Origin of the sequence: Polaribacter sp. ALD11 (genome assembly GCF_002831685.1) — a bacterium.
Classification (GTDB): domain Bacteria; phylum Bacteroidota; class Bacteroidia; order Flavobacteriales; family Flavobacteriaceae; genus Polaribacter.
In genome coordinates this window covers 2050686-2108356 of the sequence record NZ_CP025119.1, presented here as the reverse complement: position 1 = coordinate 2108356, position 57671 = coordinate 2050686, and the positions used below count along the sequence as shown (strand labels likewise).

Below are 57671 nucleotides of genomic sequence, written 5' to 3'. Positions count from 1 at the left end.
ACAGCACTAGAATATGCTGAGGTAGAATTATTAGGACATTTGCTTCTTACTTGAGTTTGATAAGAAGTTTGAGTAGATAATCCTGTTAAAGAAACCGAAGTTCCTGCAACAGCAGAAGTTGTCCAGGTTGACGTACCTGTTTTGCGGTATCTAAAATCGTAAGAAGTTCCAGCAACAGTATTCCAAGAAACAGTTGCGGTTGAAGCTCCAAATTCATCAACAGTAAGATTAGAAGGGATTGTTGCATTACATACAACAGGCGTTCCTGATAAACCAGTTACAATTAATGAATAATTTTGACTTCCGCCAGTTAAAGAACCTTTATGAGTTACAGTAATTGTATAAGTTCCTGAAGCGTTAGCAACATCAACTCTTTCATAAGGATCTACAGTATTATCACCTTTTCCATTTGTTGTTACTCCTGTTAATCTCCAAGGAGTATAGGTTGTTCCGTTTTTAGAAACTCTAATATCTAAATCATTTACTAAAACAGCAGTACTTGAATTTGCTGTAGTAGTTGCAGTTCCTGCTCTATCTGTCCAAGAAATAGAAGCCATTAAATCATTAACTCCATCAGCATCTACAGTAATTTGATACGTTTGTCCGCTAGATAAAGTTAGTTCTTCAATCTTAGATTCAGTACCGTTTTGAGTAATTGCTACAGCAGCTCTTTTAGCATTCATTAATCCCCAGCCAAAAATTGCATCTGGTCCATTAGAACCTGCGTCATCTGCAGTATGTAAAGCAATTCCTTTTAAAGTTGAAGCTTTAATAAACGAACCTCTAACATTGTTAGCATGTTGTTGTAAAATTAATAGTGTACCCGCAACATTTGGCGATGCCATAGAAGTACCAGTAATACTATTATAAGCTGTATTACTAGACGAATAAGTAGAATATACAGATGTTCCGTTTCCAGTAATATCTGGTTTAATACGGTAATCATCTGTTGGTCCTTCACTACTAGAAGAATTTATAGTAACGGAAAGCAGGTTTCCATTTGCATTTATATTAGCATCATTTGCGTTGGCAACAACCATACCGTTTTTTGCAGTTGCATGACCAGATAATTTGTCATAAGAAGAATTTCCAGCTAATGGAGCACCATTAGCAGAATTATCATTTCCATCATTTCCTGCTGCAACAACCATTAAATAGTTTGGTGCATTAAACATAATGTTATCCCAATCTCTAGAGTCTGTAATGTACCCTCCAAAATAATAATCTGGAAGTTGAGGTTGACCTTGTGCATTTCTTGTAGCAAAACCATAAGAATGATTAGAAACTAACATTCCGTTTGAAGCTGCGTTTATAGCTTCAGAAGTGTCATTATTCCAATCATAACCAACAGCACTTGCATGAGGCGCCATTCCTTTTGCATTTGCAACAACACCAGAAGCCATAATTGTACCTGTTACGTGAGCAGAATGGTAGTGTAAAGCTGTTGTGCCATCTCCAATAGAGAATCTATTTGTACCACCAGCACCATCATATTCTTGGTGAGATGCTCTTGCTAATCCGCCATCCCAAACGTGAGCAGTCATATTTTGCCCCATCAAATTTAAGCCTAAAGAACCACCGTTGTTTAAATGATTTGTTCTTGTAGATTTTGCGGCTGCAACATTAAAAGTGGTATAATAAATTGGTTTTCCATTTACTACTTTTTGAATTTCTAATAATTCACCTTTCTTATTGGTAAATCTAGTTTTCCATCCCTTACTCTTTGCAATTGTAATTGCATTTTGTTTTTCTAAAGAAGCCTTTTGTTTAAAATCGTTTTTTAACGTAGTAAGTTTTTCTTGATTGTACTTACTGCTAATTTTTGTTAATTCTTCTTGTTTTTGTGCATTCATGTTGAAAGCAGAAATCATAAAGACTCCAATTGTAAGAAGTTTACTAATGTACCTTTTTTTCATCTTTGTAAATAGTTTTAAGAATAGTGATTAATTGAATTTGTTATATCGTTTTTTAGTAAAAGTCTAAACGACAAGACTTGTTTTTTTTTCTGAATTGATTATTTGTGTTAATTATTAATATGTTTTCTACAAAAGGATTACTAATAATGTTTAGCATTGTCGAATTGTTAGTTTAAATAGAGTTTTATCAAATTGCTCGATAACTAGAGTTTTTAGTGTTAACAGAGTTTTGAAGTTTTTTTTCATGTATAGGGAGTTTTTGGAAACAGGGTTTTGTGTAAAAAATAATCACATTACTTATATTAGTGTCAATTAGTTAAAATGTCTTAATTTATTATCAATAACACATCAAAAGTATTAAATTATTAAATTTAATTCAATCCCTGAAAACAGTGTTTTTTTTATATCCCTGAATTCAGGTATGGGTATCCCTGAATTCAGGGATATGATTTTTAGTATACAATGCTATGTTTGGTTTTAATACCTGTTTAAAAAAAGCATTTCTTCTCTTTTTTAATTGTTGTTATTCAAGGTCCTTTTTTTTAAATCTTCTTAAAAGATCTTTTTACTTTGACTTTTCTTATATTTTTTTAAAATCTTTTTAATAATAGTATATTGCAACTTTAAAATTCGAAAAAAAATATATGAAGATAATTGTACCAATGGCAGGAATCGGATCTCGTTTGAGACCACATACGTTAACTGTTCCTAAGCCTTTAACTGTAATTGCTGGAAAATCAATTGTACAAAGATTGGTAGAAGACATTTCATCTGTAATAGATGAAAAAATAGATGAGATTGCCTTCATAATAGGACCTGCCAAAAAAGGATTTCCTGCAAACACAAAAGAGAATTTATTAAAAATAGCAAAAGAATTAGGTGCTAAAGGTTCTGTTTATGTTCAAGAAGAAGCTTTGGGAACTGCGCATGCACTTTTTTGTGCTAAAGATTCTTTGAGAGGCCCTTGTGTTGTTGCGTATGCAGATACTTTATTTAAGGCAGATTTTAAATTAGATGCTAATGCAGATGGTGCAATTTGGGTAAAGCAAGTAGAAGACCCAAGTGCTTTTGGTGTTGTGAAATTAGAAGATGGTTTTATTACAGATTTTATTGAAAAGCCAAAGGATTTTGTTTCCGATTTAGCAATTATTGGAATTTACTACTTTAAAGACGGAGATAAAGTAAGAACTGAAATTCAATATTTAATTGATAATGATTTAAGAGAGAACAACGAATATCAATTAACCAATGTTTTAGAAACATTAAAAAGAGATGGTGCAAAATTTATTCCAGGAACGGTAACTACTTGGATGGATTGTGGAAAGAAAGACCCAACGGTAGATACAAATAAGCAAGTTTTAGAATTTGAACACAAAGCAGGTAATAATTTAGTGTCTGAAGACGTTGTGTTAGAGAACTCAGAAATTATTCAACCTTGTTATGTTGGAAAGAATGTAGTTTTAAAAAACACAAAAATAGGACCTTATGTTTCTATAGGAGAAAATAGTGTTGTAGAAAATACGACAATTACAAACTCTTTAATACAAACAAATGTGGTAATTTCGAATGCAAAACTAGACAATGCCATGATTGGAAATCATGCGAAGTTTGATGGTAATTTTACCTCAGTTAGTATTGGAGATTATACAGAATTAACTTAATGATTTTTAGAGTAAAAAAGATAGCGTATAGAAAAGAGAGGCAATTAGATTATTTTAAGGTGTCTCTTTTTTCTTTGCTCTTTTTTATAATTTCTTTAAAATGTCTTGCACAAGACAGTATTCCCGCAGCGGTAGATTTAACAGAGGAAAAAGAGTTGCAATTTCAGCAATTTTTCTTTAAAGCGTTGTCTCAGAAATCTATTGGAAACTACCAAAAAGCTATAGAAAATTTAGAGAGTTGTAATCAAATATTACCAAATGATTTAGCTGTTTTTTATGAGTTCTCTAAAAACTATTTAGAATTGAATAATACACTTTTAGCAAAAGAATATATCAATCGAGCCATTGAAAAAGATGTTAAAAATATTTGGATGCAAAAGCATTTAGTAAAGGTTTTTGTGAAAGAAAATAACTTTTCTGAAGCGATAAAAATTCAACAAAAAATTGTTATTTCTAAGTCTAGAGAAAGAGCTTATTTAGTGAGACTATACTTGCGAAATAGAGACTATAAAAGTGCTTTAAGTATTATGAATGTTTTGCAAGAAGAAAATTTATTGCCAGCAAGCCTTAAGAAGGTAAAAGACAGTTTAGAGAAAAGAAACAACGGAGTTGTAAAAACAACAGCAGTTGCAGAAAGTATTTTTAAGAGGTTTGAAACGAATAAATCTTATGCTGTATTAAAACAAATTTTAGAGTCTACTGAAGACAAACCAGCGTTGCTTTTAAAATATAGTACAGAAGGTATTGCGCTGTTTCCTGCACAGCCTTTTGTATATTTAATGAGTGGGAAAGCATTAAATGCGAAGAAAGCTTATAAAAAAGCTTTAGAAACTTTAAAAAACGGTATCGATTTTGTTATTGAAGATGCAATGGAAGCCGATTTTTATAATGAAATGGCTGTTTCTTATAAAGGTTTAGGTAATAAATCCGAAGAAAAAAAGTACAAAGAAAAATTTGAAAAGTTAAAAAAATAAAATGCGATATTTAAAATATTTAGTAGTGTTAACCATTGTTTTTACTTCTTGTAAAACAAAAAAATATGTAATAGATTCTAATTTGGTTGCAAGGGAAATGTCTGCTAAAAAAGTAGTAAGAAAGCATCTTTCTGCCACTTTTGATAAAGAAACAATAGACGCTAAGTTAAAAGCAAATTTTAATGATGGAAAAGTAAATCAAAGTATTTCTGTTTATTTAAAAATACAAAAAGATGAGGTAATTTGGTTAAAAGGAACGAAGTTTATCAACGTTTTTAAAGCTAAAATAACTCCAGAAAAAGTAAGTTTTTATTCACCTCTAGAAAAAAAGTATTTTGAAGGAGATTTTTCGATGTTAGAGAAATTATTAGGTACAGAAATTAACTTTCAACAATTGCAAAATTTGTTTTTAGGTGAAGCTATTTTAGATGTTAAAAAGGAAAAGCAAAATATAGAAATTGTAAATAATTCTTACATTTTATCTCCGCAAGTGCAGGCAAATTTTTTTGATGTTTTTTTTGCAGTGAATCCTGGTCATTTTAAATTAGACCATCAATCTATTGTAAATTCTATGAAAGGGCAGCGTTTAGATATCAAATATCCTTCTTATAAATTGATAGAAGATGTAGTGTATCCGCAAGAAATAAATATAAAAGCAAAACAAGGAAATAAATTAACAACGATAGATTTTATATTGAAATCTGTTGAGTTTAATACGGAAATAAATACTTCTTTTAAAATACCTAAAGGATATAAACGCATTCAGATATAGTGATAAAGGCTCGGTTTTATACAACATTATTTATTTTGACTTTTACTTGTTTGTCAACTTTTAGTCAAACAAAAAAAGAGTTAGAACAACAGCGAAAAAAATTAAAAAAAGAGATTGCTCAAGTAAACAGTTTATTGTTTAAGGAGCAAAAAAAGGAAAAGAATGTTCTTGAAGATCTAAAAGATCTAAATCAGAAAATAGATGTAAGATTAAGGTTAATACGTACCATTAATTCTGAAGCAAGATTGTTATCTAGAGAGATTTCTAAGAACAAAAAAGAAATTACGAAGCTAGAAAAGGAGCTTTTGGCTTTAAAGACAGATTACGCAAGTATGATTTTAAAATCTTATAAGAGTAAATCTCAACAAAGCAGGATGATGTTCTTGTTGTCTTCTCAAAATTTTCATCAAGCATACAAGCGTTTAGAATACATGAAACAATATACTTCTTTCAGGAAAAAGCAAGGAGAAGAAATTGGTGTTCAAACAGATTTGGTAAAAAAAATGAATGATTCTTTACTATATCAAAAACAAGTAAAAGATACTTTAATTCTTTCAGAAAAAGATCAAAAGGAAAAGATTGAGATTGATAAGAATAATAAAGTAAAGTTAATATCTACAATTAAAAAGAAAGAAAGAAAGTATAAAAGAGAAATTCAAAATAAAATAAATGCTGAAAAAAGAGTTGCTGAAAAAATAGACAAAATTATTCGTGATGAAATAGCAAAAGCAAACAAAATAGCAAATGCAAAGCTTATAAATAAACCGAAAATAACCAAAAAGAATGAGTTTGTTTTAAGTCCGGAAGCAAAAGCCCTAGCAGCAAAATTTGAATTAAATAAAGGAAAGTTGCCTTGGCCTATAGAAGAAGGCTTAATTACAAGAAGGTTTGGTAAGCAGTCTCATCCCACTTTTCCTGGAATTACAATTAATAGTACAGGTTTGCACATGGTTACCCAAAGAGGAAGAAGTGCACAAGCTATCTTTAATGGAAAGATCTTGAATGTTTTAGTGACTTCTGGTGGAAGAAGAAATGTCTTAATTCAACATGGAAACTACATTACTTCTTACAATAACTTAGAGAAACTCTATGTTCAGAAGGGAGATAACGTAACAACAGGACAAAAGATAGGTCAGATATTTACAGACAAAGTTTCTGGAAAAACGACGTTAATTTTCGTTTTGTATAAGAATACGACAAAGCTAAATCCCGCTTCTTGGATTTTAAAAAGATAAACCCTTAAAATAGTATTTGCGTTAAAATAGAATTTGATACCACACAAAAGTTACTTGATTAATAATTAATTTTGTGAGAGAATTTAGAACTTATTTAAATTCTCTTATATGAATTAAAATTTTATTAAAATGGAAAACTTAAAAAGAAAGACCGTTGCAATTTTAGCAACTAATGGATTTGAAGAAAGCGAATTAAGAGAACCAAAAAAAGCGTTAGAGGAAGCAGGTGCAGAAGTGCACATTGTATCTTTAGAGTCTGGAGAAATAAAATCTTGGAACGATGGCAATTGGGGGAAAACGTATAAAGTTGATAAGACTTTAGATGAGGTTTCTCAAAAAGATTATAATGCATTGATGTTGCCAGGTGGGGTTATAAACCCAGATTTATTACGAAATAATGGCAAGGCAGTGAGTTTTGTGAAGTCTTTCTTTGAGAATCATAAGCCGGTTGGTGCTATTTGCCACGGACCATGGTTATTGGTAGAGGCAGATGTATTAAAAGATAGAAATGTAACTTCATATAGTTCAATTAAAACAGATCTTATAAATGCTGGGGCAAACTGGAGTGACGAGGAAGTAGTGGTAGACCAAGGTTTGGTTACTAGTAGAAACCCGGATGATTTGCCTGCATTTAATGCTAAATTAGTGGAGGAGGTTTACGAAGGTAAACATGCGGGTCAAATGGTCTAATTTTATATTGAAATAGAATTATCTACGTTAGTTAGGTCGTAGAACAAAGAAGCGCAAATTTTAATTTGAGCTTCTTTGTTATTTTATAAACATACAACGATTCTAACAGAATAAATAATCTGTAATAGAGTCTAATAGTAAAATTATAATCTCATCGGTTGTGGAGAATATTTTATGTTCTTCTGAAGAATAATAGCATTAGGTAATGTAATTAGTTCTTTTTCAGGTGTTCTTAAGGTGATAAAAAATGCACCAATATCTCTAATTTCACCAGTAATATTATTGTCTTTTTCTAAAACAGTAATGGTGTCTCCAATTTTTACAGGATAGTTTACGTAAAGTATAATGCCAGCTGTAATGTTAGATAGAATAGACCATTGTGCAAAAAAAGCAATTCCTAAAATGGTTAAGAAAGAAGAGATATAAATTAATAATTGTTTTTCATCTACTCCCCAAATAAAAGAAATTACAACAATTACAGTTATGTAAATAAGAATTGAAATGATTTTATTGGTTACTAAAATTCTTGAATTTTGAAATCCGAATTTTGTTTGAATTTTTCGAAGCGATTTTGTAATAAATAATCGAATAAAAAAAGCAATTACAAAAACAATTACAGATTCAATAATTTTAAAATGATTGAAAAACTCCATATAGTATCACTTTTAATTAAACAAAGCCTTTAAAGCAGTAGCTTCATTTGGTTTTAGTTTTCCTGCTAATACTAAACTCAATTGTTTACGTCTTAGTGCACCTTCAAAACGTTCTTTTTCTAAATCAGTTTCTGGAACTAATTGAGGTATTTGAACGGGTTTGCCAGTTTCATCTACAGCAACAAAAGTATAAATACCTTCGTTTACTTTTGTTCTATGCCTAGATTGTCTGTCTTCAATCCAAACATCAACGTAAATTTCCATAGAAGAGTTAAATGCTCTAGAAACTTTCGCTTCTACGGTAACAACACTACCAACTGGCACAGATTTATTAAAGGCAACATGATTTACAGAAGCAGTAACTACAATTCTTCTAGAGTGTCTTCTTGCGGCAATACTACAAGCTCTGTCCATTCTAGCTAATAATTCTCCGCCAAAAAGATTGTCTAAATAATTAGTTTCTCCTGGTAAGACTAAATCTGTTAAAATTGTTAAAGATTCTTTAGGTGTTTTTGCTTCCATCAAAAAATAATTTTTTTTTTGCAAAGATACACAATCACTAATTTATAAGTGATGCTAAAAACAGAAAGAAAAGTAAAATTATTTGGTAGTTTTAACTAATAACCAAGCGTCTTTAGATACCGTTCTTTTAATCTTATTCAAACTGTTGATTGCGTCATTTTTATCTGCATAACTATTAAAAGTAACCTGTGTTAACCCCCATTTATTGACTCCAATAATTTGAGCATTAAAACCTTCAGAAATTAATTCTTTTACTTTTTTATCTGCATTTTCTGCAATTTGAAAAGCACCAGCAACAATATGATATGGTTTCGCTACTTCTTTAACAACATTTAGTTCTAAGGTTGGTAGCGGATTAGAAATAACAAACGTAGCAGATTGTATCTTTTTCTCTAGTTCTTTTTGCTGATTTGCATAGACTTCTTTTTGCTGGTTTTGTTCATAACCATTGTAGCCAGTAACCCCTAATGTTAATAAGATTGCAGCAGTTGCAGCGTATTTTATAAATGCAGGAACTCCTTTTTTCTCAGTAGCATTAATAACAGGAATCAAAGGTTTTACTTCTTGTCTGTATCTTTCTATAGTAGAAGATTCAACAGAAGGCAAGCCAAAAGAAGTTGTTAAAAAGTTGACATCTTTCTTTGGTTCAAAAATAATTTGTTGTTGTTCATTTAATGAAATAACGCCTAAATTATCTAGTTGAATGGCTTTTTTTTGCAATTCGTTTTGCCATTTAATTACAGACAAAGAGATAGCTGTAGAAGCCTTCTCGAAAGAAATTTGTTCTGCAGAGGCAATGTAATTAGCTAACAAACCATCATTGTGTTTTAGAAGACTATTAAACGCAATTTGCTTTGTTGGTGGGTAGAATGTGTGAGTATCACTATTTAACTTTGCACCAATTTTATTGGTTACAAACCCTCCAAAGTCAGGAACAATTACGCAATCATATCTGTATAATAAATCGTTGATGTAGTTGGCTAAATTCATATAAACAAATATATAATTTTAGACGTTTCATAATAGAAAGTTCTATAAAAATTATCAACAAAATTTTTATATATTGGTTGTCAAATTGTTAACTATTGAAAGAAGAAAAACTACTCGCTATTTTACGATTGCAGAAAAGTAAAGCCGTGGGAGATATTTTGGCGAAGAAACTCATTGTAAACGTGGGAGATGTCACTCAAATATTCAAAGAAAAAGCATCTAATTTATCAAAAATAAACGGAATAGGAAAACACGTTCTAAAACACCTTTTTGACGAAGAAAACGTCAAACTTGCAGAACAAGAGCTAAAATACATACAAGAAAACGACCTTGCATATTCATATTTTTTAGAAGACGATTACCCTACCAATTTACAACATTGTATAGACAGCCCTATTTTATTATTTAAAGACGGTACTATCGATTTTTCAAACGATAAAATTATTTCTATTGTGGGAACCAGAAATATGAGTTCTTACGGACGCGATTTTTGCAATAAATTAATAGCAGATTTAGCGCAACACAATCCCATTATTGTAAGTGGTTTTGCTTATGGTGTAGATATTTGTGCGCACAAAGCAGCAATAAAAAATAAGCTACAAACCATTGCAGTTTTAGCGCATGGTTTAGAAGAAACGTACCCGAAAGTTCATAAGAAATATATAAGTCAGGTAAATGAAAACGGAGGTTTTTTAACTGAGTTTTGGCACAAAGAAACACCATTAAGAGAAAATTTTCTAAAAAGAAATAGAATTGTTGCTGGTATCTCTAAAGCCACAATTATTATAGAATCTGCGGCAAAAGGAGGTTCTTTGGTAACGGCAGACATTGCAAACTCTTATGATAAAGACGTATTTGCGGTTCCTGGTAGAACTACAGATTTATATAGCAAAGGTTGTAACAATCTAATAAAAAACAACAGAGCATTCCTATTAAATTCCGCAGAGGAAATTGTGAAAATGCTAAATTGGGATTTGGCAGAAAAACCAAAGGCAATTCAAAAACAATTATTTTTAGAATTGAACGAGAATGAACAAAAAATTTATGATTTACTGCATGAAAAAGGACAACAATTATTAGATGTAATTTCTTTAGAATGTAACATTCCTATTTATCAATTATCGTCTATATTGTTACAGATGGAATTAAAAGGAATCTCAAAACCTTTACCAGGAAAGATGTTTGAATTGGTGTAAATATTCTTATTTTTGAGAAAAATCAACAGAAAAGATGGCGGTAGGGAAAAAATTGATGTCCAAAAAGAAACCAACATTTCCAGTAAATGAAATGTTAAATGCATATTTAAAAAATTATAATAGAAATATAAAAATTTCTCTTTATTATGATGATTTGTTGCGGTTTCAAGGCTCAGTTACGGTTTATGATAAGAACGATGAAGACACTTTGTGGGTAAGAACCTATTATTCTCAATATGATAGAGAAGAGATCGATAGAAGTTTAAAGAAAATTTATACACGGTTACATTCAGATGGTAATGATGATAGTATTCCATTTTTAAATGTAGACGCTATTGATTATTGTACGTTCGGTAATTCAAAGCCATTTCGAATAAAAGTTAGAAATATTTTAAATGATAATTTCTCTTATTTTTATGTAAAAAAAGCAGATGCTTCACGTATTTATGGTCTAGAATTAGAACATATTTTGTCTCCTCATAACATGAACTTTTTAGTTTATAAAGACACTCTTATAGAAGAGCATATTGCAGGAATTCCTGGAGACGATTTTATTAGAGATATCTTACCAGATTGTACAGAGCCTCAAAAAGCTCAAATAGCCAAAGAGTTTGTGAAATTTAAAGAACGTTGTCTAGTGCGCTTGTTAGGTGATATGCGTTCTTATAATTATGTAATTACACCAACGCACGATTTTGATCATATTGTGTATAAAATTAGAGCTATAGATTTCGATCAGCAGTCTTTTGAAGGGAATTTAAAAGTGTACAACTTGCAGTTTATGAAAGAAAACTTCAAGATGATAGAAATGGTGGGTAAAAAATTACAAAACGATTCTATTCGACAATATAAAATAGAGGAGCGTTCTTTTATGGCAAAAAGAATGATTACTGCACCTAAAAGAACTGCACGCTTGATTAAATGTATGAAAGCAGACACTATTTCTTTTCCAGAAAACGTAGAACTTCTAAAAAAACACTTAATAAAATATGTTGGTGATGTTAAATTTAAAGATTGTAAAAACATGGGCGAAATTCTAGAAACTATCTTAGCCTTTGTAAAACGTAATTACTTAGACATTAGTAATAAAGAGTTGTTTTAGCATGCCTTTTTTTTAAAGACTTTTTGATCATTACTGTAAAAGTAGGAATCGTAATTTTTAAAGGAGATGTTTTTTGAAGCTATTTCCTGCTTTCCACTATATCTTTTTGTGAAAAACAAAAAGGATGCCGTTTCAATCAGGGCTATACTTGTTTGTTAGTAATTTGTTGTTTCAATATATTATAGAAGGTAAATTTACTTTTTACTTCTAATGCTCTCAATAACAACCGTCAATAAAATTAAACTTCCACCAATAAAAGTATTAAAATGCGGAATTTCATGTACGAAAAAGTATGCGATTATAATTCCAAAAATAGGTTGCACACTACTAATTATACTTGCTGTAGCAGCAGAAAAATGTTTTAAAGAGTTTACCATCATTGTATGGCCAACTGCGGTAGTTAATAAAGCTACTAAAACTAATAAAGGTAATTGACTTTGCACATTAGAAAAATCAGCAAAAAATAAAACAGGAATAAGCAATACACTTATAACAATCATTTGATAAAACATTAGCATACTGCCATTGTAATTTTTTACATGTTCTTTTACCATTAAATTACGAAGAGCATAAAAGAAAGCAGAAAGAATACCAAACAAAACACCTTGTAATTGATTGTTTTCTAAAGAGAATTCTGGCACTAAAATATAAACACCAATTAAGACTAAAATTGCTAAAAAAATATGAACTGTGTTTATTCTTTGTTTAATAAAAAAAGGTTCTAAAAAAGCTGTTATTACAGGAAAAGTATATAAAGACAGCATACCTAAAGCTACATTAGATAGTTTTAAAGCGTAGAAATAAGTAACCCAATGTGCGCCCATTAAAAAGCCGCTAAAGATAAAAGAAATAGTGTCTTTTTTAGATTTTATTTTTAAGTCAACCTTCTTAAATTTACAGAAAATAAAGATGAAAATTGCAGCTAAAAAAGCCCGACACAAAATAATGGCTTCTGGGGCTAATTGTATATATCTACCTAAAACACCAGACGTACTTATAAAGAGTGTTGCTAGCAGTAAAACCGATAAATTCTTTGTGTGTGAGTTTTCCATTGATTGTAAAAATGTTTGCTCGAGCGCAGTTAAGGTTTTATTTTATGTTAAAGAATAAGCTCTCGACTGCGCTCAAACAGACAAAGTAATCTATATTTTTTGTAAAATATTTAAGGCCGTTTTTACGCTGTCGATTCTAATAAAAGTGATTAATAAACGCAAGCCATTTTTAGTTTCTTTCTCTTTCATTACACAGCTTTTACCGTTGTTTTGAACGTATTTTAACATTCTAGAAAATGCTTCTGTTTGGTAAAAATCACTTTGTTGATTCTCAACAAAATAACCAATCATTCTTTTTTGTTTTAGAATAATTTTCTCTAAACCTAATTCTTTTGCCAACCATTTAATTCTTACCGAATCTAATAAATCATTCACTTCATTAGGTATTTCGCCAAAACGATCTATAATTTCTGATTCAAAAACCTGTAGTTCTTTTTCGCCTTCCAAATCAGATAATTTGTTATATAAGCTCAAGCGTTCTGTAACAGAATTTACATAATCATCTGGAAATAAAATTTCAAAATCAGTATCTATAGTTACTTCTTTTACAAATTCTTTTGGCTTCGTATTGTCTGTTGGGTATAAGTCTTTAAATTCATTTTCCTTTAATTCTTCAATGGCTTCTTGTAATATTTTTTGATAGGTGTCAAACCCAATATCATTTATAAAACCACTCTGTTCACCACCTAATAAATCTCCAGCACCACGAATTTCTAAATCTTTCATAGCAATGTTAATTCCGCTTCCTAAATCAGAGAACAGTACCAATGCTTCGATACGTTTTCTAGCATCATCCGTCATCATATGATACGGTGGTGTTATAAAATAACAGAATGCTTTTTTATTAGATCGCCCAACTCTACCACGCATTTGGTGCAAATCGGAAAGTCCGAAATTATTCGCATTATTAATAAAAATAGTATTTGCATTGGGTACATCTAAACCACTTTCTATAATGGTGGTAGAAACCAAGACATCAAATTCATTATTCATAAAACTGAGCATTAATCCCTCTAGTTTTTTACCTTCCATTTGTCCGTGGCCAATGCCAACCTTAGCAGTAGGAACTAATCTTTGGATTAAGCCTGCAACTTCTTTTATATTTTCTATTCTATTATGAATGAAGAAAACTTGTCCTCCTCTAGAAATTTCATAAGAAATGGCATCTCTAATTGTTTCTTCGCCAAAACGAATCACATTACTTTCTATTGGGTGTCTGTTTGGTGGTGGTGTTTTAATTACAGACAAATCTCTTGCTGCCATTAAACTAAATTGTAACGTTCTAGGAATTGGAGTTGCAGTTAGCGTTAATGTGTCTACATTTTCTTTTAAGGTTTTTAATTTATCTTTTACAGCAACACCAAATTTCTGTTCTTCATCAATAATTAATAATCCTAAATCTTTAAATTTTATACGCTGATTTGTTAATTGATGCGTACCAATAATAATATCTACAGAGCCATCATTTACACCATTTATGGCTTCTGTTTTTTGTTTTGCAGTTCTAAACCTATTTAAATAATCAATCTTAATAGGGAAGTCTTTTAACCTTTCTGTAAAAGTTTTGTAATGCTGAAAAGCCAATATAGTTGTGGGTACTAAAATTGCGACTTGCTTTCCATTGTCTACCGCTTTAAAAGCTGCTCTTACTGCAACTTCTGTTTTACCAAAACCAACATCACCACAGACCAATCTATCCATGGGTTGTTCTTTTTCCATATCGTTTTTTACATCTTGTGTAGAAGTAAATTGATCTGGCGTGTCTTCATACATAAAACTTCCTTCTAATTCATGCTGTATATGAGTATCTGGCCCAAATGCAAAACCTTTTTGAAGCTTTCTTTTCGCGTATAATTGAATTAAATTAAATGCAACATGTTTAACTCTTGCTTTTGTTTTTTGTTTGATTTTCTTCCAAGCACCAGAACCTAATTTGTATATTTTAGGAGGTTTGCCATCTTTTCCATTGAATTTAGAAATCTTGTGTAAAGAGTGAATACTTACATATAAGATATCTCTTTCCCCATAAGCCAATTTAATAGCTTCTTGTTTTTTTCCTTGAACATCTATTTTTTGTAAACCACCAAATTTTCCAATTCCATGATCCATGTGGGTTACATAATCTCCAATTTCTAATTTGTTTAATTCTTGAAGTGTGATTGCTTGCTTTTTAGCGTAGCCGTTCTTCAATCTGAATTTATGGTAACGTTCGAAGATTTGATGATCTGTATAACAAACCAATTTATTATCTACATCTACAAAACCTTGATATAAAGGAAAGACAACAGTTTCATAATGCACTTCTTGTTCAGAGTCATCGAAAATATCATGAAAACGTTGTGCTTGTTGCTCGTTAGCGCAGAATATATAATTGGTGAAACCTCCTTTGTGATATTCCGTTAAATTATCAATTAATAAATTAAATTGCTTGTTAAAAGAAGGCTGTGGAATCGTGTTGAAAATAATTTTTGAATCTTTCTGATCTTGACTTCCTACGTCAACCAACGTAAAATCTTGTAATTGATTTTCTATAAAGGCACCATCACAAAAAAGTTCAGAAGGTTTTGAATGGTTTATTTCTTTAGATAAATCATGAAACGCTTCTTCTGCCTTTTCGAAGAATTTATCTAAATTACCAACTAATAAATTCCTGTTTTTAGTGAATATTACTGTTTTAGGTGAGATGTATTTTAAGAAGCTCTCTCTATTTTCTTGCAATGTTTTATTTTCAACATTTGGCATTACAGAAACCTTTTTCAATTTCTCTTTAGAAAGTTGAGTTTCTACATCAAAAGAACGAATACTATCGATCTCATCTCCAAAAAATTCAATTCTGTAGGGTTCATCATTAGAAAATGAAAATACATCAATAATTCCTCCACGTACGGAGAAATCTCCTGGTTCTGTAACAAAATCTACACGTCTAAATTTGTATTCAAATAAAACTTCGTTCACAAAATCTAACGATAAGCTTTCACCAACAGCAACTTTTAACGTGTTTTTTTCTAACTCTTTTTTTGTTACTACTTTCTCAAAAAGAGCCGTTGGATACGTTACAATTACAGCAGGTTTTTTTCTAGAGTTGATTCTGTTTAAAACTTCAGAACGCAATAAAACATTCGCATTGTCGGTTTCTTCAATTTGATAAGGCCTTCGGTAAGAACCCGGGTAAAAAAGTACATTTTTTTCTCCTAAAAGCTGCTCTAAATCATTTAAATAATAAGCAGCTTCTTCCTTATCATTAAAAATTAAAAGGTAGGGCTTATCTGCTTTTTTAAAAGTTTCTGAAACAACAAAAGACAACGAAGAACCCACCAAATTAGATATTTGAAAATGGTTTTGTTCTTGTTGAAGCTGTGTAATAATCTGCGAAACGTTCTCAGATGTTTGATATTGATTTACAATGTTCTGCTTGCTCAACGTGCTAAGTTTTGTGCAAATGTAAGATGTAAATCAATAAAAACCCATTAACTGTTTTGTTTTATTAAAGATTACAATATATTTACCCATTATTAGTTCTTATTATTCAACTAACTACCTATAAATATGAAAATTAAAGCCCTAATTATATTCTTTCTATTTGTTTTTACAATTCAAATAAAGGCTCAAAGCGAAGTGCAAAAATGGACTGCAGGAATTAGTATTGCAGGTGCAAAATACTCTTTACAAGATGGTAGAGTTGTTGGTGGTCAACTGGCATATCAGTCTCCTCGATTTAATGTTTCTAGATATATCTTTAAAAGTTTAGTTTTAGATGCTGGTTTTGCAACAGCAGTTGGTGATAACCAAAAATACACCACTTTTGATGGAGCTTTACGTTATGATTTCGGTACTTCTAGAGATAATGTGGTTCCTTATATTTTAATTGGAGGTAGTTTTATAGATGCAGTGCGGTTTACACCAACCTTAAATTTTGGTGCAGGATCTACTTTTTGGTTTAACGCTAACTATGGTTTAAATCTGCAATTAATGTATAAATTTTCTGAATCTAGATTCGAAAGTCAGAAATCTCATATTTACCCTTCTGCAGGTTTAGTGTATAGTTTTGGTGGTAGATCTAGCAACCAAAGAATTTGGGAAAATTAATTTTATAGGTAGTTAACACTTACGTTGCATCTTTTTACTATTGTAAAGCCACTACTTCTTGTGCATCTCTTTCAGAATTTATGTTTAAAATTGTAGTTGTTGGGTAGGCAATTATTTTTTTTATTGCGATAAAACTTTAATAAGCTGTTCAACATTTAAATATTGAAAATATCTAGCTGTTGGTTTAAAATTTTTATCCATCAAAACAATTGCTGGTAAAGAAAATGGTTTGTTCTTTTTTCTTGCCATTAATAAAGGAATTTGATGTATTGGGTTTCTTTTATTGATGCGTTCATTAATAAATTTTTGACCTCCGAATGTAATTGTATCTTTTGTTTCTGCATCCATTTTTACGGCATAGAATTCTTTTTTTAAAAGTGCTATCACTTTTTTATCTGTAAAAACATCCTGCTGCATTTTAATACAAAGACTGCACCAGTCTGCATAGAAATCAATAAAAACTTTTTTAGGTTTTATTAAAAGTGAATCTTCTAATTGCTGAAAACTTAACCAACTAACCGCTTTTTCATTTTGTGAAAAAGCGGTGTTAGTTATTAATAAAACAAACAGACTTAAAATAAATAATTTTGTCAATTTCAAAATATTATAGTGAACTAATTTTTACTCCTACAAAATATGTACGTGGCGCTGCTGGACCATATACATAATTACTATCACGGTTTTTACCAGTATCAAAATCATTTTGATAGCTATCGGTTACATTTTTTATCCCACCAAAAAGTTCAAATCCTGTTTTTAATTTTTCCATTTCAAAAGTATAGCTTCCACGTAAACTTAATTCCGTAAAGTTTGGTGTAACATCATATTCATCTACAGTTTGTCCTGTATTGCCTCCAGCAAAGTGAATAATATCCATTTTACCAGTATATAATAAGTTTGCACTAATTGCTAATTTTTTAATTGGTGTGTAAGTAAGTGTTGCGTAACCATAATTATTTGGAGTACGTAAAAATTCTCTTTTTAAAGGTAAGCCTTCAATATTTTCTACACTATCATCAAATAAACTAGACTGTACTGTAAAACCTGCTTCTAATTCTACCACATAGTCAAAATTTGCACGTGTCTCTAAAGTGATTCCTTTCACTGTAGCTCCACTTCCATTTCTTTTTTCAAAACGCTCTCCAAATTGATCTTTACCTAAAGGAAATTGATAAAATGCATCATCTAAATGGGTATAAAAACCTTCAACTGTAAAACCAGCAATAAAGTGCTCTGTTGCTTTATCATAATTTACAGAAGCGGTATAACTATTAGAACGTTCTTCAATTAAATCATCAGCTAAAGAAATTCTAGAAACGCCACCACCTGCAAAAGCAATATGTAAATCGGTATCAAAAGCTTGTGGTGCTCTAAAACCAGTACCCCAACCTAAACGAAACTGTGTTGTTTCTTTTAATTTATACAAAAGTGATACTCTAGGACTAAAAATTGCGTGCTCTACCAAGTTGTGCTTGTCGATACGGAAACCCGTTAGAAAGTTCACTTTTTCTGAAATATCCCAATCATTTTGTACAAAAGCGCCTAACGTCTTTGTAGTTTGATCGATAAGATAATTGTATGACTCGATTTCATCTAAAACATCATCATACATATATTCTAAACCACCTGTAAGAACTGTTTTTCCGCCTAAAAACTTATCAAAACCATAATTGAATTGCGTTCCACCTTGATGTGTAACAACCTCTGAAATTCCGTAAGGAGGCGCAGCGAAAAATTCTTGTTTTTCTGTTGCATCATCTGGAATAATACCTGTGTAATGATCACGATCAGTTCGTTGACCACCGTAATAGAAAATAAGCGAACTTCTTTCAAAATTTATTTGATAATCTAAACTTCCCATTTTTACGTTGTGCGTTCTTTCCTCAGATTGGTTTGCCAAAAATGCTGGTTTATCAACAATTTCTCCACCAAATCGGTACTCATAAAGACTGCTAAAACTAGCTTCTAACTTCGAGTTTTCTGTTGGTAAATAGAAAGCATTTACTCCAAAAGTATTGTCCTTTAATGCTGGTAGTTCAGAATAATTATCTCCATTAGCATCATAAGCCTCTCTTGTTCGATTGTTTATAAAGAAATTAACACCAGCGCTTCTTTCTTCATTAACAACTGTTGCATTTCCACTGATCAAATTTTGATCAGATCCATCGATATTTTGATAACCGTAGCTAAAGCTATATCCGTTTTTCTTTGGTAGTTTTGTAATTACATTTACAGTTCCACCAATTGCGCTAGAGCCATATAAAGCAGAAACGCCTCCACGAATTACTTCTATTCGGTCTATCATATTTACTGGAATTTGTTCTAAACCATATAAACCTGTAAGTGGGCTAAAAATTGCCCGTCCGTTTATAAGAACTTGAGAATAACCACCTTGTAAACCATTCATTCTAATCTGACTATAATTACACGTTTGGCAATCTACTTCAACACGCAATCCTGGTTGAAAACGTAATCCTTCCGAAAGATCTGTTGCGGTTACTTGCTCTAATGTTTTGCTAGTTATTAAATTCACAATTACTGGAGAATCTGTTCTACGTTTTTCTGTACGAGTTCCTGTGACTACGATTTCGTCTAACACTACATTACCTTCTTCGAGTGTAAAATCTACAACTTTATTAGAGTTTTTTAAAAGAGTTAGCTCTTTTCTAGAAGATTTAAATCCTTGTGCTTGTGCAATAAGTGTAATTTTTCCTGTAGATAATGTTATTTCGTACTTGCCATTATAGTCTGTACTTGTTCCTTGGTTTCCTCCTTTTACATATATACTTACAAAAGGGATAGGGTTTCCGTTGTTTTTTACAATACCAGAAATAGTGACTTGTTGACTCTGTGCAGATAAAAAGTTTGATATTCCTATTACTGCTAAAAATAGTATTTTCCTCATGACTAATTAATATTTTAATAAATATATTTTTTTAATTTTCGACAAATATAATATTATTTTTAGACTTGTCTAAAAATATATTTTAATAAAAATAAAAAGTATATCTTTGTTGTCTAAATAAGTGCAAATGTTTACGCTTTCTGAAGAAAATTATTTAAAAGCAATTTATTATCTAGAATTAGATACTAATAAAGGAATTAGTACAAATGCTATTGCAGAGCAGTTAGCAACAAAAGCTTCTTCTGTAACAGACATGATTAAAAAACTGTCTGATAAAAAGGTTGTTATTTATAAAAAGTACAAAGGAGTTAAATTAACAGATTTAGGTAGAAAATCTGCTGCGAATATTGTGAGAAACCATCGATTATGGGAGGTTTTTTTAGTAGATAAGTTAAATTTTTCTTGGGATGAGGTACATGAGGTTGCCGAACAATTAGAACATATAAAATCTTCAAAATTAATAGACCAACTAGATAGTTTTTTAGGTTTTCCAACACATGATCCTCATGGAGATCCTATTCCAGATAAAGATGGAAATTTAAAAACGATTGAAAAAAGTTTACTTTCAACTTTAGCTAAAGGAGAAAGTGGAATTTGTGTTGGTGTAGATGATTCTTCGTCAGAATTTTTACAATTCTTAGATAAAAAAGGGATTACATTAGGTAAAAGCATCACTATTATAGATAGAGAAGATTTCGATGATTCTTTATCAATATTAATTGAAGACAAGAAATTATCAATTTCAAATAAAATAGCAAATAATTTATACATTAAAACTCAGAATGAGTAATAAGTAAAATAAGTAGATTTAAATATATGAGTACATTCGATCAATTAGTTGAATTCGGAAAAGAAAATCCGATTTTAGCAGCATTATACGCATCACTTTTTACCTGGGCTTTAACCGCTGCAGGAGCAGCGTTAGTTTTCTTTTTCAAGAAATTAAACAGAGCTGTCTTAGACGGAATGTTAGGTTTTACGGGAGGTGTTATGGTGGCAGCAAGTTTTTGGAGTTTGTTGGCGCCAGCAATAGAAAACAGTCCTGGAGAAGGTTTTATGAAAGTTTTACCAGCTGCAATTGGGTTTGGTTTAGGTGCTTTGTCTTTATTCGGAATGGATAAAATTCTACCGCATCTACACATCAATTTTAAAGAAAGTGAAGCAGAAGGAGTAAAAACAGAATGGCATAAAACGACTTTGTTGGTGTTGGCAATTACGTTGCATAATATTCCAGAGGGTTTGGCGGTTGGAGTTTTATTTGGAGCTGCATCTACTTTAGTTGGTGTAGAGCAAACAGAAATGATTATTGCTGCAATTTCTTTAGCAATCGGAATCGGAATTCAGAATTTTCCAGAAGGTTTTGCGGTTGCAATGCCATTAAGAAGACAGGGTGTAAGTAGATTAAAAAGTTTTTGGTATGGACAATTGTCTGCAGTTGTAGAGCCAATTGCTGCGGTTTTAGGTGCTTTGGCAGTTTCCTTTTTTGTGCCAATTTTGCCATATGCATTGGCATTTGCTGCAGGAGCAATGATTTTTGTAGTTGTAGAAGAAGTAATACCAGAAACACAGCGAGATAAATACACAGATATTGCAACGCTTGGTTTTATAGGTGGTTTTATTGTGATGATGTCTTTAGATGTTGGCTTAGGTTAGGATAAGGCTTATTTCAGTTTATATGAAAATCTCGCTTTTGCGAGATTTTTCTTTTTTCTATTATCTTGTTTCTCTATACAAAAAAAACTAATTTGCAATAAAAATATTTCTGTGCAACAACCATCTACTTTTCAAGTTTACAACGCTTCTGCAGGAAGTGGAAAAACATTTACTTTAGTAAAAAAATATATTAAAGTGCTGCTTACTTCAGACGATCTTTTTATGTTTCAGAAAGTGTTGGCAATTACATTTACCAATAAAGCAGCTGGTGAAATGAAAGAACGTGTGTTGTCTAGCTTAGAAGGTTTTGCAGAAGGAAAGGAGAATGATTTATTAAAAATTATTCTTGCTGAAACAACTTTAGATAAAGCAATAATTAAAGAAAGAAGTAAGAGAATTTTAGATGCAATTCTTCAGAATTATTCTGCCTTTTCAATTACAACAATCGATAGTTTTACACATAAAATTATTAAAAGTTTTGCGTACGATTTAGGTTTGTCGCTAAATTTTGAAGTAGAAATGGATGCTATTTCACTTTTAAATGAAGCTGTAGACGTTTTAATTTCTAAGATTGGTACAGATAAGAAACTAACTAACTTATTAATAGATTACTCTTTAGATAAAACAGATGATGATAAATCTTGGGATATTTCTAAAGACTTGAATGATTTTGCAAGAGTTTTATTAAATGAAGATGATGTAAAGCACTTTAGAAAATTATCAGATAAAAAGTTAGATGATTTTTTTGAATTGAAAAAGAAACTTCAGAAAGATAATAAACAAATAGAGAAAGAATACAAAATATTCGGTGAAGAGGTTTTAAGTTTTATTGATACCAACGGACTGTCAATTGCCGATTTTGCGTATGCTGGTGAGTTGGTAAAGCACTTTCAAAAGTTAACTAAATTACGATTTTTAAAAAGTGAAGATTTAAAATTTGAGGGTCGATTAAATACGACTATAGAAGATTCTAAAAATCTTTTCGCAGGAAAAGCTTCTGCAGCTACAAAAGATACTATTGAAGGAATTTCAGAACAATTAAGAATGTATTATTATCAATCGAAAGATTTATATAATAGTTCTTTTTCTAAGTATTTACTGAATAAAATTACCCTGAAAAGTATTATTCCTTTAGCCGTTTTAAATAATATCAATTCAGAATTAAATACCATAAAAGAAGATAATAATATTAGATTAAACGCAGAGTTTAATCAATTAATATCAGACAATATAAAAGACCAACCTGCGCCGTTTATTTATGAGAGAATTGGACAGCGTTTTCAACATTATTTTATCGATGAAATGCAGGATACTTCTGTGTTGCAATGGCAAAATTTAATTCCATTAATAGACAATGCACTAGCACAAGAAAGTAGTAACTTGTTGTTGGTTGGCGATGGAAAACAAGCTATTTATAGATGGCGTGGAGGTAAAGCAGAACAATTTATCGATTTAGGTTCGAATGAAGAGAATCCGTTTCATGTTCATAAAAATATTAAAAACTTAGAGACCAATTATAGAAGTTATTCCGAAGTAATAAACTTTAATAATTCGTTTTTTCAGCATACGTCTAATTTTCTTCAAAATGAATCTTACAAAAAGTTATTCTATGATGGAAATACGCAGTTAGAAAATGCTAAAAAAGGCGGTTTTGTGTCGCTTACTTTCTTAGATAAAGAAGAGGAGAAAGATGACGAGAAAGTAAAATATCCGAAGAAAGTTTTAGAAAAAATTAATCAGTTAAAAGACGATTTTTATCTGAATGAAATCTGCATTTTAACTAGAACAAAAAAAGACGGAATTGCAGTGGCAGATTATTTGTCTGAGAACGGTATTTCTATCATTTCTTCAGAAACACTATTGCTTCAAAATAACTCGTTAATCAATTTTATTATTGATGTTTTGCGTATTATTCAGAATGCAAATGACGAAGAAAGTAGGTTTGAGGTGTTGTATTTCTTGTATGAACATTTAGAGGTTCGAATTCCGAAACATGAATTCTTTAAAAAACACATAAAATCTGCGAATGAATTAATTTTCGAAGAATTACAGTCTTACGGCGTAACATTTAGTTTTTCTATGTTTCAACAAGTTCCGTTTTACGAAAAAATTGAAGAAATAATTAGAGGTTTTAATTTGGTAACTTCTTCAAATGCATATGTGCAATTTTTCTTAGATGTAGTTTTAGAGCAACAAAGAAAGGCAACAGATATTGGCGATTTTTTAGAATTCTGGGATCTTAAAAAAGAGAAGTTGAGCATTGTTGCTTCAGAAAATTCAGACGCTGTGCAAGTAATGACGATTCATAAATCGAAAGGATTGGAATTTCCTGTGGTAATTTTTCCTTGTGATGTAGATATTTACAGACAAATTAGTCCTAAAATTTGGTTTGACGCTTTACCGGAAGATTATAAATTCAAAGAACTTTTAATTGATTATAAGAAAGATATCAGTTTTATAAATGAAAGAGGTTTAGAAATTTACAATCAACAAAGAGAAGAGTTAGAATTAGATAATTTTAACCTTCTATATGTTTCGTTAACAAGAGCTGTAGAGCAATTGCATGTAATTACAGAAAAGAAAATATCTGCAAAAGGCATTGAAAACGTCAATTATTATTCGGGTATTTTTATCAATTACTTAAAAGACCAGAATCTTTGGCAAGAAGATGTTTTAGAATATAATTTCGGAAACATCCGCAGACTTAAAGAGAAAGAGAAAGAAGCTTCGTTAACAGAAATTCATCAAAAATTTATATCAACGCCTTGGCAAGAACACAATATTGTTTTGTTGGCTAGTGATTCTAAATTATGGAACACGGAACAAGGAAAAGCAATTGATTTTGGTAATTTATTCCATGAAATCTTATCGAAAATTATTACAAATAAGAATGTTGATGCCATTGTAACGCAATACCATCAAAAAGGGTTGATTGATGAGGTTCAATTAAAAACAATACAAAACACCATTGATGCGATTGTAAGTCATCCCGAATTAACAACTTATTTTTCTGAAGAAGTAACTGTTTTTAATGAAAGAGAAATTGTAGATTTCGATAATCAGATTATTATTCCAGATCGATTGGTGTTTAACAAACAAAATGAAGTCACTATTATAGACTATAAAACAGGAAATTCATCTAAAGACCATCATCAACAATTATTAAAATATGAACTAGTTTTAAAATCGATGAATTTTAAAGTCGGTAAAAAACTATTGGTATATATTAATGATAAAATTGATGTTGTTGAAGTATAAGCAAAGAAAATAAACTTTGTAACTTTGTATTCATTAAAACCAATAGAAAATGTACGGTAAAATAAAAGATACTTTAAAAAAAGAGATTCAAGAAATAAAAGAAGCAGGTTTGTATAAATCTGAAAGAATCATAACATCTTCACAAGATGCGGTTATTAAAATTTCTACAGGACAAGAAGTGCTTAACTTTTGTGCGAATAATTATTTAGGATTATCAAATCATCCAGAAGTAATTCAGGCAGCAAAAGATACTATGGATACGCATGGTTTCGGAATGTCTTCAGTCCGTTTTATTTGTGGAACGCAAGATATTCACAAACAATTAGAACAAACGATTTCAGATTTTTACACAACAGAAGATACTATTTTATATGCAGCCTGTTTTGATGCAAATGGAGGTGTTTTTGAGCCTTTATTAACCAAAGAAGATGCCATTATTTCAGATAGTTTAAATCATGCTTCTGTTATAGATGGTGTTCGTTTGTGTAAAGCAGCGCGTTACCGTTATGATAATAATAACATGGCTTCATTAGAAGAGCAGTTAATTGCAGCGAATAAAGAAAACCATAGATTCAAAATTATTGTTACCGATGGAGTATTTTCTATGGATGGCATTGTAGCGAAGCTAGATGAAATTTGCGATTTAGCAGATAAATATGACGCTATGGTTATGGTAGATGAATGTCACGCAACTGGTTTTATAGGAAAAACAGGTAGAGGAACTGTTGAGCTAAAAAATGTAATGGATAGAGTGGATATTGTTACCGGAACTTTAGGGAAAGCTTTAGGAGGTGCAATGGGAGGTTATACAACAGGTAAGAAAGAAATTATTGAAATTTTACGTCAGCGTTCTAGACCTTATTTATTCTCTAACTCGTTAGCGCCTGCAATTGTAGGAGCTTCATTAAAGGTATTCGATTTAATATCAAATGACACATCACTTAGAGATAAGTTAGAATGGAATACTAATTATTTTAGAACAGAAATGGAAAAAGCAGGTTTCGATTTGGTTGGTGCAGATGCTGCAATTGTGCCTGTTATGTTATATGACGCAAAACTCTCTCAAGTGATGGCAAATAAGTTATTGGAAAAAGGAATTTATGTTATTGGTTTCTTTTTTCCTGTTGTTCCTAAAGGGAAAGCAAGAATAAGAGTACAATTATCTGCAGCGCACACAAAAGAGCAGTTAAATAAGGCAATTACTGCTTTTATTGAAGTTGGCAAGGAGTTAAAAGTTATTTAGAACAGATAAAACTTGAAAATCTATGAATATTTTGTAGATTTGTCTTTGTAGATACGTTTTAAGAGTTTACTTTTGCGTATTATAATAACGAACTTTTAATTTAAAAATTTGATAATGAAACGATTAAAATTAGCTGTGATAGCTTTGTTTACGTTGGTAACAGTTGGTAACGCAAACGCACAAGATGAAAACAATCCATGGGCTGTTGGTTTTGGATTAAACAATGTAGATTTTTATAATGGTGACGATTTTGGTGACCAAATTAAAGATTTATTAGGAAACAAAGATTGGAATGTATTACCTTCTATATCTAGAATTTCTGTAGACAAATACCTTAATAAAGGTTTTTCTTTACAATTAGCAGGGTCTTTAAATAAAATTGAAACTTTAGTTGCTGAGAATGATTCAGATTTTCTTTACTGGGGGTTAGATGCAATCGTAAAGTATGATTTAAATAACTTAGTAGGTGAAACTGCATGGTTTGATCCTTATGTGTATTTAGGTGGAGGTTATACTTCAGTTGATTCAAGTGGTGAAGGTATGTTGAACGCTGGTATTGGTTTTAATACTTGGTTTAATGATAACTTAGGTTTAAACTTTCAGACAGGAACTAAAAAAGGTTTTTCTGATAAAGTAAGAGCTCATTATCAAACAACTTTAGGTTTAGTAATTAAATTTGGAGGAAAAGATACTGACGGAGACGGAGTATATGATAAAGATGATGCTTGTCCAGAGGTTGCTGGTTTAAAAGAATTCAATGGTTGTCCTGATGCTGATGGCGATGGAGTTAAAGATTCTGATGATGCTTGTCCTAATGTTGCAGGTTTAGCAGCTATGAACGGTTGTCCTGACGCTGATGGTGATGGAGTTGCTGATAAAGATGACATGTGTCCTTCTGAAAAAGGAACTAAAGCTAACAAAGGTTGTCCAGATTCTGACGGAGATGGAGTAGTTAATAAAAACGATAAATGTCCTTCTCAAGCAGGACCAATGGCTAACGGTGGTTGTCCTTGGCCAGATACTGACGGAGACGGGGTTTTAGATAAAGATGATAAATGTGTTAGCGTTGCTGGACCAGCATCTAACAACGGTTGTCCTAAACCTGTTATTACTAAAGTAGCTGAAGAAAATTTAAATGCTTTTGCTAAGGCTATCTTATTTAATGTTGGTAAAACTTCTTTTAAATCAGGAGTTACTGCTAAATTAAATGAAATGGTAAAAGTGATGAACAATAATCCTAATGCTACTTTCGTTATTGAAGGGCATACAGATAGTTCAGGATCTGCTCCATTAAACTTAAGAATCTCAGAAAAGAGAGCAATTGCTGTTAGAGATTATTTAGTGAAGCAAGGTGTTGAGACTACAAGATTAGAAGCTATTGGTTACGGAGAAGGTGAGCCAGTATCAACTAACAAAACAAGAGCTGGTAGAGCTGAAAACAGAAGAGTAATTGTTAAGGTAACTAACAAGAAATAATTCTTTTACACATACATAGTTTAAACCTCACCATTTGGTGAGGTTTTTTATTTAAATAGAACTGCCTTTTTTAAATAAAAAAAACTTTTTTATTTAAAACCAAAAGAATTACCTTTGCAACCTGAAAATGAGATGTTAAATCTCAAAATATAAATAATAATTATAATTAGATACAGATGTCTATAACAACAGGAAAAGTTTCTCAAATTATTGGGCCAGTAATTGATGTTGAATTCAACACTGAAAACACTGAACTTCCTAAAATTTATGATTCGTTAGAAATTAAAAAAGCGGACGGTTCTATTTTAGTGTTAGAAGTACAACAACATATTGGTGAAGATACAGTTAGAACCATTTCTATGGATGCTACTGATGGATTAAGTAGAGGGACAGAAGTTTTAGCTACAGGAAATCCTATTCAAATGCCAATTGGAGACGATATTTATGGTCGTTTATTTAATGTGACAGGAGATGCTATTGATGGTTTAGGAAACTTGAAGAAAGATGGTAAAGATGGTTTGTCTATTCACCGTTCTGCACCTAAGTTTGAAGATTTATCTGTTTCAACAGAGGTTTTATTTACAGGGATTAAAGTAATCGATTTAATTGAACCTTATGCAAAAGGTGGTAAAATTGGTTTATTTGGTGGAGCTGGAGTAGGTAAAACTGTATTAATTCAAGAATTAATTAACAACATTGCAAAAGGACATGGAGGTTTATCTGTTTTTGCAGGAGTTGGTGAAAGAACACGTGAAGGAAACGATTTACTTCGTGAAATGTTAGAATCTGGAATTATAAAATACGGAGACGATTTTATGCATTCTATGGAAGAAGGAGGATGGGATTTATCTAAAGTTGATAAACCAGGAATGAGAGACTCTAAAGCAACTTTTGTTTTTGGACAAATGAATGAGCCACCTGGAGCACGTGCACGTGTTGCATTATCTGGTTTAACAATCGCTGAATACTTTAGAGATGGAGCAGGAGATGGTCAAGGAAAAGATGTACTTTTCTTTGTAGATAATATCTTCCGTTTTACACAAGCAGGTTCAGAGGTTTCTGCATTATTAGGGCGTATGCCTTCTGCAGTAGGTTACCAACCAACGTTAGCAACAGAGATGGGTGCAATGCAAGAACGTATTACGTCAACGAAGAAAGGTTCTATTACATCTGTACAGGCTGTTTATGTGCCTGCAGATGATTTAACAGACCCTGCACCAGCAACAACTTTTGCGCATTTAGATGCTACAACGGTATTATCTCGTAAGATTGCTGAATTAGGTATTTATCCGGCAGTAGATCCATTAGATTCTACTTCTAGAATTTTATCTGCTCAAATTTTAGGAGATGAGCACTATAACACTGCTACTGCTGTAAAAGAAATTTTACAACGTTATAAAGAGTTACAAGATATTATTGCTATTTTAGGAATGGAAGAATTATCTGAAGAAGATAAATTAGTTGTTCATAGAGCAAGACGTGTACAACGTTTCTTATCTCAACCTTTTCATGTTGCAGAACAGTTTACAGGAATACCTGGAGTTCTAGTTGATATTAAAGATACTATTAAAGGCTTTAATATGATTATGGATGGTGAGTTAGATAAATATCCTGAAGCAGCGTTTAACTTAAGAGGTTCTATTCAAGATGCAATAGATGCTGGAGAGAAAATGTTAGCAGAAGCTTAAACAGTTGAAAGTTGAGAGTTGGCAGTTTTTACTAACAACTAGTAACTAACAACTAAAAACTATAATATATGTTTTTAGAAATAGTAACACCAGAAGCAATCTTGTTTTCTTCGGAAGTTGATTTGTTTTCAGCTCCTGGAATAGATGGAGAGTTTCAAATATTAAATAATCACGCTCCTATAGTTTCTATTCTAAAAGAAGGTGAAATAAAGATTCATGTACATAGTCAAGATCATTTGGTATTAGATGATTTACACGGCAAATTAGAATCTAAGGTAGATGATCCTAAAATTTTGATTTTAGCGATTAGCTCAGGAACTTTAGAGTTGAATGATAATAAAGCTATTATTTTAGCTGACTAAAAGCTTAAATAAGTAAAATTTTAAAACCTCAAAACAGAAATGTTTTGAGGTTTTTTCATTTCTTAGAGAACACTTTTCATTAGGAATAGTGTTTTTAGCAATTTCCCCTTAGAATAACTATACTAATTATTTCTTGCATCAAAAGTCTTATTTCTTCTATAAAATAGCACTAGTATAAACCTCTAGTTTGTTACAGGAAAAACACCTTTTATAATCTTTACTAAAAAATATAAGTAACTAATTTTTAGTCTTTTATTTGTTTTTATTGTTTTTGTTTTTCTTCAGAAATAATAAATTGTATTTTGTAGTTTATTAACCTAACTTATTTATTATGAAAAACTTGAATAAATTTTATGTGTTTTTTTTATTTTCAATTATAATACTCAGTAGTTGTGATACAGATTATAAATATGAAGAACATAGTGTAAATGATTCTAGACCATCAAATGCAATAACATATAAAGAAATGGCAGGTATGTTTCATCAATATGATATTGGTCAGAAAAAAGTACTGGACACTTATAGAAAAGAATTTACAAATGATGAAAACGATGCAATTGAAAGTACCTCTCATTTTTATGAATTAAATGATTTAAAGCAATACATTGCTTATTTAGAAAAACTATCTAAAGAAAAAGAAATTAATTTAACAGGAATCAGGATTTTTTCAGCAGCATATCCAAAAGAACATAGTGACGTTTCTAAAAGAGGTAGGCAAACCTTAATATTCATGCCAACAGCAGAAATAGGTAATAGTAGAAGTGTAGCTTTTGAGCCATTATATTCTAAAAAAGGAAAACCAGTTAAGTTTACAGAGTTTTTGTATAAGTTTAGTAGCAAAGAAACTCAGCAGGTAGTTAGGGCTTCTTTTTTACCAGCGTTCAACCTTTCTGAAGATATGGATAGTTCAGGTGCAAATAGATTAAAAGTTAGCCCTCCAATGTAATATGTTATTAAATTTAGTTTATACATTAATGTTTTTGTCAGTTTTTCTATACGCTGTGTTTTATTTAAAAAAATCTTTTGAGATTGATTTAAAATACTTCTTAGCATACCTTGTTTTCTTGTTTTCATTTGAAATGCTGGCGAGTTACATATTTGATAAAAATGAGAGTAATTTAGCAGTATACAATTTATCTACTTTTTTTGAGTTTAATTTTTTATTATTGTTTCTAAAAAATATTTTAAAAACTAAATCGACAAAAAAAATAATTTGGCTAATACTATTTATTTTTAATACTATTTATATATTTTCTAGCTTATATTATTTCTTAGAAGATAGATATTTTTTAGATTACAATATAATTGCTGCTAATTCTGGAAGTGCTTTAACAACATTAGCTTTATTTTTATTTTTTAAAGATTTTTTAAATTCAAATAATATTTTAAATTACAAAAGAACACTTTCATTTTGGATAGCCTTTGGTCTGTTAATTTATTATTTAGGAACAATACCAATGACATCGATTATGAATTCTATTCAGAATATTTCTAAAGAAGTGGTAGCATACTTATTTAAAATTCAAATAATATTGTCAATATTTATGTATAGTTGTTTTATATTTGGAGCATTATGGAGTCAGAAGCAAGTCAAATAATACTTTTTTCAGCGACTGTAATTATTGTAATCGTCGTAATTTTTATTATCTTATTATTCACTGTTTTTCAGAAAAGGAAAAACTCACTTCTGCTAGAACAAGAAGAAACTAAAAAACGTTTTGAACGTGAAATAGCAGAAACACAAATAGAAATTAGAGAAGAAACGTTAAGGAATATTAGTTGGGAATTGCATGATAATATTGGTCAGTTACTAACTTTAGCAAAAATTCAGTTGCAAAGTGCAACCAGAGATAATTTGAAAGATGTTTCTGAAACCATTACAAAAGGCCTAACAGAAGTTAGAGCTTTATCAAAGTTGATTAACCCTGAAGCGATAAAAAATATTAATTTAAAAGAAGCAGTTCAATTAGAAATAGATCGTTTTAATCGATTGAATTTTATTAAATCTACCTTAAAAACATATGGGGAAGAACAAAAAATAGACGAGAAATCGAATATTATTATATTCAGGATTTTACAAGAATTTTTTTCTAATACGATTAAACATTCTAAAGCTTCAAACTTAAATGTTTCATTAAAATTCTGTAAAGAAGAATTAGAAATTATTGCAGAAGATGACGGAGTTGGTTTTTCAACTATCGAAAATAAAGCTAATGGAATAGGATTGCAGAATATTAGAAATAGAGCAAAATTAATTGGAGCTACCGCAGTTTTTACTTCCGAAGTAAATAAAGGAACTTCTTTGAAAATAGTATATACATTATGATAAAATATTCAGTTGTTATTGTAGACGATCACACATTATTATCACAAGCAATTGCTGCGATGGTTAATACTTTCGATAAATTTAAAGTATTATATACTTGTAAAAACGGACAAGAATTAATTGATAAATTTTCTTCTTCTGCAAAATTTATTCCAGATGTAGTTTTAATGGATATCAATATGCCAATAATGAACGGAATTGAAACTACAGAATGGATTTCCAATAATCATCAAGAAGTTAACGTAATGGCGCTTTCTGTTGAAGATGAGGAAACAACTATTTTAAAAATGTTAAAAGTTGGTGCTATTGGGTATTTGTTAAAAGATACAGAAAAAACAGTTTTAGAAAGTGCATTGGTAGAAATAGTTGAAAACGGATTTTACCACACAAAAAGTGTGACAAATTTATTAATGAAATCTCTATCTGGTAGAGAATCTAAAGAGATTGAATTAAAAGAAAGAGAAATAATATTTATGAAACATGCATGTTCTGAGTTAACTTATAAGGAAGTGGCAGATAAAATGTGTTTAAGCCCAAAAACTATTGATGGTTATAGAGATGTTTTATTTACAAAACTGAATGTAAAAAATAGAGTAGGATTAGTTATGTATGCTATAAAAAATAAGATTTATACTCCATAAAAATATTGTAAATTTGCAGCATGGAAGAAACAAACAGACAACGTAAAATTGCAGGAGTTTTACAAAAAGATTTGGTAGATGTGTTGCAGAAAGCTGCACAAGATGGCATGAAAGGAGTAATAATATCTGTATCTAAAGTACATGTTACTTCAGATTTAGGAGTTGCAAAAGTATATTTAAGTATTTTTCCTTCAGAAAATAGAGAAGAAATTGTAAAAGGAATACAATCTAACACGCCTTTAGTTCGTCATGAAATGGCAAAAAGAACGCGTAATCAATTAAGAAGAATGCCAGAGCTATTGTTTTTTGGTGATGATACTTTAGATTATATAGAAGAAATAGATAAGTCGTTAAAAGGAAATGATACCGACCCTATAAAGAACCCAGATGTTTTGGCAAAACGTCAAAAAAGATAAATTCCTTTCTCTACTTTGAGTTTCCCTTACTACATCGCAAAAAGATATTTATTCTCTAAAACTAGTAATAATGCTATAAACATTATTACTATTATTGCTTCTTTTGGCGTAATTGTAGGAGCTTTAGCTTTATTTATAATTTTATCGGGATTTTCTGGTCTTAGAACTTTTAGCTATAATTTGCTAGATGTTTCAGATCCAGATATAAAAATTACTACCACAATAGGTAAATCTTTTTTTATTACTGAAGATATAAAAGAGGTGTTAACTTCGAATACTTCAATTAAAGAAACCTCTAAAGTTATAGAAGAACGTGTTTTCTTAGAATATAATGAGAAAACAGCAATTGCTTTTATAAAGGGTGTTGAAGAAAACTACACAAAAATTTCTAAAATAGATTCGTCATTAAGTGTGGGTACTTGGCTGCAAAAAGACTTTAGTAATACCGCTGTTATTGGACGAGGAATATCGAATAAATTATCATTAGGAATTCTAAGTTACGGAGAACCTTTAAAAATAATGATTCCGAAACCTGGTAAAGGTTTTATAAATCCTAGAAAGCCTTTTTATGAAATTGAAACACAAATTGTAGGTGTCTATTTAGGAACGGAAGAATTTGAAAGTAAATATGTATTTACATCTATAGAACAAGCTAGAGGTTTATTGCATTTTAAAGAAAATGAAGTAACTGCAATTGAGCTGAAATTGAATAGCAGTAAAGAATCAAATGACGTTGCAGAAATGTTAAGAATAAGTTTAGGGCAAAACTTTAAAGTGCAAACTAAAGAGCAACTAAACGAAGTTTTTTACAAGGTTATAAACACAGAGAATTTTGTGTCTTACTTAATTTTCACATTAATTGTTATCATCGCATTATTTAATGTTATAGGTGCAATAATTATGATGATTATTGATAAAAAATCAAACTTAAAAACACTTTTTAGTTTAGGAGCAACCATAAAAGAGATTAAGAAAATATTTATTCTTCAAGGCTTCTTACTCACTTTTTTCGGAATGTGTATTGGGCTTCTTTTAGGAATTGCTTTGGTGTTTCTTCAAAAGAAATTTGAGTTATTTATGATTGTGCCCGATTTAGCATATCCTGTAGAATTTAGATTTATGAATCTTCTAATAGTATTTTGTACAATTACAGTTTTGGGCTTTATAGCAGCTAAAATTGCAAGTAGTAGAATTACCCAAGAATTTATTGAAAAGTAAATTAATATTCTTGAGGAATAATCAGATTACCAAACTTAATTTCCACTTCATTAAAAGCGTCAAAAACATCTTTAGCAGCATCAGAAGTTACCATTTTCATTCTATATTCTTTAAAATGCGGAATTCCTTTAAAGTAATTTGTATAATGTCTTCTTGTTTCTACAACTCCCAAATGTTCGCCTTTCCAGTCAATAGCCATTTGTAAATGCCTTCTTGCCATCTCTACACGTTGTGCAATGGTAGGTTTCGATAAATGTTCGCCAGTTTTAAAATAATGTTTTACTTCATTAAAAAACCAAGGATACCCAATGGCTGCTCTACCAATCATTGCGCCATCTAATCCGTAAGAATCACGCATTTCCATTGCTTTTTCTGGTGTGGTTATATCTCCATTTCCAAAAACAGGAATGTGCATTCTTTGGTTATTTTTCACATCTGCAATAGGTCTCCAATCTGCTTCACCTTTGTACATTTGTGCTCGAGTTCTACCATGAATAGAAATTGCTTTACAGCCAACATCTTGCAAACGTTCTGCAACTTCTACAATTCTAATAGAATCATGATCCCAACCCAAACGAGTCTTTACGGTAATTGGTAAATTGGTGTGTTTTACCATAGCTTCTGTAAGAGAAACCATTAAATCGATGTCTTTTAAAATTCCTGCACCGGCACCTTTAGAAACTACCTTTTTAACAGGGCAACCAAAATTAATGTCAATAATATCTGGGTTTGATTTTTCTACAATCTCCACCGTTCTTAACATCGACTCTAGGTTTGCACCAAAAATCTGAATTCCTACCGGACGTTCTTTTTCATAAATGTCTAATTTCATTACGCTTTTTGCTGCATCACGAATTAAACCTTCCGAAGAAATAAATTCTGTATACACTACATCTGCGCCATGTTCTTTACACAAAGCTCTAAATGGAGGGTCTGAGACGTCTTCCATTGGTGCTAATAAAAGTGGAAATTCAGGTAATTCTATGTTGCCTATTTTTACCAAAGTAAATTATTTTATGCAAAATTAGTGTTTTTTCATCCTCTAGGAAATAAAATGTTCTTTTCTTCTAATTTTTGAAACAGAATAGTGTCTTATTTCAATTTATAGAACAGTCTTAGATTAAGAAAGTTAGTTGTTTTATAATGTAGTAGCATTGTTTATTTTAATAATAAATTCATTTCTACTGTAAAGACAAGGTTAAATAATTCATTTAAAAATAAAATATCTATCTTACAGAATGAAAAGAATAATTTAAATTATGGGAGCAAAAGAAAATATTTTAAGAAAGATTAGAATTTTGATAACCAATCAGTTTGATTCTCCAGAAGAAGCATTTCTTTTTTTTGATTCCGACAAAGATGGTCGATTAAAAAAATCTGAAATTAAAAAAATGTTAAAAAATGCTGCAGTTAATGGGTTTATAAGAGGTGTTGTAGCCAACGAGTTACTAAAAGGTTATGATAAATCTAGTGATGATACTATAAATTGGGAAGAGTTTAAAGTAGCAATTGCAGAGCTGGAAAGAGATTTATAATTTCATAAAATAATTAAAGAAAAGTACAATGAGTTTCATTGTACTTTTTTTATTTGACAAGGTTTGTAAATAACATATCTTTGTCTGTTGAACGCAGTTAGAAAACGAAGTATGAAGAACATTAGAAACTTTTGCATTATCGCACATATAGATCATGGTAAAAGTACGTTAGCAGATAGATTGTTAGAATATACAGGCTCTGTAACAGATCGTGAAAAGAAAGATCAGTTACTAGATAGTATGGATTTAGAACGTGAACGCGGGATTACCATAAAATCGCATGCCATTCAAATGGATTATACGCACAATGGAGAACAATTTATTTTGAATTTAATTGATACTCCAGGTCACGTAGATTTCTCTTATGAAGTTTCTAGATCTATTGCAGCTTGTGAAGGTGCTTTGTTAATTGTAGATGCTGCACAAAGTATACAAGCACAAACAATTTCTAACTTATACTTAGCTTTAGAGAATGATTTAGAGATTATTCCTATCTTAAATAAAGTAGATTTACCTTCTGCAAACCCAGAAGAAGTAACAGATGATATTGTAGATTTATTAGGTTGCAACCCAGAAGACGTAATTCACGCAAGTGGTAAAACTGGTTTCGGTGTTGAAAATATTTTAGCAGCAATTATAGATAGAATTCCTGCTCCAAAAGGAGATCCAGACGCGCCATTACAAGCCTTAATTTTCGATTCAGTTTATAATTCTTATAGAGGAATTGAAACGTATTTCCGTGTTTTTAACGGAGAAATCAAAAAAGGACAACGTATTAAGTTCATGGCAACAAATAATGAATATTTTGCTGATGAAGTAGGTACTTTAAAGTTAGAACAGGTTGTGAAAAAATCTGTAAAAACTGGTGATGTTGGGTATTTAATTACAGGAATTAAGACAGCAAAAGAAGTAAAGGTAGGAGATACAATTACAGACGCGGTAAATCCTACGACAGAAAATATTGATGGTTTTGAAGACGTGAAGCCAATGGTTTTTGCAGGAATATATCCTGTAGACACAGAAGATTATGAAGAATTGCGTTATTCTATGGAAAAACTGCAATTAAATGATGCTTCTTTAGTGTTTGTGCCAGAAAGTTCTGCCGCTTTAGGTTTTGGTTTCCGTTGTGGATTCTTAGGGATGTTACACATGGAAATTATTCAAGAACGTTTAGAGCGTGAGTTTAACATGACTGTTATTACTACAGTTCCTAACGTTTCTTACCACGCTTATACTAAAAAGAATCCAGACGAAATATTACTTTTAAATAATCCTACAGATTTACCAGATCCATCGAGATTAGATAGGGTAGAAGAACCTTTTATTAAAGCAAGCATTATTACTAAATCAGATTTTGTTGGACAAGTAATGAGTTTGTGTATCGAAAAACGGGGTGAAATTGTAAATCAAACCTACTTAACAACAGAAAGAGTAGAATTAACATTCGATATGCCTTTGGCAGAAATAGTGTTCGATTTTTACGATCGTTTAAAAACGGTTTCTAAAGGATATGCATCTTTCGATTATTCTCCGATTGGTATGAGAGAATCGAAGTTGGTAAGAGTAGATATTTTGTTAAACGGTAACGGAGTAGACGCACTTTCTGCGCTTTTACATGCAGACAATGCCTATACAATTGGTAAGAAAATAGTAGAGAAATTAAAAGAATTAATACCAAGACAACAGTTCGATATTCCTATTCAGGCAGCAATTGGTGCAAAAATTATTGCGCGTGAAACTACCAAAGCATTGCGTAAAGATGTTACTGCAAAATGTTATGGAGGAGATATTTCTAGAAAACGTAAGTTATTAGAAAAGCAGAAAAAAGGAAAGAAAAGAATGCGACAAGTTGGTAATGTAGAAATTCCGCAAGAAGCATTTATGGCCGTTTTAAAGCTGAATGATTAGATCCTTCTATTTTTCAAACAAGATAAAATAAATAAGACAAAGCCTTTTTGAGAAATCAAGAAGGTTTTTTATTAGAAGCTATTTCCTGCTTTTCACTATATCTTTTTGTGAAAAACAAAAAGGATGCCGTTTCAATCAGGGCTATACCTATTTGTCTACTTTCTATTATTTATCTGAATACGGGAATTCATATAAAAATAGGTTTAGATTATTGTTTTCATAGAAATAACAAACAAAAAAATGCTTCGAAAAAAATCCGAAGCATTTTAAATATATATTCAAGATTGGTAATACTAGTCTCTTCCTCCTAAAATCTGTAAACCCCAATACAATAACATTGCTAAAGAACCTAAAGCAGCAACCAAATATGTTCTTGCAGCCCATTTTAAAGCATCTGTTGCGCCAGCTAATTCTTCTTGAGAAACCATGTTTTTATTTTTCAACCAAGCTAAGGCTCTGTTACTAGCGTCGTATTCTACAGGTAAAGTGATAAAGCTAAAAAGCGTAGCAAAACCCATAAAAATTAAACCTGCAATTGCAATATAAAAACCAATGCCAGCAGCCCCAGAAGCTGCACCTAAAATTAATCCACCAAATACCAACCATTGAGAAAACTTAGAAGTTACACTAACAATGGGTACTAATTGAGAACGCATTGTTAAATAACTATACGCTTCTGCGTGTTGTACAGCATGACCGCATTCATGTGCTGCAACAGCTGCAGCAGACGCGTTTCTTTGGTTGTAAACACCTTCACTAAGATTTACTGTTTTGTTTTGTGGATTGTAATGATCTGTTAACATTCCTGGAGTAGAAATTACTTTTACATCAACAATGCCATGATCTGCAAGCATTTTTTCGGCAATTTCTGCACCACTCATTCCGTTTCTAAGCTGAACTTTTGAATATTTTTTAAATTTATCCTTTAATTTTTTACTAATTAGCCAACTTACCAAAGAGATTGCACCAATCAAAATATAAAACCCCATCATAATTTATACAGTTTAAAATTTATATATCATTTTTGTTTGATAGATTTACATCATAAAGTATTCCAATTTTAATTTGGAATATAAAAATGACAAAATGACAAACAAGCCTAATATTCTTATCTTGTACACAGGTGGTACAATTGGTATGATAAAAGACTATAAAACAAACGCTTTAAAAGCATTTGACTTTAGTCAAATAATAGATAAAATTCCAGAGCTAGAACAGTTAGACTGCGAAATAAAAAGTATTTCTTTTGAAGAGCCAATAGATTCATCAAACATGAATACAAAGTACTATGTAGATATTCTAGAAATTATAGAAATGAACTACAATAAGTTCGATGGTTTTGTAATTTTAACAGGTTCAGATACAATGGCCTACACGTCGTCTGCAATTAGTTTTATGATAGAGAATTTACAAAAACCTATTATTTTTACAGGTTCTCAATTACCTATTGGAGATTTAAGAACAGATGCCAAAGAAAACCTGATTACTTCTATAGAAATTGCGGCTTCTAGAAAAAATGATAAACCTGTAATTTCTGAAGTTTGTTTGTACTTTGAATATAAGTTATACAGAGCAAATAGAACAACAAAAATAAGTTCAGAACAATTTGAAGCATTTGCATCGATGAATTATCCTGCTTTAGCAGAAAGTGGTGTGCATTTAACTTTTAATGAACATTTATTATCGAAACAAAAATATGTTGATGAGAAACTAATTATTAGAAAAAAGTTAGTAACAGATGTCGTTATTTTAAAATTATTTCCAGGAATAACAGAAAAAGTTGTGAAAGCTATTCTAAATATAGATAATTTAAAAGGGGTTATCTTAGAAACTTATGGATCTGGAAATGCACCAAATGAAGCATGGTTTTTAAACCTTATAGAAAAAGCAATACAAAATAATATTAAAGTTGTAAATGTTACACAATGCGCTAGTGGTAGTGTAATTCTTGGTCATTATGACACAAGTGTTGGTTTAAAAGCCTTAGGTGTTATTGGAGGAATCGATATTACAACAGAAGCTGCTATTGCGAAATTAATGTATTTATTAAGTGAAAATTTAACTGATAAAAGTTTCAAAAACTACTTTCAAAAATCTTTACGAGGAGAAATTAGTAAAAAATAATTTTTTGATTAAAAATGTTTAACTCCAAAAAAAAACATTATTTTTATATAAAATAGATTGATTTTTTTTTGAGGAGCAATAATTTTTTTGTTACTTGCCACTCTATTAAAAAATAAATAAAGTATTAAGTTGTTTCAAAAAGTATTAAAATTGATTAAGACTTGTTTATTTAAGATGAAAAATTATATCTTTAACCCGTTAACTATTAAAAATTAATAACAACAGAGATGAAAAAAGTAGTAAATGTCCTATCTGTAACAGGATTCATGTTTTTTGGAGCTATTCAATCAACTTTTGCACAGGAAGCAGCAGCAGAGTCAAGAACTTTTCACCAAGAATTAAAACTTCGTTTTATAGAAGGTGGCCCAATATTTATGGGAATTGTATTAGTCGCCTTAATTTTAGGTTTAGCAATTGCAATTGAAAGAATTATTTATTTAAACATGGCATCTACAAATACTAAGAAATTAGTAGCAAATGTAGATGAAGCTTTAAGTTCAGGTGGTATAGAAGCTGCTAAAGAAGTTTGTAGAAATTCAAAAGGGCCTGTTGCCTCTATATTTTATCAAGGTTTAGATAGAGTAGATGAAGGAATTGAAAGTGCTGAAAAGGCAGTTGTTTCTTACGGTGGAGTTCAAATGGGACTTTTAGAAAAAAATGTTTCTTGGTTATCATTATTTATTGCATTAGCACCAATGCTAGGTTTCATGGGTACTGTAATTGGTATGATTGGCGCGTTTGATGCAATTGCAGAAGCAAATGATATTTCTCCAGGAGTAGTTGCAGTAGGTATTAAAGTAGCCTTATTAACAACTGTATTTGGTTTAGTTGTTGCAATTATCTTACAGGTTTTCTATAATTATATCGTTTCTAAAATTGATAGTATCGTTAACAATATGGAAGACGCTTCTATTCAATTGATAGATTTATTAGTAAAGTATAAAAAATAATTTATCATGATAGATAATAAATTATCAAAAATTATCACATATGTTGTGACGGCAATTGCTTTAGTAGGTATTATCTTATTAGTAAGAGTACTTATGGCAGGTGAAGATGCTGTAGAAAATGATGTGGCTGTACAAAACAGTGTTGTTAGCCCGCTAATTTCTTTTTCTCAGTACTTATTATACGGAGTAATAATAGTAACTCTTATTTTATCTTTGTTAGGTCTTTTCAAAAACCCAGAAAATTTAAAGAAAACCTTATTAGGTTTAACTGTTTTAGGTGTTTTGTTTATAGTCTCTTATTTCTTGGCAGATAGTACTGTTGTTATAGATAACGCTGGTACTATTTTAGAGGGAGGAGAAGAAGGTTCTACAATTAATAAATTGACAGGAGCTGGTATTTGGTTTAGTATTATTTTAGGTGGAATTGGTTTAGCTTTTTTCATCTTAGATTTAGGTAAAGGTTTAATAAAATCATAAAATTATGGCAAGAAGAGAGAATCCAGAAATTAATGCAGGTTCCATGGCAGATATTGCCTTCTTGTTATTAATTTTCTTTTTAGTAACAACAACAATGAACGTAGATTCTGGTGTTTCTAAAAAGTTATCAGAAAAACCACCAGAAGATTACGTACCACCAATTATCAAAGAAAAAAATATTTTTGAGGTAAATATTAATAGAGATAATGATCTTCTTGTTGAAGGAGACAGAATGGATATTAAAGACCTTAAAGATGCGGCAATAGCTTTTATAGATAATGGAGGTGGTGATGGTAAAATAGAAGACGGCGTTGCAACGGGACCTTGTACATATTGTAAAGGGGAAAAAAGCATTTCTTCTTCAGATCATCCGAATAAAGCAATTATTTCTGTTCAAAGTGATAGAGGTACAGAATATGGTGTATACTTAAAAGTTCAAAATGAATTGATAAAAGCTTATTCTGAATTGCGTAACAGACTTTCTAAAGAACGTTACGGAATTCCTTTTCCTGAATTAGAAGAATCTTATAAAGATGATAGGGCTAATGAAAGTCTGAAGAAAAAAGTAGATGATATCAAAACTAGTTATCCAGAAATTATTTCTGATGCTGAACCTACATCTAATTAAACTTTAAAATACAACAATATGTCTAAATTTAGAAAAAAGAAAAAAGGAATGCCAGCAGTTAATACTGCTTCTTTGCCAGACATCGTTTTTATGTTGTTGTTTTTCTTTATGGTAACAACTACCATGAGAGAAACTGAATTGCAAATTGAGAACCCTAGATTACCAAGTGCTACAGAAGTAAAAAAATTGGAGCATAAAAGTCTAGTGAGTACAATATATGTTGGTAAATCTAAAGATGCTGCAAGACATGGTACAGGTTATAATAGAATCCAGTTAAATGATAAAATAGCTACTGCAGAAGATGTACCTGCTTTTATTATTAATGAAAGATCTAAAGTTCCTGAAAACCAAGTTGCATTTATGACAACTTCTATTAAAGCAGATAAAGAATCTAATGTAGGTACAATTATAGATATTAGGTTGAAACTAAGAGATGTAAATGCGCTTAAAATTAGTTATTCTGCTTCAAAAGGAGAAGGAAATTAATTTTCACAATAGTATACTAAAAAGAGTAATTCATACGAATTACTCTTTTTTTTTGCTCTAAATTTAATTTAGTAATATATGAAATATTGTATCTTTATATTTCGTTATACGTACTATGAAAATTAGATATATTTTATTTTATTTTTTAATATTTCCTTTACTTATTTTTTCTCAGAAAGATTCTCTAAGTCTAGGTGATAAATATGCGGAAGATCAAATTTATTTGTCTGTTTCCTACAGTCAATTTAATGAACAACCATCAACAATAACAAAAAGTAATTTTTCTTATTCCTTATCTACTGGTTTTATTAAAGATTTTATTTTAAATAAAACAGGTACAATTTCTCTTGCTGCAGGTGTTGGTTATGGTTATGATTTTTTTAATCATGAATTAAAAGTAGATGAATTAAATAATACTACAATATTTAGTAGTGATAACTCTATCTCTGAAAACGTTTTTAAAGCCCATAATTTAGAGTTTCCATTAGAAATTAGATGGAGAACATCAACTGCTAAAAAATATAATTTCTGGAGGGTTTATACGGGGTTAAAGTTTATGTACAATCTAAGTAACAAGTTTCAATACTTAGATACAAACTCTAATCAGTTTAAGTACTCTAATATAGACGCATACAATAAATTACAATACGGTTTAACTATATCTGCTGGTTATGATAAATTTAATATAAACTTCTTTTATGGTTTAACTCCTATATTCAAAAATAGTACAATTAACGGAGAGCCAGTAAACACTAAAATTTTAAAATTCGGATTGATTTTCTACTTTTTATAGAAGATAATAGACTGCAAATGGAGCTATGAATCCTAAGAAAAAACCCAAATATATTTCTCTTGGCGTGTGTGCTCTTAAGAAAAGCCTTGCGTTTGCAACAAGACCTGCTAGTACTATATTTACTATAACCACGATAGGAAAACTAGATGAATATATAATTCCAAGAACAATAAAAAAACTAGTTGAGATGCCTAAAGAAAGTAAATGAATACTAACTTTTATTTGAAAAGTAAAAAAGATGTATATTAAAGTTAGCGCTGCGCTTGTTGCATAAAATAATAGACTGATGTCTTTCATACCAGTACTTTTCAATATTGTATTGCCTAAGAGATAAAATAATACAATCATCATTGCAACTGGTATCTTTCTTTCTTTTATGCTGTGTACATTAAAATTTTTTATCAGTTTTAACTTTTTGAATATAATTAATATTAAAAGTGGAATTAAATAAGTTGTTGCAAATACCAAGCTTAACAAAGCCAATTTCTGATTGCTTGCATAGTTGTTAGGAATTAATATAAAATACAGAATAACACCAACTGTAGGAACCACAATAGGATGGAAAACAACAGATATGGTTTTGTAAAACCTCTCCATTAAATTTCTTTTCTAAGTCTAGCTACAGATAAGTCTAATTGTTCTCTATATTTTGCGACAGTTCTTCTAGCAATAGGGTATCCTTTTTCTTTTAAAATAGCGGCTAATTTTTCATCTGTAAGTGGCTTTTTTTTGTTTTCTTCAGCAATGACAGTTTCAAGAATTTTCTTAATCTCTTTTGTAGAAACATCTTCACCTTGGTCATTTTTCATGGATTCAGAAAAGAATTCTTTTATTAGTTTTGTACCGTACGGAGTAGAAACATATTTGCTATTTGCAACTCTAGAAACCGTAGAAACATCCATATTAATTTTATCTGCAATATCTTTAAGTATCATTGGTCTTAACTTACGTTCATCACCCGTTAAAAAATAATCGTATTGATAATGCATAATGGTATTCATAGTTACTAAAAGCGTTTGCTGACGCTGTCTAATTGCATCTATAAACCATTTTGCCGAGTCTAACTTTTGCTTTATAAAAAATACTGCATCTTTTTGCGATTTAGATTTTACAGTAGATTCTTGATAACCTTTTAGCATATTATTATATTCTTTAGAAACATGCAATTCTGGTGCGTTTCTAGAGTTTAAAACTAAATCTAACTCACCGTCTAAAATTTTTATTGAAAAATCTGGAACAATTTGTTCTGCAATTTTATTATTACCAGCATAAGAACTCCCGGGTTTAGGATTTAATTTAGAAATTTCTTTAATCACCTCTTTCAACTCATCTTCAGAAATATTATATTTTTCTTGAAGCTTTTTGTAGTGTTTTTTTACGAAATGATCAAAAGCATCTTCTAAAATGCCTATAGATAAACTTCTATACTTTGTTTTGTCTTTGGCTTTTAATTGAATAATTAAGCATTCTTTTAAATCTCTAGCTCCCACACCTAAAGGGTCTAAAGTATGTACTACTTTTTTAAGAACTGCAATTACTTTTTCTTCTGTAGTAAATACATTTGCAGTAAAAGCTAAATCATCTACAAGATCTATAATTTCTCTTCTTATATAACCGCTATCATCTATACTACCTACTAGAAACTCTGCTATAGAACGCTCTTCTTCATTTAAACTAAAGGTGTTTAATTGATTGCTTAAAGATTGATGAAAGCTTGTTCCGGCTGCGTAAGGCACATTTTTTTCCTCATCATCTGCGGAATAATTATTGGCTTGCGTTTTATAATTCGGAATTTCATCATCACTTAGATATTCATCGATATTAATGTCTTCAGTTTCAATTTTTTCTGTTCCGGTATCATCAAATTCATTTGATAAATCATCATCGATATCATCGGATTCTTCCTTACCGGTATCTAATGCAGGGTTTTCTTCAATTTCTTGTTTTAGACGTTCTTCAAATGCTTGCGTAGGCAATTGAATTAACTTCATCAACTGAATCTGTTGCGGAGATAGTTTTTGTAAGAGTTTGTATTGTAAGCTTTGTTTTAGCATATTTTTAAAGATACAAAAAACTGATTAAAATTCTGCGTTTTGTGGTGTTCTTGGAAACGGAATTACGTCTCTAATATTACCCATTCCTGTTGTAAACTGAACTAATCTTTCAAAACCTAAGCCAAAACCTGAATGGACTGCTGTACCAAATTTTCTCAAATCTAAATACCACCAAAGTTCTTTCTCATCAATATTCATTGCTTTCATTTTTTCAACTAAAACGTCGTAACGTTCCTCACGTTGTGCACCACCAACCATTTCTCCAATACCAGGAAACAGCACATCCATAGCTCTTACCGTTTTTCCATCTTCATTTAAACGCATGTAAAATGCTTTAATATCTGCTGGATAATCAAATAAAATAACTGGGCATTTAAAGTGTTTTTCAACTAAAAAACGTTCGTGTTCAGATTGTAAATCTGCTCCCCATTCGTTAATTGGGTATTGAAATTTCTTCTTTTTGTTAGGTTTAGAGTTTCTAAGAATGTCTATAGCTTCTGTATAAGAAACTCTTTTAAAGTTATTGTCTGCTACAAATTTCAACTTTTCTAACAGGCTCATATCACTTCTCTGTAATTGAGGTTTTGTCTTTTCTTCTTGTGTAAAGCGTTCATCTAAAAAGGCTAAATCTTCTTTACAGTTTTCTAAAACATCACTTAAAACAGATTTTATGAAATCTTCAGCTAAATCCATATTGCCATCTAAATCCATAAAGGCAACTTCTGGTTCAATCATCCAAAATTCTGCTAAATGACGGGTTGTGTTTGAATTTTCTGCTCTAAAAGTTGGTCCGAAAGTGTAAACTTTACCTAAAGCCATTGCATACGCTTCTGCTTCTAATTGACCAGAAACAGTAAGATTTGTTTCTTTTCCGAAGAAATCTTTAGCATAATCTATTTTTCCATCTTCTGTAACCGGTGCTTTATTGTCTTCGAAAGAAGTAACTCTAAACATTTCTCCTGCTCCTTCTGCATCAGAACCCGTTACAATTGGGGTGTTTACATAGTTAAAACCATTGTCTTGAAAATATTTATGAACCGCAAAAGAGAGTTTAGAACGCACCCTCATCACTGCACTAAACGTATTTGTTCTAACGCGTAAATGTGCATTTTCTCTTAAAAATTCAAAACTATGTTTTTTTGGTTGAATTGGATATTCATCTGCATTTGAATCTCCTAAAATTTCTATTTCAGAAACTTGAATTTCTACAGATTGCCCCTTTCCTTGACTTTCTGCAATGATCCCTTTTATAGAAACTGCTGCTCCTGTAGTTATTCTTTTTAAAGTTTCTTCAGAAGTGTTTTCAAAATCGATTACACACTGTATATTGTTTATGGTAGAACCATCATTTAAAGCAATAAATCTGTTGCTTCTAAAGGTTCTAACCCAACCTTTTATTATTACTTCTTGTAAAACGGTACCTGATTTTAATAATTCTGCTACGTTATTTTTCATCATCATCTTTAAATATGTTGTATTCGAAAATAGTCTTAGTTAAAAGAGTAAAGATACTTTATTGTTAGAAATTAAACAACGAATGAAAGATCAATAAAATCTTAAAAGTTATTCTGTTTTTTCTTCTTTTGGAGGGAAAATCCTCATTTTTGGTTCCTTAAACACTTTTTTATTAGCAATTTTCTTCTCGAAAGTTAGTAATAAAGAAGGTAATAATAACAAGTTAGAAACCATTGCTAGTAATAATGTTACAGAAACTAAGCCACCTAAGGCAATTGTACCACCAAAACTAGAAAGTGTAAACACTAAAAAACCAAAGAATAAAACAATTGAAGTGTAAAACATACTGACACCTGTTTCTCTTAAAGCAGCATAAACAGATGGTTTTATTCTCCATTTATTAGCTATCAGTTCTTGCCTATATTTAGCAAGAAAGTGAATGGTATCATCTACAGAAATACCAAAAGCAATACTAAATACTAAGATGGTAGATGGTTTTATAGGAATATCTAAAAAACCCATTAAACCAGCAGTAATTAGCAGCGGTAGCATGTTTGGAACTAAGGAAATTAAAATCATTTGTGGCGACCTAAACATCCAAGCCATAAAAATAGCGATTAATAAAATGGCTAAAGACAAGGAGATAACTAAGTTTTTAATCAAGTAATTGGTTCCTTTTATAAAGACCAATGCTTTACCTGTTAATGTAACAGTGTATTTATCTGCAGGAAATTCTTTGGCAATTACAGCTTTTAATCGCTCTTGAATAATATCCATCTTATCAGTTCCGATATCTTTCATAAAAGTGGTGATTCTAGCATAACGACCTGTAGAATCTACAAATGTTTTAAGCATGCCAGCATCACTATTAGAATTCTTTGTGTATGAAAAAATATAACTCTGCTCTTGATTTGTTGGTAATTGGTAATATTTTGGATTACCTCTATAATAGGCTTGTTTAGAGTATTTTACAAGATTAACTACAGATATAGGTTTTGATAGTTCTGGAAAAGTTTCTATAGTTTCATTTAATTTTTCCATCCTTTTTAAAGTGGAAAGCTTCATGACACCTTTGTCTTTTTTTGTATCTATTAAAATTTCTAAAGGCATAATACCTCCAAACTCCTTTTCGAAGAATTTAATATCTTTATAAAAGTTTGTTTTCTTAGGCATGTCTTCAATTAAACTACCAGAAACTGTAATTTTATAGATACCAATAATACTTAAAACGATTACTAAAACTGTTGCAAAATAGATGGTAATTCTTTGGTTTCTTACCATTTTTTCCATCCAGTTTACTACATTTTCAATCCACTTTGTTTCAAGATGACTTAAATGCTTCTTCTTAGGAAGTGGCATAAAACTATAAATAATCGGGATAATCAATAAAGCTAAAATAAAAATACTGATAATATTTACCGAAGCTAAAATTCCGAATTCACGTAGTAAATTACTTTTTACAAAAACAAAGGTTGCAAAACCAGATGCAGTTGTAATATTGGTCATTAATGTTGCATTTCCAACTTTAGAAATTACGCGCTGTAAAGCTTTAGCTTGCTGGCCATGTTTCTTTATTTCTTGTTGATATTTATTGATTAGGAATACCGCATTAGGTACCCCAATAACAATAATTAAAGGAGGTATTAAAGCAGATAAAACGGTGATTTCATAATGGAATAATCCTATAAACCCGAAAGCCCAAATAACACCAATTAAAACTACCAAAAGTGTAATGAAGGTAGCTCTAAAGGATCGGAAGAAAAAGAAGAAAATTAAGGCGGTAATACCTAATGCACCAACTACAAAGAGGATAATTTCATCCTGAATGTTTTGTGCATTTAGGGTTCTAATATAAGGCATTCCAGAAACCCGAACGTCTAAATTATTTTCCTTTTCAAATTTTTCTATAGCAGGAATTAATACGTCAAAAATAAAATCTCTACGTTTTGGCGTATTTATGATTTCTTTTTTAATATAGATTGCTGTTTGCAGCGTTCCTGTTTTTTTGTTGTAAAGCAGGTTGTCATAAAAAGGAAGCTTTTCGAAAAGCTGTTTTTTAATGGCATTTACTTCTTCTTTTGTAGTAGGGTCTTCCTCATATAAAGGTTCTAGAATAAATTTTCTATTTTTTCTATCTGCCTTTAACTTTTGAACATCTGCAATGGAAATGGTAAAATCTATTTCATCTCTTTCATCAAATTGCTCTACTAATTTATTCCAAGCATTAAATTTTTCTGGTGTAAAAACGGTAGAATCTTTAACGCCAAGAATAACTAAATTGCCCTCTTCTCCAAAAATTTCTAAAAATTTATTATACTCTAGATTTGCTTGATGGTCTTCTGGTAGAAGGTTTGCTTCAGTATATGAGAATTTCATATACTTCATTTGAGATGCTAAAAAGGCTGTTATTAATGCAATAATTAATAAAACCAAGTAACGGTTTCTTAAAATTAGGCCAGCAGCTTTTGTCCAGAAATTCATTTAAAAAATTTTATGCAAAGGTAACTAAATTGAAGTTGGGTTCTAGGCAAAAAAAAAGGTGTTTTATTAAAACACCTTTTTTTAATTAGACAGTAATTAAACTGTCATAATTTCTTTTTCTTTTACAGAAAGTTTGTCTTCTATCGTTTTGACATAAGTATCTGTAAGCTTTTGTACTTCTGCTTCAGAATCTTTCTTTAAATCGTCAGAAATATCAGTTTTCTTAATATCGTTATTTGCATCTTTTCTGGCATTTCTAATACCAACTTTAGCATGTTCTGCTTCCGCTTTTGCTTGTTTTGCTAAACCGATTCTTCTTTCTTCAGTTAATGGTGGTACATTAATCATAATAATATCACCATTATTCATTGGGTTAAAACCAAGATTAGCAACCATAACTGCTTTTTCAATTGGTTGTAACATATTTTTTTCCCAAGGTTGTATTGCTATCGTTCTTGGATCTGGTGTGGTAACATTTGCAACTTGACTTAATGGCGTTTGAGAACCATAATAATCTACCATTACATTTCCTAACATAGCAGGTGTAGCTTTACCAGCTCTAATAGCTCTTAGTTCTTTTTCTAAATGAGCAATTGCGTTAACCATTGCTTCTTTAGTAGTGTCTAATATAAATTCAACTTCTTCATTCATCTTTGTAATAATTTCAAGATTTTATTTATTATCAACAATAGTACCAATTTTTTCTCCTGAAACCAATTTTAATAAGTTTCCGTGTGTATTCATGTCAAATACAATTATTGGTAGATTATTTTCTTCACTCAAGGTAAATGCAGTCATGTCCATTACCTTTAAACCTTTTTCAATAACTTCTTTAAAAGTAATTGTTTCAAATTTAACAGCATTCTCATTCTTTTCTGGATCTACATTGTAAATTCCATCTACACGAGTTCCTTTTAAAATAGCATCTGCATCTATTTCTATTGCTCTTAAAACGGCGGCAGTATCTGTTGTAAAGTAAGGGTTACCTGTTCCTGCCCCAAAAATAACAACACGTCCTTTTTCTAAATGACGAATTGCTTTTCTTTTGATATATGGTTCTGCAACCTCTTTAATTTCTAAAGCTGTTTGTAAACGCGTTTTTACATCTTCGTCTTCTAAAGCACTTTGTAAAGCCAAACCGTTTATACATGTAGCCAACATTCCCATGTGGTCTCCTTGTACACGATCCATACCATTTGCAGCACCAGCAACACCTCTAAAGATATTTCCACCACCAATTACAATGGCAACTTCGATTCCTTTCTGTACTACTTCTTTTATTTCTTTGGCATATTCAGCTAAACGTTTTGGATCAATTCCGTAGGGTCTTTCTCCCATTAAAGCTTCTCCGCTTAATTTTAAAAGAATTCTTTTGTATTGCATAGTTTATTTTAAGAGTTGAGCAAAATTACGTATTTTTTTTGAGTTTCCTTTTTTTGAACAAAAAAAAACCTCGTTTTCAAATAGTATGAAAACGAGGTTTTAAAATATGATTTTTAGAATGTTTATCCTAAAGTAACTCTTTTGAATCCACTTACAGAAACATCACCATACGTTTTAACGTATTGTGCAACATTTTTCTTCTCATCTTTAATAAAAGATTGATCTAAAAGACATTGTTCCATATCTAAAGTTGTGTTATCAGCAATAAATCTTTCCATTTTTCCTGGTAAGATTCTATCCCAAATTTGCTCTGGTTTCCCTTCAGCTTTTAATTCAGCTTTAGCAGCTTCTTCAGCTTTAGCTAAAATGGTATCAGATAATTGAGACATAGAGATAAATTGAGGAACGTTTTTCAACGTCTTGCCCAATCTACCTAACTCGATATTATCTTTTTCGATTACAGCAATTCTAGCTTCAGTTTCTGCAGCTACAAATGCAGGGTCAAAATCTTTATAAGATAATGTAGATGCACCCATAGAAGCAACTTGCATTGCAACATCTTTAGCTAAAGTTTCAGCATTATCTACAACAGCAGATAAACCAACAATAGCAGCAATTTTACCAATGTGAGTATAAGCACCAACATAAGCAGCTTCTATTTTTTCAAAAGCTGTTATCTCTAACTTTTCTCCAATAACACCAGTTTGTTCAACTAATTTATCGGCAACCGTCATTCCTCCAAAATCTGCAGCTAAGAAAGCTTCTTTATCTGCTGAATTTAAAGCAATGTCTGCAAATTGACCACCTAAAGCTACGAAAGATTCGTTTTTACCAACAAAATCAGTTTCACAAGCTAAAACGATTGCTACACCTTCTGTTTTAGAGTCGTTAATTCTTGTTACTGCAACTCCTTCTGTAGAATCTCTATCAGCTCTTTTTGCAGCAATTTTTTGACCCTTTTTACGTAAAATGTTTATTGCTTCGTCGAAGTTATTTTCTGCCTCTACTAATGCCTTTTTACAGTCCATCATTCCAGCTCCAGTAGCTTCTCTTAAATTTTTAACGTCAGCAGCACTTACTTTTACCATGTCACTTATTTTTTGTTAAGAAACCTAAGTTTCTAGATTGTTATTAAATTATTTTTTTTCTTCAGCAGGTGCATCAGTAGCTTCTTCCTTTACAGGAGCTTCAACCTCAGCTTCAGCCTTTGGAGCTTCTACTTTAGCTTCTTCTTTTTTAGGAGCTTCTTTTACTTTTTCTTTGTCTGCTTTTCTATCAGATAAACCTTCTGCAACTGCATTTGTAACAAAAGATAATACAATGTCTATAGATTTAGAAGCATCATCATTTGCAGGAATTACGTAGTCTACTTGTCTTGGGTCAGAGTTTGTATCTACCATTGCAAAAATTGGAATATTTAATTTTTGAGCTTCTGCTACTGCAATGTGTTCTTTTTTGATATCAACTATAAATAAAGCTCCAGGTAAACGAGTCATATCTGAAATAGAACCTAAATTCTTTTCTAATTTCTCTCTCTGACGATTGATTTGTAATTTTTCTCTTTTAGATAATGCATCAAAAGAACCATCTGTCTTCATTCTATCGATTAAAGCCATTTTCTTAACAGCTTTTCTAATAGTAACAAAGTTCGTTAACATTCCACCAGGCCATCTTTCAGTAATGAAAGGCATGCTTACTGCTTTTGCTTTTTCAGCAACAATATCTTTTGCTTGCTTTTTAGTTGCAACAAATAAAATTTTACGTCCAGAGTTAGCGATCTTTTTTAAAGCTTCTGAAGTTTCTTCTATTTTTGCAGCAGTTTTATACAAATCGATGATGTGAACACCATTTCTTTCTGTATAAATATAAGGAGCCATGTTTGGGTTCCATTTTCTAGTAAGGTGTCCGAAATGTACACCATTATCTAATAATTCTTGAATGTTTACGTTTGCCATTTTCTAAATGTGTTTACTTTCTGTTTTGAAATCAATAATTAAGTAGTCTTTCGAGTCTTAACTATTTAGATGCTAAACTGTTTAATATTAATTGTGTGTAATAATAACAGTTCTCGATATAATATAATACAGCATAAATTCTGCGTAATATATTAACGTTTCGAGAATTGGAATTTTTTACGTGCTTTCTTCTGACCAAATTTCTTACGTTCAACCATTCTAGGATCACGCGTTAATAAACCTTCTGGTTTCAAGATAATTCTGTGTTCAGCATCAATATGAACCAATGCTCTAGTGATTGCTAAACGAATTGCCTCAGCCTGTCCTGTTATTCCTCCACCGTAAACATTAACTTTAATGTCATAAGACTCTAAGTTTTCTGTTAACATTAATGGTTGTTGAACTTTGTACTGTAAAGTTCCTGTTGTGAAATAACTTTTAAAGTCTTTTTTGTTTACAGTAATGTCTCCTTTACCTTCTGAAAGATAAATACGAGCAACAGCTGTTTTTCTTCTACCTATTTTGTGTACTATATCCATTATAAAAGATCGTTAAGGTTAATAGCTTTAGGTGCTTGACCTGCGTGTTTGTGCTCTGTTCCTGCATATACATACAAGTTTCTGTACAAAGCTGCTCCCAAAATATTTTTTGGTAACATTCCTTTTACTGCTTTTTCGATTAATCTTGTAGGATCTTTCTCAAACATTTCTGTTGCAGTTAATGATCTTTGTCCTCCTGGATATCCTGTGTGACGGATGTAAGATTTCTCTTTCCATTTGTTTCCAGATAATACGATTTTTTCTGCGTTGATAATAACCACGTTGTCTCCACAATCTACGTGAGGAGTAAAGTTTGGTTTGTACTTACCTCTAATTAGCTTTGCTACGATAGAAGATAGACGACCCAACGTTTGCCCGTCCGCATCAACCAAAACCCACTCCTTGTTTACGGTAGCGCTGTTTGCTGATACTGTTTTGTAACTTAATGTGTTCATAATTACACTATTAGTTTTTGTATATTAATATAATTCATTTTCCTTAAAAAAGGAGTGCAAATGTAATGCTATTTATTTGATTGACAAATAGTGATTTAGATTATTTTTTAACTTTTTTACTAGAAAAAATACTGTCTAATATTAAACCAACCTTGAGAAAAGTTTAAGAAATTAGAAGGGGACTTTTGTGAAATCTATTAGTTGGTTATAAAAGTATCTCTGCTACGTGATAAAATCAATCAAAAAAATCAATGAAATTTAAAGTGATATATAATGCAAAATATTTATATGTTGTTATTATAGGTTTAGGCAATAGTTCAGAATTAATTCAACAAAGGTTAACCAGAAGAGATGGTTTTGCAGGAGATAGAGTGAAGTAGTAATAGATAGCTATCATGGTAAAAGGGTTACTTTTGTTTTTACAACAACAGCTGTAGTTATACCCGATGAAATTGTAACACAGAATGGAAGTAATTGGGACGGAACCTAGAACCTTACTTTCATATATGGATGCTAATGTAGATGAGAAAGGTTGGAATACAGAGATGAAGATTCCTTTTATCTAATTGCGTTTTGGGAAAATGCTAAAGAGCAATTTTGAAGATTTAATATAAATGAACTATTTTTAGATTACAAGAACGTTCTTCTGGGGCGCAAGATTTTAATGATCCGTTAACAGAGAGTGTAGATAATCAGATTTTTGATGTTCCTGCAAATGATACTTTTTTAATAAAAGCAACGTATAGATTTGTTCGATAATTTATTTAAAAGTAGCACGTTGCAAACGGTCATTTATAGAATTACCTAAACCAGATTCAGGAAATTTTTCAGCAATAATAATGTCTAAATTTTTACTGTCTAATGTATGCATTGCATCATATAATCTAGATGCAGCTTCCTGTATAGAACCATTTTTTGATAAAACAACCTCTGTTAAAGAAGTATTCTCTAAAGATTGTTTGAAAACTAAAATACCTATTTTTTTTCCTAGATGTTTTTTTACTTCGGAAGCAACATCATCAACTAAAAAAGTACGTGTCTTTGGTGCGTAATGTCTTGCTAACATTCCAGGTGCATTTGGGCTAATTTCTTCTTTATTTTTGATGTTTATTTTACCTACAACAGCTTCAATCTCTTCTAAAGCCAAAGCGCCTAATCTGTAAATAATTGGTTCTTCATTTTCGAAACCAATAATGGTAGATTCAATTCCGTTTCTACAAGCCCCACCATCTAGAACCATTTGAATATCATCTTTAAAATAACGTTCTACGTGAGCTGGTTTAGTAGGACTAATGCTTCCAAAAGGGTTTGCACTTGGTGCTGCCAAAGGAAAAGGGAGTTGTCTTAATAACTCTAAAGTAACTGGATGATTTGGTACACGAACGGCAACAGTGTCTTTTCCTGCGGTAATAATATCCGGAATTTTCTTGCTCTTTTTTAAAACTAAAGTCATAGCACCTGGCCAAAAAGCAGTTGCTAGTAATTTTGCTTTTTCAGGAATATGAGTTACAATACCTTCTAAAGAATCTACAGAAGGAACGTGCACAATTAACGGATTAAAAAACGGACGTTTCTTTGTAGAGAAAATACTTTTAATCGCTTTTTCGCTAAAAATATTTCCAGCCAAACCATAAACGGTTTCAGTTGGTATCGCTACCAATTGCTCGTTAGTTAATAATGCTACTGCTTTTTGTATGTCTTTAGATATGATGCTCATAATTCGAATGCAAAATTACGTATAAAATTGATTTGTTACTGTAATTCTGGTTAATTTTACTTCATACTAACTTTGGCACATAATCTATTAGCCGAAAAAAAACCAATGAAAGAAAATTCATTGGTTTTTTTATGTATCAGAAAGGTATCAATCTCTTTATATAAGACTTAAGTTGAAACTATTTTTTGAGTGTTTCCTCAAATAACTTATAGATACGTCGGTATTCATCCGACCAACTAGAGGCTTCTATAAAGCCGTGAGATTCCATAGGAAACAAAGCCATTTCCCAATTTTCTTTTTTCAATTCAATTAAGCGCTGAGATAATCGTACAACATCTTGAAAATGTACATTTGTATCTACCATACCATGAAGTATTAGTAGGTTGTTCTTTAAACCTTCAGCAAAATATAAAGGAGAGCTTCTTCTATAAGCGATAGGATCTTCTACTGGTGTATTTAAAATATTTGCTGTATAACCGTGGTTGTAATGTGCCCAATCTGTTACAGATCTTAATGCTGCACCACTTTTAAACGTATCTGGAGCGTTAAATAGAGCCATTAATGTAATAAAACCACCGTAAGAACCACCGTAAATGCCAATTCTGTCTTTATCTATTCCTTGTTGGTCTACTAAGTATTTAGCACCATCAACATGGTCGTCTAAATCTTTTCCTCCCATATGTCTATAAATTGAAGTTCGCCAATCGCGTCCGTAACCTTCACTAGCTCTATAATCTATTGCTAAAACGGTATAACCATTATCTACTAGAAAGTTATGAAACATATATTCTCTAAAGTAAGAGGGCCACCAATAATGTACGTTTTGTGTATAACCAGCACCATGAACAAATAGTACAGCAGCTCCATTTTTATTAGATGCTTTTGGTTTGTAAAGTGTTGCCGGAACTTTTACACCATCTCTGGCAGTAAATTGAACAATTTCAGAATCAATCCATTGGTGTGAGTTAAATTCTTTGGTTGTTGATGTTGTAAGTTGTGTCATTTTAGAACCTGCTTTATTAGGCATTACAAACAATTCCCAAGGTTTGTTGGTGTAAGAATAACGAATGGCTAATTGTTTTTCGTCTGGCGAAATAGTAACTTCATGCCCCCCTTTTCTAGAGGTAATCTGCTTCATTTTTCCACCTTTAACAGGTAAATGGTAAAAGTGATGTTCGTGCGGACTTACTTTATTACTTGTTATATAAAACGTCTTTTTATCTTTTGATAATTCTGTGTTTAAAATCTCGAAATTTCCTGCTGTTAATGCTTTAATCTTACCAGAATTCACATTGGCAGTATAAATATGAGAATATCCTGTTTTTTCAGATTTAAACCAAATATTGTTTTCATCTGTCCAACCTATAACGCCACGTGAAAACCAACCAACTTCTGGTCCACCGATCCATGCATCATCATGTTGTCTATCTATTTGTTTTAATTTTCCGTTAGTAAGGTCTAAAGACATAATCCAACGGTCTTTATAATCTTGTGATGTAATGTTTACAACAGCTTTACTATCGTTAGAGAAGACAGGATTACCAATATTTACAGCTCTAACTGACTTGTAAAGTGGATTAAATACTGAGTCTTTTGCAACATACTCTTTTAGGTATTTTGGTTTATCAAAAATACCATCAATTTCGTCTGCTTTAATTTGATATGTTTCCTTTGTTTTTAAGTTTAAAATCCAAGATTCTGAGGAAGCTTGTTTGCTTCCTGTTTTAGAATGTGCATTCAAATCTGTAGTATAACCGCTTTCTGTTACAAAATCGGGTACAATAGTATTTTTATTTTTTGAAGATTTATATAAATTATAAACAACGTAATTTAAGTCTGGAGAGATTTGTAATCCGTATACACTTTTACTTCCAGTATAAGTGGTTTCTAAGTCTTCTATTTTAGTTTGCTCATTTCTGTATGTACGTGCATCACGTTCATTTTTACGCTTTTCAAGAACATTAAAATACTTTAGTTGATCATTTCTTAACCATTCATCTTGTTCAGTTGCTGTTTCATCAGATTTTTTAGAACCTTTTTTAAAGTTGGTCAATTGTTGTGTAATTCCACTTGTAATATCCCATTTATATAAATTATTACTTAATTGATACACAATTGATGTATTATCTCCTGAAAATTGAGGGCTTGATTCTCTCGATTCAGTTTTTGTTATTTGTTTAACGGTATAGTTAGACATGTTCATTAAATAGAGATCACCGTTTTTAGAAGCTACCTTCCATTTGTAGTCCTTCGTGTAATTACCATAACCAGTACTGTTTTTAAGTTCAGAAAAAGTACGTTTGTTTATGGTTTTAGATTTTACATTTACTTTATATGATGAACGTAAAGTGTCATTGTCTGGGTTCCAACTAAAATAGATATCTTTATTATCATCGGACCAGTTGATGCGTGTTGGAGCGTATCCTACAAAATCTTCACCAAGCATTATTTGGTCGATGGTAAGTTTTGATTGATTGTTGCTTTGAGCAAAGTTAAGAGACGTGACTAGACAGAGTAGCCATAGAAGTGATTGTTTCATTTTTAATTTGTTAAATAAAATAGTAAGTAGTTAGTTTCGCCACCAATTTAAAGATTTTATGAGTAGGATTAGAAACGAATAGAGATATTAACATTCCTTTAGTAAAAATTGAGGAGAAATGAAACAGCAATAAACATCTGTTCTAACCTTAAATAAT

At 30.9% G+C, this 57671-nt stretch carries 52 protein-coding genes (1 of these 52 only partly in view); 30 read left to right on the top strand and 22 right to left on the bottom strand.

The window, feature by feature from the left end; all coding sequences use genetic code 11:
- Nucleotides 1-1916, bottom strand: partial view of a GEVED domain-containing protein gene (locus CW731_RS09400; protein ID WP_198519804.1) — the 5' portion only. 1474 nt of this gene lie to the left of the window's left edge; 1916 of the gene's 3390 nt are visible here — the first part of the coding sequence; its start codon is at nucleotides 1914-1916; its stop codon lies off the left edge, out of view.
- Nucleotides 1917-2560: 644 nt separating this feature from the next.
- Between CW731_RS09400 and CW731_RS09395 the strand changes: the two genes are divergently transcribed.
- The 5 genes from CW731_RS09395 (at nucleotide 2561) to CW731_RS09375 (ending at nucleotide 7248) form a co-directional block, all read left to right on the top strand.
- Nucleotides 2561-3577: a sugar nucleotidyltransferase gene (locus tag CW731_RS09395; RefSeq protein ID WP_100946482.1), complete on the top strand. Its 1017-nt coding sequence runs from the start codon at nucleotides 2561-2563 to the stop codon at nucleotides 3575-3577.
- Nucleotides 3577-4551, top strand: coding sequence for a lipopolysaccharide assembly protein LapB (locus CW731_RS09390; RefSeq protein ID WP_100946481.1), 975 nt, complete (start codon nucleotides 3577-3579; stop codon nucleotides 4549-4551). Before CW731_RS09395 ends, CW731_RS09390 begins: the two co-directional genes overlap by 1 nt.
- Nucleotide 4552: 1 nt before the next feature.
- Nucleotides 4553-5323: a DUF4292 domain-containing protein gene (locus tag CW731_RS09385; RefSeq protein ID WP_100946480.1), complete on the top strand. Its 771-nt coding sequence runs from the start codon at nucleotides 4553-4555 to the stop codon at nucleotides 5321-5323.
- Between the two features lie 50 nt (nucleotides 5324-5373).
- Nucleotides 5374-6558, top strand: a complete 1185-nt coding sequence (locus tag CW731_RS09380) for a murein hydrolase activator EnvC (RefSeq protein WP_100946479.1) — start codon at nucleotides 5374-5376, stop codon at nucleotides 6556-6558.
- A 129-nt stretch (nucleotides 6559-6687) separates the two neighbouring features.
- On the top strand, nucleotides 6688-7248 hold the full coding sequence (locus tag CW731_RS09375) for a type 1 glutamine amidotransferase domain-containing protein (protein WP_100946478.1): 561 nt from the start codon (nucleotides 6688-6690) through the stop codon (nucleotides 7246-7248).
- Nucleotides 7249-7391: 143 nt separating this feature from the next.
- On the opposite strand, the gene CW731_RS09370 is transcribed toward CW731_RS09375, so the two are convergent.
- The 3 genes from CW731_RS09370 to CW731_RS09360 all read right to left on the bottom strand — a co-directional run bounded on the left by CW731_RS09370 (nucleotide 7392) and on the right by CW731_RS09360 (nucleotide 9413).
- The gene (locus tag CW731_RS09370; protein WP_100946477.1) at nucleotides 7392-7901 is read right to left on the bottom strand and encodes a mechanosensitive ion channel family protein; all 510 of its coding nucleotides are present in this window, start codon (nucleotides 7899-7901) and stop codon (nucleotides 7392-7394) included.
- Nucleotides 7902-7913: 12 nt separating this feature from the next.
- Entirely contained in the window at nucleotides 7914-8423 is a 510-nt protein-coding gene (locus CW731_RS09365; protein WP_100946476.1) for an acyl-CoA thioesterase, read from the bottom strand.
- Between the two features lie 78 nt (nucleotides 8424-8501).
- Nucleotides 8502-9413, bottom strand: a complete 912-nt coding sequence (locus tag CW731_RS09360) for an SPOR domain-containing protein (RefSeq protein WP_100946475.1) — start codon at nucleotides 9411-9413, stop codon at nucleotides 8502-8504.
- 95 nt (nucleotides 9414-9508) lie between these two features.
- Between CW731_RS09360 and dprA the strand changes: the two genes are divergently transcribed.
- Nucleotides 9509-10609, top strand: a complete 1101-nt coding sequence (gene dprA, locus CW731_RS09355) for a DNA-processing protein DprA (protein ID WP_100946474.1) — start codon at nucleotides 9509-9511, stop codon at nucleotides 10607-10609.
- A 34-nt stretch (nucleotides 10610-10643) separates the two neighbouring features.
- The gene (locus CW731_RS09350) at nucleotides 10644-11711 is read left to right on the top strand and encodes a hypothetical protein (protein ID WP_100946473.1); all 1068 of its coding nucleotides are present in this window, start codon (nucleotides 10644-10646) and stop codon (nucleotides 11709-11711) included.
- A gap of 194 nt (nucleotides 11712-11905) precedes the next feature.
- On the opposite strand, the gene CW731_RS09345 is transcribed toward CW731_RS09350, so the two are convergent.
- On the bottom strand, nucleotides 11906-12763 hold the full coding sequence (locus CW731_RS09345) for a DMT family transporter (RefSeq protein WP_100946472.1): 858 nt from the start codon (nucleotides 12761-12763) through the stop codon (nucleotides 11906-11908).
- A 90-nt stretch (nucleotides 12764-12853) separates the two neighbouring features.
- The gene (gene mfd / locus CW731_RS09340) at nucleotides 12854-16183 is read right to left on the bottom strand and encodes a transcription-repair coupling factor (RefSeq protein ID WP_100946471.1); all 3330 of its coding nucleotides are present in this window, start codon (nucleotides 16181-16183) and stop codon (nucleotides 12854-12856) included.
- Between the two features lie 126 nt (nucleotides 16184-16309).
- Here mfd and CW731_RS09335 point away from each other — a divergent pair, with 126 nt between their 5' ends.
- On the top strand, nucleotides 16310-16849 hold the full coding sequence (locus tag CW731_RS09335; RefSeq protein WP_100946470.1) for a hypothetical protein: 540 nt from the start codon (nucleotides 16310-16312) through the stop codon (nucleotides 16847-16849).
- Between the two features lie 120 nt (nucleotides 16850-16969).
- Here CW731_RS09335 and CW731_RS09330 read toward each other — a convergent pair whose 3' ends face one another.
- Together CW731_RS09330 and CW731_RS09325 are read right to left on the bottom strand one after the other, a co-directional pair.
- The gene (locus CW731_RS09330) at nucleotides 16970-17443 is read right to left on the bottom strand and encodes a thioredoxin family protein (protein ID WP_100946469.1); all 474 of its coding nucleotides are present in this window, start codon (nucleotides 17441-17443) and stop codon (nucleotides 16970-16972) included.
- Between the two features lie 10 nt (nucleotides 17444-17453).
- On the bottom strand, nucleotides 17454-19754 hold the full coding sequence (locus CW731_RS09325) for a TonB-dependent receptor (protein ID WP_100946468.1): 2301 nt from the start codon (nucleotides 19752-19754) through the stop codon (nucleotides 17454-17456).
- 127 nt (nucleotides 19755-19881) lie between these two features.
- Between CW731_RS09325 and CW731_RS09320 the strand changes: the two genes are divergently transcribed.
- From CW731_RS09320 to CW731_RS09260, 13 genes are all read left to right on the top strand, one after another.
- The gene (locus CW731_RS09320; protein ID WP_100946467.1) at nucleotides 19882-20544 is read left to right on the top strand and encodes a metal-dependent transcriptional regulator; all 663 of its coding nucleotides are present in this window, start codon (nucleotides 19882-19884) and stop codon (nucleotides 20542-20544) included.
- Between the two features lie 26 nt (nucleotides 20545-20570).
- Complete coding sequence (locus CW731_RS09315) at nucleotides 20571-21407, top strand: ZIP family metal transporter (RefSeq protein ID WP_100946466.1); 837 nt, start codon at nucleotides 20571-20573, stop codon at nucleotides 21405-21407.
- Nucleotides 21408-21518: 111 nt separating this feature from the next.
- On the top strand, nucleotides 21519-24665 hold the full coding sequence (locus CW731_RS09310) for an exodeoxyribonuclease V subunit beta (RefSeq protein WP_100946465.1): 3147 nt from the start codon (nucleotides 21519-21521) through the stop codon (nucleotides 24663-24665).
- A 49-nt stretch (nucleotides 24666-24714) separates the two neighbouring features.
- Nucleotides 24715-25908: a glycine C-acetyltransferase gene (kbl, locus tag CW731_RS09305; RefSeq protein ID WP_100946464.1), complete on the top strand. Its 1194-nt coding sequence runs from the start codon at nucleotides 24715-24717 to the stop codon at nucleotides 25906-25908.
- 114 nt (nucleotides 25909-26022) lie between these two features.
- Complete coding sequence (locus CW731_RS09300; protein WP_100946463.1) at nucleotides 26023-27384, top strand: OmpA family protein; 1362 nt, start codon at nucleotides 26023-26025, stop codon at nucleotides 27382-27384.
- Nucleotides 27385-27560: 176 nt separating this feature from the next.
- Complete coding sequence (gene atpD / locus CW731_RS09295) at nucleotides 27561-29072, top strand: F0F1 ATP synthase subunit beta (protein ID WP_100946462.1); 1512 nt, start codon at nucleotides 27561-27563, stop codon at nucleotides 29070-29072.
- A gap of 68 nt (nucleotides 29073-29140) precedes the next feature.
- A complete protein-coding gene (locus CW731_RS09290) occupies nucleotides 29141-29434 on the top strand; it encodes a hypothetical protein (protein WP_100946461.1) in 294 nt (97 codons plus the stop codon).
- Nucleotides 29435-29765: 331 nt separating this feature from the next.
- A complete protein-coding gene (locus tag CW731_RS09285) occupies nucleotides 29766-30380 on the top strand; it encodes a hypothetical protein (protein ID WP_100946460.1) in 615 nt (204 codons plus the stop codon).
- Between the two features lie 55 nt (nucleotides 30381-30435).
- Entirely contained in the window at nucleotides 30436-31032 is a 597-nt protein-coding gene (locus CW731_RS09280; protein WP_157812215.1) for a hypothetical protein, read from the top strand.
- The gene (locus tag CW731_RS09275; RefSeq protein WP_100946458.1) at nucleotides 31008-31760 is read left to right on the top strand and encodes a sensor histidine kinase; all 753 of its coding nucleotides are present in this window, start codon (nucleotides 31008-31010) and stop codon (nucleotides 31758-31760) included. The genes CW731_RS09280 and CW731_RS09275 overlap by 25 nt, the downstream gene beginning before the upstream one ends.
- Entirely contained in the window at nucleotides 31757-32401 is a 645-nt protein-coding gene (locus CW731_RS09270; protein ID WP_100946457.1) for a response regulator transcription factor, read from the top strand. Before CW731_RS09275 ends, CW731_RS09270 begins: the two co-directional genes overlap by 4 nt.
- A 20-nt stretch (nucleotides 32402-32421) precedes the next feature.
- Nucleotides 32422-32817: a 30S ribosome-binding factor RbfA gene (gene rbfA / locus CW731_RS09265; RefSeq protein WP_100946456.1), complete on the top strand. Its 396-nt coding sequence runs from the start codon at nucleotides 32422-32424 to the stop codon at nucleotides 32815-32817.
- Between the two features lie 15 nt (nucleotides 32818-32832).
- A complete protein-coding gene (locus tag CW731_RS09260) occupies nucleotides 32833-34035 on the top strand; it encodes an ABC transporter permease (RefSeq protein WP_100946455.1) in 1203 nt (400 codons plus the stop codon).
- 1 nt (nucleotide 34036) lies between these two features.
- Here the strand turns inward: CW731_RS09260 and dusB are convergent, their stop codons facing one another.
- The gene (dusB, locus tag CW731_RS09255) at nucleotides 34037-35038 is read right to left on the bottom strand and encodes a tRNA dihydrouridine synthase DusB (RefSeq protein WP_100946454.1); all 1002 of its coding nucleotides are present in this window, start codon (nucleotides 35036-35038) and stop codon (nucleotides 34037-34039) included.
- A gap of 256 nt (nucleotides 35039-35294) precedes the next feature.
- Here dusB and CW731_RS09250 point away from each other — a divergent pair, with 256 nt between their 5' ends.
- A complete protein-coding gene (locus CW731_RS09250; protein WP_100946453.1) occupies nucleotides 35295-35570 on the top strand; it encodes an EF-hand domain-containing protein in 276 nt (91 codons plus the stop codon).
- Nucleotides 35571-35681: 111 nt separating this feature from the next.
- Nucleotides 35682-37478, top strand: coding sequence for a translation elongation factor 4 (lepA, locus tag CW731_RS09245; protein WP_100946452.1), 1797 nt, complete (start codon nucleotides 35682-35684; stop codon nucleotides 37476-37478).
- 293 nt (nucleotides 37479-37771) lie between these two features.
- Here the strand turns inward: lepA and CW731_RS09240 are convergent, their stop codons facing one another.
- Nucleotides 37772-38470, bottom strand: a complete 699-nt coding sequence (locus CW731_RS09240; protein ID WP_100946451.1) for a zinc metallopeptidase — start codon at nucleotides 38468-38470, stop codon at nucleotides 37772-37774.
- A gap of 94 nt (nucleotides 38471-38564) precedes the next feature.
- Here CW731_RS09240 and CW731_RS09235 point away from each other — a divergent pair, with 94 nt between their 5' ends.
- From CW731_RS09235 to CW731_RS09210, 6 genes are all read left to right on the top strand, one after another.
- On the top strand, nucleotides 38565-39602 hold the full coding sequence (locus tag CW731_RS09235; RefSeq protein ID WP_100946450.1) for an asparaginase: 1038 nt from the start codon (nucleotides 38565-38567) through the stop codon (nucleotides 39600-39602).
- 227 nt (nucleotides 39603-39829) lie between these two features.
- Entirely contained in the window at nucleotides 39830-40552 is a 723-nt protein-coding gene (locus tag CW731_RS09230) for a MotA/TolQ/ExbB proton channel family protein (RefSeq protein ID WP_100946449.1), read from the top strand.
- A gap of 6 nt (nucleotides 40553-40558) precedes the next feature.
- Nucleotides 40559-41029: a hypothetical protein gene (locus CW731_RS09225; RefSeq protein ID WP_100946448.1), complete on the top strand. Its 471-nt coding sequence runs from the start codon at nucleotides 40559-40561 to the stop codon at nucleotides 41027-41029.
- 4 nt (nucleotides 41030-41033) lie between these two features.
- Nucleotides 41034-41657: a biopolymer transporter ExbD gene (locus CW731_RS09220; RefSeq protein ID WP_100946447.1), complete on the top strand. Its 624-nt coding sequence runs from the start codon at nucleotides 41034-41036 to the stop codon at nucleotides 41655-41657.
- A gap of 18 nt (nucleotides 41658-41675) precedes the next feature.
- Entirely contained in the window at nucleotides 41676-42143 is a 468-nt protein-coding gene (locus CW731_RS09215) for a biopolymer transporter ExbD (RefSeq protein ID WP_100946446.1), read from the top strand.
- A 115-nt stretch (nucleotides 42144-42258) separates the two neighbouring features.
- Nucleotides 42259-42936 carry a porin family protein gene (locus CW731_RS09210; protein ID WP_100946445.1) on the top strand — a complete coding sequence of 226 codons (678 nt, stop codon included), beginning with the start codon at nucleotides 42259-42261 and terminating at the stop codon, nucleotides 42934-42936.
- Here CW731_RS09210 and CW731_RS09205 read toward each other — a convergent pair.
- The 10 genes from CW731_RS09205 to rplM form a co-directional block, all read right to left on the bottom strand.
- Complete coding sequence (locus CW731_RS09205) at nucleotides 42931-43533, bottom strand: hypothetical protein (protein WP_232734656.1); 603 nt, start codon at nucleotides 43531-43533, stop codon at nucleotides 42931-42933. The two genes, CW731_RS09210 and CW731_RS09205, sit on opposite strands and share 6 nt — an antisense overlap.
- Nucleotides 43533-44990: an RNA polymerase factor sigma-54 gene (rpoN, locus tag CW731_RS09200; protein WP_100946444.1), complete on the bottom strand. Its 1458-nt coding sequence runs from the start codon at nucleotides 44988-44990 to the stop codon at nucleotides 43533-43535. The genes CW731_RS09205 and rpoN overlap by 1 nt, the downstream gene beginning before the upstream one ends.
- A gap of 24 nt (nucleotides 44991-45014) precedes the next feature.
- On the bottom strand, nucleotides 45015-46448 hold the full coding sequence (gene asnS / locus CW731_RS09195; protein ID WP_100946443.1) for an asparagine--tRNA ligase: 1434 nt from the start codon (nucleotides 46446-46448) through the stop codon (nucleotides 45015-45017).
- Between the two features lie 105 nt (nucleotides 46449-46553).
- Nucleotides 46554-48926, bottom strand: a complete 2373-nt coding sequence (locus CW731_RS09190; RefSeq protein WP_100946442.1) for an RND family transporter — start codon at nucleotides 48924-48926, stop codon at nucleotides 46554-46556.
- Between the two features lie 96 nt (nucleotides 48927-49022).
- Complete coding sequence (frr, locus tag CW731_RS09185; protein ID WP_100946441.1) at nucleotides 49023-49577, bottom strand: ribosome recycling factor; 555 nt, start codon at nucleotides 49575-49577, stop codon at nucleotides 49023-49025.
- 21 nt (nucleotides 49578-49598) lie between these two features.
- A complete protein-coding gene (gene pyrH / locus CW731_RS09180; RefSeq protein WP_100946440.1) occupies nucleotides 49599-50309 on the bottom strand; it encodes a UMP kinase in 711 nt (236 codons plus the stop codon).
- A gap of 122 nt (nucleotides 50310-50431) precedes the next feature.
- A complete protein-coding gene (tsf, locus tag CW731_RS09175; protein WP_100946439.1) occupies nucleotides 50432-51397 on the bottom strand; it encodes a translation elongation factor Ts in 966 nt (321 codons plus the stop codon).
- 48 nt (nucleotides 51398-51445) lie between these two features.
- Nucleotides 51446-52264 (bottom strand): 30S ribosomal protein S2, encoded by an 819-nt coding sequence (rpsB, locus tag CW731_RS09170; protein ID WP_100946438.1) that lies wholly within the window; start codon nucleotides 52262-52264, stop codon nucleotides 51446-51448.
- A 152-nt stretch (nucleotides 52265-52416) separates the two neighbouring features.
- A complete protein-coding gene (gene rpsI, locus CW731_RS09165) occupies nucleotides 52417-52803 on the bottom strand; it encodes a 30S ribosomal protein S9 (protein WP_100946437.1) in 387 nt (128 codons plus the stop codon).
- Entirely contained in the window at nucleotides 52803-53258 is a 456-nt protein-coding gene (gene rplM, locus CW731_RS09160) for a 50S ribosomal protein L13 (RefSeq protein WP_100946436.1), read from the bottom strand. Before rplM ends, rpsI begins: the two co-directional genes overlap by 1 nt.
- 251 nt (nucleotides 53259-53509) lie before the next feature.
- Here rplM and CW731_RS15890 point away from each other — a divergent pair, with 251 nt between their 5' ends.
- A complete protein-coding gene (locus CW731_RS15890) occupies nucleotides 53510-53638 on the top strand; it encodes a hypothetical protein (protein ID WP_302849627.1) in 129 nt (42 codons plus the stop codon).
- A gap of 380 nt (nucleotides 53639-54018) precedes the next feature.
- Here CW731_RS15890 and CW731_RS09155 read toward each other — a convergent pair whose 3' ends face one another.
- Both CW731_RS09155 and CW731_RS09150 read right to left on the bottom strand, forming a co-directional pair.
- On the bottom strand, nucleotides 54019-54975 hold the full coding sequence (locus CW731_RS09155; protein ID WP_100946435.1) for an L-threonylcarbamoyladenylate synthase: 957 nt from the start codon (nucleotides 54973-54975) through the stop codon (nucleotides 54019-54021).
- A 178-nt stretch (nucleotides 54976-55153) separates the two neighbouring features.
- Nucleotides 55154-57514, bottom strand: coding sequence for an alpha/beta fold hydrolase (locus tag CW731_RS09150; RefSeq protein ID WP_100946434.1), 2361 nt, complete (start codon nucleotides 57512-57514; stop codon nucleotides 55154-55156).
- Nucleotides 57515-57671 lie beyond the last annotated feature (157 nt).

What these genes read in the sequence shown, in the direction of transcription:
- CW731_RS09395 (WP_100946482.1), top strand. Translation starts at nt 2,561, where the DNA reads ATGAAGATAATTGTACCAATGGCAGGAATCGGATCTCGTTTGAGACCA.
- CW731_RS09390 (WP_100946481.1), top strand. Translation starts at nt 3,577, where the DNA reads ATGATTTTTAGAGTAAAAAAGATAGCGTATAGAAAAGAGAGGCAATTA.
- CW731_RS09385 (WP_100946480.1), top strand. Translation starts at nt 4,553, where the DNA reads ATGCGATATTTAAAATATTTAGTAGTGTTAACCATTGTTTTTACTTCT.
- CW731_RS09375 (WP_100946478.1), top strand. Translation starts at nt 6,688, where the DNA reads ATGGAAAACTTAAAAAGAAAGACCGTTGCAATTTTAGCAACTAATGGA.
- CW731_RS09370 (WP_100946477.1), bottom strand. Translation starts at nt 7,901, where the DNA reads ATGGAGTTTTTCAATCATTTTAAAATTATTGAATCTGTAATTGTTTTT.
- CW731_RS09365 (WP_100946476.1), bottom strand. Translation starts at nt 8,423, where the DNA reads ATGGAAGCAAAAACACCTAAAGAATCTTTAACAATTTTAACAGATTTA.
- CW731_RS09360 (WP_100946475.1), bottom strand. Translation starts at nt 9,413, where the DNA reads ATGAATTTAGCCAACTACATCAACGATTTATTATACAGATATGATTGC.
- CW731_RS09350 (WP_100946473.1), top strand. Translation starts at nt 10,644, where the DNA reads ATGGCGGTAGGGAAAAAATTGATGTCCAAAAAGAAACCAACATTTCCA.
- CW731_RS09345 (WP_100946472.1), bottom strand. Translation starts at nt 12,763, where the DNA reads ATGGAAAACTCACACACAAAGAATTTATCGGTTTTACTGCTAGCAACA.
- CW731_RS09335 (WP_100946470.1), top strand. Translation starts at nt 16,310, where the DNA reads ATGAAAATTAAAGCCCTAATTATATTCTTTCTATTTGTTTTTACAATT.
- CW731_RS09325 (WP_100946468.1), bottom strand. Translation starts at nt 19,754, where the DNA reads ATGAGGAAAATACTATTTTTAGCAGTAATAGGAATATCAAACTTTTTA.
- CW731_RS09320 (WP_100946467.1), top strand. Translation starts at nt 19,882, where the DNA reads ATGTTTACGCTTTCTGAAGAAAATTATTTAAAAGCAATTTATTATCTA.
- CW731_RS09315 (WP_100946466.1), top strand. Translation starts at nt 20,571, where the DNA reads ATGAGTACATTCGATCAATTAGTTGAATTCGGAAAAGAAAATCCGATT.
- kbl (WP_100946464.1), top strand. Translation starts at nt 24,715, where the DNA reads ATGTACGGTAAAATAAAAGATACTTTAAAAAAAGAGATTCAAGAAATA.
- CW731_RS09300 (WP_100946463.1), top strand. Translation starts at nt 26,023, where the DNA reads ATGAAACGATTAAAATTAGCTGTGATAGCTTTGTTTACGTTGGTAACA.
- atpD (WP_100946462.1), top strand. Translation starts at nt 27,561, where the DNA reads ATGTCTATAACAACAGGAAAAGTTTCTCAAATTATTGGGCCAGTAATT.
- CW731_RS09290 (WP_100946461.1), top strand. Translation starts at nt 29,141, where the DNA reads ATGTTTTTAGAAATAGTAACACCAGAAGCAATCTTGTTTTCTTCGGAA.
- CW731_RS09285 (WP_100946460.1), top strand. Translation starts at nt 29,766, where the DNA reads ATGAAAAACTTGAATAAATTTTATGTGTTTTTTTTATTTTCAATTATA.
- CW731_RS09275 (WP_100946458.1), top strand. Translation starts at nt 31,008, where the DNA reads ATGGAGTCAGAAGCAAGTCAAATAATACTTTTTTCAGCGACTGTAATT.
- CW731_RS09270 (WP_100946457.1), top strand. Translation starts at nt 31,757, where the DNA reads ATGATAAAATATTCAGTTGTTATTGTAGACGATCACACATTATTATCA.
- rbfA (WP_100946456.1), top strand. Translation starts at nt 32,422, where the DNA reads ATGGAAGAAACAAACAGACAACGTAAAATTGCAGGAGTTTTACAAAAA.
- CW731_RS09250 (WP_100946453.1), top strand. Translation starts at nt 35,295, where the DNA reads ATGGGAGCAAAAGAAAATATTTTAAGAAAGATTAGAATTTTGATAACC.
- lepA (WP_100946452.1), top strand. Translation starts at nt 35,682, where the DNA reads ATGAAGAACATTAGAAACTTTTGCATTATCGCACATATAGATCATGGT.
- CW731_RS09240 (WP_100946451.1), bottom strand. Translation starts at nt 38,470, where the DNA reads ATGATGGGGTTTTATATTTTGATTGGTGCAATCTCTTTGGTAAGTTGG.
- CW731_RS09235 (WP_100946450.1), top strand. Translation starts at nt 38,565, where the DNA reads ATGACAAACAAGCCTAATATTCTTATCTTGTACACAGGTGGTACAATT.
- CW731_RS09230 (WP_100946449.1), top strand. Translation starts at nt 39,830, where the DNA reads ATGAAAAAAGTAGTAAATGTCCTATCTGTAACAGGATTCATGTTTTTT.
- CW731_RS09225 (WP_100946448.1), top strand. Translation starts at nt 40,559, where the DNA reads ATGATAGATAATAAATTATCAAAAATTATCACATATGTTGTGACGGCA.
- CW731_RS09220 (WP_100946447.1), top strand. Translation starts at nt 41,034, where the DNA reads ATGGCAAGAAGAGAGAATCCAGAAATTAATGCAGGTTCCATGGCAGAT.
- CW731_RS09215 (WP_100946446.1), top strand. Translation starts at nt 41,676, where the DNA reads ATGTCTAAATTTAGAAAAAAGAAAAAAGGAATGCCAGCAGTTAATACT.
- CW731_RS09210 (WP_100946445.1), top strand. Translation starts at nt 42,259, where the DNA reads ATGAAAATTAGATATATTTTATTTTATTTTTTAATATTTCCTTTACTT.
- CW731_RS09205 (WP_232734656.1), bottom strand. Translation starts at nt 43,533, where the DNA reads ATGGAGAGGTTTTACAAAACCATATCTGTTGTTTTCCATCCTATTGTG.
- rpoN (WP_100946444.1), bottom strand. Translation starts at nt 44,990, where the DNA reads ATGCTAAAACAAAGCTTACAATACAAACTCTTACAAAAACTATCTCCG.
- asnS (WP_100946443.1), bottom strand. Translation starts at nt 46,448, where the DNA reads ATGATGAAAAATAACGTAGCAGAATTATTAAAATCAGGTACCGTTTTA.
- CW731_RS09190 (WP_100946442.1), bottom strand. Translation starts at nt 48,926, where the DNA reads ATGAATTTCTGGACAAAAGCTGCTGGCCTAATTTTAAGAAACCGTTAC.
- frr (WP_100946441.1), bottom strand. Translation starts at nt 49,577, where the DNA reads ATGAATGAAGAAGTTGAATTTATATTAGACACTACTAAAGAAGCAATG.
- pyrH (WP_100946440.1), bottom strand. Translation starts at nt 50,309, where the DNA reads ATGCAATACAAAAGAATTCTTTTAAAATTAAGCGGAGAAGCTTTAATG.
- tsf (WP_100946439.1), bottom strand. Translation starts at nt 51,397, where the DNA reads ATGGTAAAAGTAAGTGCTGCTGACGTTAAAAATTTAAGAGAAGCTACT.
- rpsB (WP_100946438.1), bottom strand. Translation starts at nt 52,264, where the DNA reads ATGGCAAACGTAAACATTCAAGAATTATTAGATAATGGTGTACATTTC.
- rpsI (WP_100946437.1), bottom strand. Translation starts at nt 52,803, where the DNA reads ATGGATATAGTACACAAAATAGGTAGAAGAAAAACAGCTGTTGCTCGT.
- rplM (WP_100946436.1), bottom strand. Translation starts at nt 53,258, where the DNA reads ATGAACACATTAAGTTACAAAACAGTATCAGCAAACAGCGCTACCGTA.
- CW731_RS15890 (WP_302849627.1), top strand. Translation starts at nt 53,510, where the DNA reads ATGAAATTTAAAGTGATATATAATGCAAAATATTTATATGTTGTTATT.
- CW731_RS09155 (WP_100946435.1), bottom strand. Translation starts at nt 54,975, where the DNA reads ATGAGCATCATATCTAAAGACATACAAAAAGCAGTAGCATTATTAACT.
- CW731_RS09150 (WP_100946434.1), bottom strand. Translation starts at nt 57,514, where the DNA reads ATGAAACAATCACTTCTATGGCTACTCTGTCTAGTCACGTCTCTTAAC.